The organism is Streptomyces sp. NPDC094034, assembly GCF_040303865.1.
Lineage (GTDB): Bacteria > Actinomycetota > Actinomycetes > Streptomycetales > Streptomycetaceae > Streptomyces.
Genome location: NZ_JBEOUD010000047.1, coordinates 1 through 57,671, shown reverse-complemented (window position 1 = coordinate 57,671; position 57,671 = coordinate 1). Strand labels below are relative to the sequence as shown.

The following is a 57,671-nucleotide window of genomic DNA, read 5'->3' as shown; positions in this document are numbered from 1 at the left end:
ACGTCGGCAACTGGAACGTCGAGTGGTTCGGCGCGCCGGACTTCGGCCCGACCGACGAGGCGCTGCAACAGCGGAACGTCCGCGACGTTATGGCGGGCGCCGACATGGACGTGTGGGGCCTCTCCGAAGTTGTCAGCACTTCGGCGTTCGACTCGCTCGTCGCCGGTATGCCCGGTTACACCGGTGTCGTGGCGAACGATCCGATCGTGACGAACGGGGCGCAGTACTACTCCGACTTCAGCAACACCGAACAGAAGGTCGCGCTCGTCTGGCGCAGCAGCATGGCCACCCTGGTGAGCGCGAAGGTCATCCTGCCCGAGCAGAACAGCAACTTCGCCGGGCGCCCGCCCGTGGAGTTCAAGCTGCGCGGCACCTTCGACGGCGTGACCCGTGACCTCGTCTTCATCGTCCTGCACGCGAAGGCAGGGTCCACCCAGGATGCCTGGAACCAGCGCAACCCCGCGTCGCAGGCTCTCAAGTCCTACCTCGACACGACCTACCCGACGCAGCACGTCTTCGTCGTCGGCGACTGGAACGACGACGTCGACACGTCGATCGCGCCCGGGAAGGCGTCGCCGTACGCGAACTTCGTGAACGACACAGCGCGTTACGGGTTCCCGACGCGCGCCCTGTCGCTGGCGGGAGTGTCGTCGACAGCGAGCTACCCGGACTTCATCGACCATCAGCTCAACACCAATGAGGTCATGGCGAAGTACGTCGCGGGCTCGGCCAAGGCCTTCCAGCCGCAGGCATACGTGCCGAACTACGCCTCCACCACCAGCGATCACTACCCGGTCCTGGCTCGCTACGACTTCGTCACCGGCGGCGCGGGCGGCGGGAACCAGTCGCCCACGGCGGCGTTCACACACTCTTGCACCGGCCTCACGTGCAGCTTCACCGACGGCAGCAGCGACGCCGACGGCACGATCGCGAGTCGCAGCTGGAACTTCGGCAACGGCCAGACCTCGACCGCGACCAACCCGACCGTCAGCTACGCATCGGCAGGCACGTACGCGGTCTCGCTGACCGTGACCGACAACGGCGGTGCCACCCACACCACCACCCGCAACGTCACCGTCACGACGGGCGGCGGAGGCGGTCCCGCCAACGTCATCATCAACGAGGTGCTGGCGAACGAGCCGGGCAGCGACACCGCCGGCGAGGCCGTCGAGATCGTGAACACCGGCGGCACCGCGATCAGCATCGCGGGCTGGACGGTCCGCGACGGTTCGGGAGTGCGACACACCTTCGCGGCCGGGACGACGCTGCAGCCCGGCAAGGCGATCACCGTGTTCGGCGGAGCCTCCGCCATCCCCGGCGGCATCGTGGCCGTGGCGGCAAGCACCGGTGGCCTCAACCTGGCCAACAGCGGTGACTCGGTGAGCCTGCTGAACTCGGCGGGAGCGACGATTCAGTCGATGAGCTACTCCTCAACCCTGGCGAACTCGGACGGCGTGTCCATCAATCGCAGCCCCGACCTCAACGCAACTGGAGCCTGGGTCAAGCACAACACGATCAGTTCACTGCCCCGGTCGCTCGGCCAGCGCGCCGACGGAACGGTGTACTGACGACGTCGAGCGTTGACCACGCCGGGGATCGTTGGCGCTGCCTCGCGTCGCGGTCCCCGGCACAGCCGACGCAGGCAGCGAATCAGGCAGCCGACGCCGACAGCCGTCGTCGGTCGGAGCAAGCCTCTCGTGCCGGCGCTGCTCGGGTCGTGTCCCTCCCCTCGTCCGCATCGTGATCGAGACCGGAAAGCCAGTCCCGGAGGTTGCCGAGGAACTCGGCCTCAACCCCGGCACGCCGCACAGCGGGCAAGCGGGCGGCGCCCCCGGACTTCGTGCGCCCCGACTTCCACGCGGATGCGCCGGACCAGGTGTGATGCGGTGACATGACCGAGATCGTCACCGGCGAGGGCAAGCTCTGCCCGCATGTTCCGTGGAATCCGAAGCCGAGCAGACCTGGACTGCTGACACGGCCGTGACCTGCGAGACTTGCCACGAACTCGCATTCCGCGGACTGCGACGCAGAAGCATTCCACAGAATCGCCACCGTGATCGATCTGTACTCCCGCCGCCTGCCCGGCTACGCGATGAGAGGCAGCGCCACGACGCCGAACTCGTCGTCGCCTCGCTGCACATGGCCGTGGCCACCGGTGGTGGCGATGCCAAGGGCGTGATCTTTCACAGTGATCACGGCAGCGAGTACGTCTCCCGGAGATACCAGCGGGCCTGCCGCCACCTGGGGGTCAGCCGGTCCACCCCGCATGCCTACCTGCGCTGGCGCAACGCACACGCCCGTCACCCCGGTGACCTGGCCACCGAACTACGCGAACGGGTGCGCATCCGCAGCGAGATGGGCGTTCGCTGGGGCGGACGGCCCTTCGTTACCGCAGCCTGACTCGCCCCGGCAAGCCGATGCGTTGAGAGCGCTGGTGTTTGGGGAACGTCCTCGGACGGCGTCAGCTTCGAGCGAAGCGATGCAGGGCGTCGAGCACGGGCGGCGCCAGCGTGCTCGGGTGGTCGGTGTCATGCATCAGATGGTCCACTCCCGGCAGCACTACTCGGCCCGGTCCACCGGCATGCGCGTGACGCAGGGCGCTCTTCAGGGCGTTCGTTGTGTCACAAGGGACCTGGACGTCGTTCGTGCCGCACGTCAGCAGCACTTTGGTTCCCGGCCGGAGTGCGGCGGCGGTGTCCGGTGGGTAGACGGCGTCGTCGCTTTCCACGAACCGGGCGTTCGGTCCTTGGAACGCCTCGAAGAGCCGGGCGATCGGGGAGGGCAGATCGGTGGTGTCGACCGGTCGGCGTTCGCGCAGGGAGGTGACGGCGGCGTCTATGGCCGCGTTGACGGTGCGTTGCTGCTCCGGTGTGAACTGCCCCTGCCGCGTCGCTTCGGCGATCTGGGCTTTGAGCTGGAGCGCGACCAGGTCCAGTAAACGGATCGCCTGTGGTTGCAGAAGCGCCAGGCCGGCCGGGCGCGGGCGGACGGTGCCGCCCAGCAGCAGTCCCGTCATCGCGCCCTCGCTGTGGCCAACGACAAGCAGCGCGTGCGGGTCGGTCTCCGGCTGATCGCGCAACGACTCGTAGGCGGCCCGTGCCTGGCGGACGAACACTGGGTAGTCGAGTTCCTCCGGGTGGTCTTGGTAGGCGCCGAGCCCGGTGCGGCCGGTGCCGTACTTGTCGAACCGCAGCGTGGCGACTCCGTCTTTGCCGAGCGTATCGGCCAACTGGGCCAGGGTGTCCGGTGAGGACCCGGGCGGTTGGTTGCCGTCGCGGTCGGTGGGACCGCTGCCGGGCAGCAGCAGTGCTGCCCGCAGCCGTTGCCCGGCGCGATGCTCGGGAACGTGCAGGGTGCCGTACGCGGTCGTACCGTCGGCCGTGAAGACGACCTCGCGGTCGGCGGCAGGCACCAGACCGGGCGTCGCCTCGGCCGGAGTGGCGGTGACGACGGCCAGCGCCATCACGGCCGCTGCCAAGTGGCGGAACATTGGCCTACTTCCTTTCAGTGAGGGTGCTCTCGATCAGGGCGACAGTCGCGCGGGGGTCATCGACCTGGAGAACCAGGCGCGCGTACTGCTCGTCGGCGAGTTCGATCACGACAGCCTTCGACCGGTCCTTGACGTCCCAGAAGACCTTTTCGCCGTCCTGATGGAATGTGCCCGCGATGATCACACCGGGTACGTGGGAGCCCGGCGCCCGGATTCCCTTGGGTTCGGTGGCGATACCGGGGTCGACGGTCGCGCCACGGACGTTGGGCAGCGGGATGGTCAGGCTCCCTTTGAAGGCCCAGAGCTTGTCGAGCCCCTCGATCACGACGACGAGGTCGTCGCCTTCGATACGTATCAGTGCCATGTCGGTTTCCTTTTCAGGTGAGAGGGCCGAGGCATTGGGCCAGCGCGGTGGCGGCGTTGTCGGGGTTGCCGCGCAGGATGATGCCCAGCGCGGCGGCCGTGAGGGCGGCGGCCAGGTCGACGGAGACGCCGAGCGCGTCGGCGATCGCCTGGTCGACGGCGGCCAACGCGGCCCTCACCTCGGCGGCGACCTCCTCGTCGACCGGTGCGCGTTCGGTCGCCGCGAGCAGAAGCAGGCCCAGGTCGGCCGACGTGACGAGCCGCAGCGCGACCGCGGCGTCCGATGCGCCGACAAGGGCGTCGAGCAACGGGCGGACGTCGTCATCGAGGTGCCGGCGCAGAGCGATCAGGTACAGGCCGCGTTTGCTGCCGAACGTCTTGTACAGACTGTTGCGGTGCACGCCGAGGTGGCTGACGAGGTCGTCAACGGACACACCGTCATACGCACGTCCGCCGAACAGAGCCACGGCGGCACGCACCGCTTCATCCTCGTCGAATGCTCGTGGCCTGCCCATGACCACCACAGTAGACAGTTAAGGAACGATCAGTCAAGAACGATCGTTCCTCAATCGTCGTTCCCCTCCCAGGCCCGGCCTTCCAGCAGTTGCGGGACAGTCCCGAGACTGCCGCGCCGCGTCCAGCCACTTGAGGGAACTCTTCCTCGTTCGATTGCCCCCTTCCGCCAGCGCCGGATGCATACACCGTCGGCCGTTACGGCAGATGTCGTCGACCATGGAGAGCGGGACGCTCTGAACCGGATCGCCGGCGGCCGCAGTCGGCAACATACGAGCTAGGGCCCTTCGTTCGGATCTTGCCGGGCTCGCGTGCCCTGGCACCGCGCCTCGCCGCGTTGTCGTCAGTCGCCTACGCTCCGCGTGGGCTCCCTCCTCCGCCTTGCGATCCACGGCACCAGACCCCGCTCCCTGATCCGGCCTGATCCAAACGAAAGGCCCTAGTCGCGATCTATCGCGTTTCGCTACCCTGGGGGCGTGGACCTCGAAAAGCACCCTCAGGAGCCGGTCGCCCAGCAGCCGGTCGCGCAGAAGCCGGTCGCGCCGGCGGAGCCCCCGGCCATCCGGGCCTCCGACGCCGACCGTGACCGCATCGCGGACATCCTTCGGGAGGCCCTCGCCGAGGGCCGGCTGGACGCCGAGGAGCATGCCGAGCGGATCGACTCCGTCTACCGGGCCAAGACGGTCGCCGAACTGGAGCCGCTGGTCCGCGACTTGCCGGCCACCGGGGCCGACGGCCGCCCGGTCACACCGGCGGCGTCCTCGTCGGCCTCGTACGGATACGGTCCGGAGGACCCCGGCGCCCCGGCCGAGAACCTTGTCGCGATCTTCAGCAGCTCGACGCGCAGGGGCCGCTGGCGCATCGGCAGCAAGACCAACGCCTTCTCCCTCTTCGGCAATATCGAGATCGACCTGACCGAGGCGCTCTTCGGGCAGCGCACCACCGTGATCAACGCGACGTCCATTTTCGGCAATGTCGAGATCACGGTCCCGCAGAACATCTCGCTGCGCGGCAACGGCACCGGAATCTTCGGCAATTTCGAGGTGGTCACGCTGGAGGCCGAGGAGCAGGACGCGCCGACCGTCGTCGTGAACGGATACTCGGTGTTCGGCAATGTGGAGGCCAAGCCGAAGCGCGGCAAGTTCATCGCCGATCTCCGCAATCAGCTCCGTAAGCACCTCGGTCACTGACTCGCCCGGCCCGGGCATTATCGGCTACTTCCAGCCAAAGACGTCCTGTTGTGCGGACGCGTCCGGAATTCCGTATCGCGTTCCGGACTCCGAACTGGCTGCCACTCAGTGCATAGGCGTGCGTACAGCGGGTAGGGAAAGCTTCATCGTCTCTCGCTCGCGAAGCCGTCGTCAGGAGTGGACCGTGCTGCAACTGCCGCATCAGCCCCTGCAGGTCGCCGCCGTACCGCCCCAGCGGAGTCCCGCTCGGGAGGATCAGGCCGGGCCCTGGCATTCGGAGGCGGTGTGCCGCCGGGACGAAGCCGGATTGTTCTTCGCCCCCTCGAAGGAGCCGACAGCCGCGAGACTGGCGCGGGAGGAGGCCGCGAAGCGAGTCTGTGCCCGCTGTCCGGTCATGGTCGACTGCCGGGAGCACGCCCTGCTCCAGCCCGAGCCGTACGGGGTGTGGGGCGGGCTGACCGCGGCCGAGCGCCGGGTGGTGCTGGCCCGTCGCCGGCGGCGCGAGGTGGAGTTGCGGAAGGCCGCCGCGGCGGGTGACCGGATCGCGGCCGCCGGTTGAAGCGGATTGGTTCGCGGGCGGTACGGACACGGAGGGGGCGCCCCGCCGCACAGCTGGGGCGCCCTCTGCGAACGCACCGGTCCGTAGGGAAGCCGGGCTCGCGCACGCCGAAACCCGAAACGGCGACGGCGAGGGCTACTTGGCGCGGTCGAAGTCGATCGTGCTGTAGGCCCGTAGCTTCGAGAGCCGATGGGTCGAGTCGATCTGCCGGATCGTGCCCGACTTCGAGCGCATGACCAGGGACTGAGTGGTCGCGGTCTCCGAGCGGTAGCGCACCCCGCGCAGCAGCTCGCCGTCCGTGATGCCGGTGGCGACGAAGAAGACATTGTCGCCACTGACCAGATCATCGGTGGACAGGACGCGGTCCAGATCGTGCCCGGCGTCGATCGCCCGCTGCCGCTCGGCCTCGTCCTTCGGCCACAGCTTGCCCTGGATGACACCGCCGAGGCACTTTATGGCGCACGCCGAGATGATGCCCTCGGGGGTGCCGCCGACGCCCATCAGCAGGTCGATGCCGGTGCCTTCGCGAGCGGCCATGATCGAACCGGCCACATCGCCGTCGGAGATGAACTTGATCCGGGCGCCCGTCTCCCTGATCTCCTTGACGATGCCCTCGTGCCGGGGGCGGTCGAGGATGACGACGGTCACATCGTCGGGCGTCGAGCGCTTGGCCTTGGCGACCCGGCGGATATTGACCGCGACGGGTGCGTTGATGTCGACGAAGTCGGCCGCTTCGGGGCCGGTGACGAGCTTGTCCATGTAGAAGACCGCGGACGGGTCGAACATGGCCCCGCGGTCGGCGGCGGCCAGGACGGCGATCGCGTTCGGCATGCCCTTGGCGTTCAGGGTGGTGCCGTCGATGGGGTCCACGGCGATGTCGACCTCGGCGCCGGTGCCGTCACCGACATGCTCGCCGTTGAAAAGCATCGGGGCTTCGTCCTTCTCGCCCTCACCGATGACGACCACGCCGTTCATCGACACGGTGGAGACGAGCGTGCGCATGGCGTTCACCGCGGCGCCGTCCGCGCCGATCTTGTCCCCGCGCCCGACCCACCGGCCGGCCGCCATCGCGGCTGCCTCGGTGACCCGGACCAGTTCCAGGGCCAAGTTGCGGTCGGGTGCCTCGGGGGACACCTCAAGGGGAGGCGGTAGTTGATGCTCGGTCATCGGAGCGCACCTTTCTGTACGGCGACGGCCGGAAAAGAGGGTGATACGACTCTATCCGTACATCGACAGATTGAGCAGAGGGCCCCACGTATGAGCGCCGGGGTGTGATGCGACGATGGTGCGGTGGCGAGTACGCGAGGCAGTACGCGAGGCAAACAGACGGTGCGGGACCTCTTCCTGTCGATGGCGGTCATCGGGCTCGTCGTCGCCGGGATCTATCTGTTCATCCCGCATGACGACGAGCCGATCCCGGTCAAGCCGGTCGACTACCGCGTCGAGCTGCTGACCGCGCGGCGCGCGGCGCCGTACCCGGTGCTGGCACCGACCGGCCTGGCGGAGACATGGAAGCCGACGTCCGTCTCGTACAAGCGCGCGAGCGACAACGCCTGGCACCTCGGGTATCTGGCCCCGGACGGCGAGTATGTCGCGGTTGAGCAGTCGACGGGGGCTCCGGAGAAGTACGCCGCGGAGGTCAGCCGACAGGCCGCGGACACGGGCAGGACGCAGCAGGTGGCGGGTGAGACCTGGCAGCGCTGGGAGGGGCCGAAGTACGACGCCCTGGTCCGGACGGACGGGGACGCGACGACGGTGGTGACGGGTACGGCGTCCTTCGAGCGGCTGGCCGAGATGGCCGCCGCGCTGGAGGCCGACACGCAGGAGTCGGGCGGGCCGGAGTCGGGGAAGCCCGAGTCGGGGAAGCAGGAGTCCGGGAAGCCGGAGGCCGGGACGGCTGGAGTCGCGGCGTCCTGACCACCCTGACCACGTGTGACGAGGCCGGGGACCCGCACGGGTCCCCGGCCTCGTTCATGCGCGGGTTCAGCGGCCGGGCCCGTCGGCCGGGCCCGTCGGCCGGGCCCTGCGGCCGGGCTCAGACGGTGGTGACGGCCTCGTCGAAGGAGAGGCGCGGGGAGCGCGGGTGCCAGGCGTTGTCGCCGGGCTTGCCGATGTTGATGATCATCAGCGGAGTGTGGTCGTCGTCCAGGAACTCCTTCTGGACGCCCGCCGAGTCGAAGCCCGTCATCGGGCCCGCGGCGAGCCCGGCGGCGCGGACGCCGACGATGAAGTAGCCGGCCTGGAGCGTGGCGTTCAGCGCGGCGTTGTGCTCACGGACCGAACGGTCGCCGAAGAAGTCCTTGGCCTGCGGGAGGTGCGGGAAGAGCTGGGGGAGCTCCTCGTGGAACTCGTTGTCCGCGGCCAGGATCGCGACGAGCGGGGCGGTGGCGGTCTTGGCCTGGTTGCCCTCGGACATGAGCGGTACGAGGCGTTCGCGGGCCTCGGCGGAACGGACCAGGACGACGCGCAGCGGCGACTGGTTCATCGAGGTGGGGCCGTACTTGACCAGGTCGTAGATGGCCTGCACCTGCTCCTCGGTCACCGGCTCTGCTGAGAACGTATTGGCCGTCCGTGCCTCACGGAAGAGGAGGTCCTGGGCGGCGGGGTCGAGAACGAGGGACATGTGACGTACCTTCCGGCGGCGCGATGGATCCGGTAAACAGCGTTCACCGTACAAGTGGATGTGTGAATCTTCAACAAAGCCACCCGTGACTCGACTCACAGCGCCCCCGGAAGCCCCCCGCGCCGGACTCGCCGCCCGGCCCGGGACGTCAGGACAGGGGCGCTTCCGCCTCGCCGCCCTTCGGGCCGTCCTGTCCCGGGGCCTCGGCCGCCAGGGACGCGTCGAGCCGCGCCCTGGCACCGTCCAGCCAGCGGCGGCAGACCTTCGCCAGCTCCTCGCCCCGCTCCCAGAGCGCCAGCGAGTCCTCCAGAGACGTGCCGCCGGCCTCCAGCCGCCGTACGACCTCGATCAACTCATCCCGCGCCTGCTCGTAACCGAGCGTCGCGTTCTCGTCCGTCCTGGCCATGTGATCCACCTTCTCAGACCTTCTTGACCTTCTTGGACGCGCGCCGGGGGCGCGCTCCGACAACGATCGCGTCAGCCCTCATTCGGCGACCCGTACCGTGAACTCACCCTCCGCCACCCTGGCCCGCAGCTCCTCGGCCGCGGTCACCTCGCCCGGGGAGCGTACGACCGTCCCGTCCGGCCGCTGGAGCACCGCGTACCCGCGCTCCAGCGTCGCCGCCGGGGACAGCGCGACCACCCGGGCGCGGGTGTGCGACAGCTCGGAATCCGCCCGGTCCAGCAGATGCCGCAGCACCCGCCGGCTCCGGTCGGCGAGCGCGTCCACCTCGGCCGCGCGCTCGTCCACCATCCGGTGCGGCCGTTCCATCACGGGCCTGGCCAGCGCGTGGGCGAGACCGCGCTCCTCGCGGTCGAGCAGCCCCCGCACCGTCCGCAGGGCCCGGTCCCGCAGGGCCTGTACGCGCTCCTGCTCCTCCCCGACGTCCGGCACGATCCGCTTCGCGGCGTCGGTCGGGGTGGAGGCCCGTACGTCCGCGACCAGGTCCAGCAGTGGCGCGTCCGGCTCATGGCCGATCGCGGACACCACGGGCGTACGGCACGCCGCCACCGCCCGTACCAGCTGCTCGTCCGAGAACGGCAGCAGATCCTCCACGCTGCCGCCGCCGCGCGCCACGACGATCACATCCACCTCCGGCAGCGCGTCCAGCTCCTTGACCGCCTGGACGACCTGCGCCACCGCGTTGACCCCCTGCACCGCGGTGTTGCGGACCTCGAAGCGCACCGCGGGCCACCGCCGCCGCGCGTTCTCCAGCACATCGCGCTCGGCCGCCGAGGCCCGCCCGCACACCAGCCCGATCAGCTGCGGCAGAAAGGGCAGCGGCTTCTTGCGGTCGGCGGCGAACAGCCCCTCGGCCCCCAGGGACTTCTTCAACAGCTCCAGCCGCACGAGCAGTTCACCGACGCCGACCGGCCGTATCTCCGTGGCCCGCAGCGACAGCTGCCCGCGCGGCGCGTACCACTCGGGCTTGGCCCGCACCACGACCCGCGCGCCCTCGGAGACCATGTCCGCGATCGCGTCGAAGACCTGCCGGTAGCAGGTCACGCTCACCGAGATGTCGTACGACGGATCGCGCAACGTCAGAAAGACGACGCCCGCCCCCGGCCTGCGCGAGAGCTGGGTGATCTGTCCCTCGACCCAGATGGCACCGAGCCGGTCGATCCACCCGCCGATGAGCCGCGACACCTCGCCGACGGGCAGCGGGGCCTCCGCGGATGTAGTGAGAGCCATACACGGGAGCGTATCGGCCGCCTGTGACATCGCTCCGAAAGCGGCTCAACGGGCGCGGGCGGGGCGGCAGCCCGACGGGCGGGGCGGCGGGATCGGCGGGCGGGGCGGCAGTCCGACGGGCGGGGCGGCGGGATCGACGGGCGGGCGAGGTGGGCTCGGCGGGCGGCCCGACGGCCACGGTCCTCCGGCCCGCGGCTACGGCTGCGGCCGCGGCTGGTCGGTGAGTAGGGCCCGCCGTCCGCGTCCCCGCCCCCGCTGTACCAGCAGCACCAGCAGACCCACGGCCAGCCAGATCGCGCCCGCGATCCGCGCCGAGCCCGCCGCCGCCACGATCACCGCGATCAGGATCCCCGCGCCGATCACCGGCAGCACCACATGGCGCAACGGACGCACCGGCCCGCCCCCGCGCCGTACCGCGAACCACCCCACCACCGACGCGTGCAGCAGCACGAACGCCGACAGCGCACCGACGTCCACCACCGAGACCAGCCGGTCGAGCCCGTCGGCGCGCCGGGCCGCCCACACGGCCGCCGGCAGCGTCACCACGGCGGCCAGCAGCAGCGCCACCCGGGGCACGCCCGAGTCCGTACGCGAGAGCACGCGCGGCAGCCGGCGCTCGCGGCCCATGGCGAAGAGCAGCCGTCCGGCCGCCGCCTGCGCGGCCAGCGCCGCGAACGCCGCGCCGATCGCCTTGCTGACCGCCACCAGGTCATGCAGCCAGGTGCCGACCGAGGTGTCCACCGCGTCATAGAACGCGGAGCCCTGCGCGGCCGGGTCGGCGGCCAGCTCCGCCGAGGACATCGGCTCCAGCAGCGCCACCAGATAGGTCTGCGCGATGAACAGCGCGCCCGCCAGCACCAGGCAGAACAGCACGGCCCGCGCCACCTGCCGCGATCCGCCCGTCACCTCTTCCGCGAACGACGCGATCGCGTCGAAGCCCAGATAGGACAGCACGGCCACCGAAACCCCGCCCAGTACGGCGGCCAGGGAGAAGCTCACATCGCTCGTGAACGGGGTGGACCAGCCGCGCGTCCCGCCGTTCCGCACGAGCACCGCGACGGCCGAGACGACGAACACCAGCAGGACGACGACCTCCAGAGCGAGCACCGCCATCCCGACCCGGGCCGCGGCCCGTACCCCCCAGAGGTTGAGCAGGGTGGTGAGGGCGACGGCGATCGCGGTCCACACCCAGCGGTCGACGGACGGGACCAGCGCCTCCATCGCGATCCCGGCGAAGAGATAGGCGACCGCCGGGATCAGCAGATAGTCGAGCATCGCCATCCACCCGGCGATGAATCCAGCCCCTTCGCCGAGCCCTTTGCGCGCGTACGCGAAGACGGAGCCGGCCTGCGGGGCGACCCGCACCATCTGCGCGTAACTGAAGGCGGTGAACGCCATCGCGACGGTCGCCACGACATAGACCAGGGCCACGGCGCCACGGGACTTGGCGTCGAGCGTGCCGAAGACTCCGACGGGCGCCATGGGGGCGATGAAGAGGAGCCCGTAGACGACGAGGTCGCGGAAGCCGAGGGTCCGCCGCAGCCCGCCGCTCTCGGGCCGCCGGGCCGCGGTGCCGGGGTGGGCGCCAGGTCGGCCCTGCGTCGCCCCGTCCGACGGTGGCTCGTGGGACGGCCCGTACGGCGGCTGCTCGTACGGCGGCTGCTTGTACGGGGACCGGTCTGACGGCGACCGGTCTGACGGCGGCCCGTTCGACTGTGGCCGGTCCGACGGCGACCGGTCTGACGGCCCGTCCGAACCGGCGCCGGTCTCGGCCATCGCGTCCCTCCGTCGATCGCGTAGGCCCAGTCTCGGGCCGCCGCCCGCCGTCCCGCCTCTTCTGGACGGCCTTACGATGGGACCCATGACTGACACGTCCCGCCCGTCGCCCGCCACCACCCTGAGTGGAGACGCCGCGCGCCGCGCCGGCAAACGCGTCCTGCTCGCCGCTCCCCGCGGTTACTGCGCCGGAGTCGACCGCGCCGTGATCGCCGTGGAGAAAGCGCTGGAGCAGTACGGGGCGCCGATCTACGTCCGTCACGAGATCGTCCACAACAAGTACGTCGTCAGAACCCTGGAGAAGAAGGGCGCGATCTTCGTAGAGGAGACGGCGGAGGTCCCCGAGGGCTCGATCGTCATGTTCTCGGCCCACGGCGTCGCGCCCGTCGTGCACCAGGAGGCGGCGGACCGCAGGCTCGCCACCATCGACGCGACCTGCCCGCTGGTCACCAAGGTGCACAAGGAAGCCGTCCGGTTCGCGAACGAGGACTACGACATCCTCCTCATCGGCCACGACGGACACGAAGAGGTCATCGGTACGTCGGGCGAGGCGCCGGACCACATCACGCTGGTCGACGGCCCGGACGATGTCGCCAACGTCACGGTGCGCGACGAGTCGAAGGTCGTCTGGCTCTCGCAGACCACGCTGTCGGTGGACGAGACGATGGAGACGGTCGGGGCGCTCAAGGAGAAGTTCCCGCAGCTGATCTCGCCGCCGAGCGACGACATCTGCTACGCCACCCAGAACCGCCAGGTCGCGGTCAAGCAGATGGGCGCCGACGCCGATCTCGTGATCGTCGTCGGCTCCAAGAACTCCTCCAACTCGGTCCGGCTGGTCGAGGTCGCCCTCGGCGCCGGCGCGGGCGCCTCCCATCTGGTGGACGGCGCCGAGGAGATCGAAGAGGCGTGGCTCGACGGCGTCTCCACGGTCGGTGTCACCTCGGGCGCGTCCGTCCCGGAGATCCTGGTCGAAGGCGTGCTGGAGTGGCTGTCGCAGCGCGGCTTCGAGGACGTCGAGATCGTCAAGGCGGCGGAGGAGTCGATCACCTTCTCGCTGCCCAAGGAACTGCGCCGAGACCTGCGCGCCGAGGCGGCGGCCCTCTCGGAGAAGTAGCGGCGGGCCGCTCGGAGAGGTGGCGGCGGCACTCTCGGAGAGGTAGCGGCGGCTCCCTCCGAGAAGTTCGGCCCGGACGGGTGCTCGATCACGGGCAGGACCAAAGCGACCGTCCGGGAAGTCGCTGTCAGCATCTGGCCGTAACGTTGTGTCCATGAACGTCTTCGGAGTGGACATCGGTGGCTCGGGCATCAAGGGTGCCCCCGTGGACCTGGAGCGCGGTGATCTGGTCGAGCCGCGGTACAAGGTGCTGACCCCGCACCCGGCGACGCCCGAGAGCGTCGCCGACGGCGTGGTGGAGGTCGTACGGCACTTCGGCTGGTCGGGCCCGGTCGGCATCACGTTCCCGGGGGTGGTCACGGGCTCGGTGATCCGTACCGCGGCCAATGTCGACAAGTCCTGGATCGACAAGGACGCGGGCAGGCTGCTCGGCGACCGGCTGGGCCTGCGGACCACCCTCCTCAACGACGCCGACGCGGCGGGGGTGGCCGAGATGGCCTTCGGCGCGGGCAGAGGCCGCAAGGGCGTGGTGTTCCTGCTGACCTTCGGCACGGGTATCGGCAGCGCGCTCTTCATGGACGGCAAGCTGGTGCCCAACACCGAGCTGGGACATCTGGAGCTGGACGGCCACGAGGCGGAGAAGCGGGCGTCGACGAAGGTCAAGGAGGACGGGGACCTGAGCTGGCATCACTGGGCGCACCGGGTCCAGAAGTACCTGGCCCATCTGGAGATGCTGTTCTCACCCGATCTCTTCATCATCGGCGGCGGGGTGAGCCGTAAGGCCGACAAGTTCGTCCCCCTCATCGAGGGGATCAGGGCCGAGATACTGCCGGCGGAGCTTCAGAACAACGCGGGGATCGTGGGAGCGGCGATGACGGCGGCCGGCAGGTGACAGGAGGGGCCTGATCCGAACGTACGGCGACAGGGCCTACCCGCGCCGTACGGCCCTGGGCACGGTGGGGCCGGGAGCCCTGCTCCGGGCGCCGGGGCCGGGCCGGGGGCCGGGGCGGGGGCCCGCTGCCCGGTACGCCGTGGCCCCGGCCCGGATCGCCCCGGCTCGGACCGCCGCCTCTCGGGCGTTCTGGCGCCGGGCCATCTGCCGTACTTTCCGTACGGACGCGATGAGCCCGGCGATGAGCGTGCCGCCGTACAGCCAGCCCGCGTGCACGGCCAGGGTGGTGACGAGCGCCATCGTCTGCCCGCCGAAGCCGCCGGTGCCGCCGGCGATCGGATACGCGCCGACGGCGAAGGCGATCGGCGCGCTGATCGGCGCCGTGACCAGGTCGGCGGTACGTACCCAGAGCGCGGTCACCGCGCTGACCGGCAGGAACAGCACTCCGTAGACCAGCGGCGCCCCGTCCAGGAGCAGCCGGTCCAGAAAGCCGATGCCCAGCATCGTCGCGGTGGCGAACAGGCCGGCGCCGAGCCCGGTGAACCGGGGATTGGGCAGTCTGCGCAGCCGCTGCGCCAACGGCGACACCCGGGGCCGGGGCGCCACCGGGACGCGGTAGCCGCCGGGGGTCCTGGCGCCCGTCCCTGTGCGGGGGCTCGGGGGGCGCTGTCGACGCTGCTGAGGTTGACGTGTCCTGTGCTGCTCCACCGGACCAACGTAGGTGGCCCGGGACGAGGAAGCAGGCGTTGGACACGCCCTTTGGGCGAGCTTGGCGTTGAGTTCGACGCCGGGCGGCGGGACCGAGCCGCCCGGCGCCCGTCGGTGGCGGCTTCGGCCCGCCCGTAAACTGGGAGATCGGCCCGCCCTGGGCCGGCCACGGCCATCAGCCAGTCCTCACTTCAGGAAGTCGCCAACGTGTCGCTCACGATCGGAATCGTCGGTCTGCCGAATGTCGGCAAGTCGACCCTGTTCAACGCCCTGACCAAGAACGACGTGCTGGCGGCCAACTACCCGTTCGCCACCATTGAGCCGAACGTCGGCGTGGTCGGCGTGCCGGACCCGCGTCTGGACAGGCTCGCGGAGATCTTCGGCTCGCAGAAGATCCTCCCGGCCACGGTCGACTTCGTCGACATCGCCGGCATCGTGCGCGGCGCCTCCGAGGGTGAGGGCCTGGGCAACAAGTTCCTGGCGAACATCCGTGAATCGGACGCGATCTGCCAGGTCATCCGGGCCTTCAAGGACGAGAACGTCGTCCATGTCGACGGCAAGGTCTCGCCCAAGGACGACATCGAGACGATCAACACCGAGCTGATCCTCGCCGACCTCCAGACGATTGAGAAGGTCCTCCCCCGCCTCCAGCGCGAGTCGCGCATCAAGAAGGATGTCGTGGCCCAGGTCAAGGCCATCGAGGAGGCCCAGGCCATCCTGGAGACCGGCGAGACCCTCTTCTCGGCCGGCATCCTCCAGGGCACCGAGAAGGCCGAACCCCTGCGCGAGCTGCACCTGCTCACCACGAAGCCCTTCCTCTACGTCTTCAACGTCGACGAGGACGCACTGACGGACGACACCTTCAAGGACGAACAGCGCGCCCTGGTCGCCCCCGCCGAGGCGATCTTCCTCAACGCCAAGCTGGAGTCCGACCTCGCCGAACTGGCCGACGACGAGGCCCTGGAACTCCTCCAGTCGGTGGGCCAGGAAGAACCGGGCCTCGCCACCCTCGCCCACGTCGGCTTCCGCACCCTGGGCCTCCAGACCTACCTGACGGCGGGCCCCAAGGAATCCCGCGCCTGGACGATCAAGAAGGGCGCGACGGCCCCCGAGGCGGCCGGTGTGATCCATACCGACTTCCAGAAGGGCTTCATCAAGGCCGAGGTCATCTCCTTCGCCGACCTGGTCGAAACGGGCTCGGTGGCGGAAGCCCGCGCGGCGGGCAAGGCCCGTATGGAGGGCAAGGAGTACGTGATGCAGGACGGCGACGTGGTCGAGTTCCGCTTCAATGTGTAGCGGGTGACCTACCGCCACTTCGCTGATCCGGCAAACTTACGGGTCACATGGGGTCGGTCCCGTCCGGGGCCGGCCCCCGCGTCGTGACCGTGCCCGGGCACAAGTGGCGGGGGCGGGGCGTGGGGGTGGAATGCGAGGTGGGGGAGCGGGGGCGGCGACGTGGGGGCGTCGTGGGTGTGACACCGCTGACCGGGATCCTCGTCAGGGACTGGCCCCGGCCATCCCCGACACGCTGCCGTATGACCCGCGCACCGCGGGACACGCCTCAGGGCGCGGCCGGGTGGGTTTCGAGGGCCGTGCGGGCGTGGTCGTGGGCCTGGTCGTCGTCCGGGGTGTCCAGGGCGCGGCGGTACCAGTGGCGGGCCTCGCGTGGCTGCTGCTCGGCGGCGGCGACATCGCCGAGCAGGGCCAACACCCGTGCGGTCAGCACGGGTTCCACGGGATGCGGGGTGCCGGCGGCCGGTGTGGGGGTGCTTTCCGGTGTGGGGTGGGGCACGGGTACGGGGGCTCCTTCCGGGGCGGGGTGGGCATCGTCGGCGACCTTCACGATCGGTTCGGAGCCCTCCGGCACCTTGTACCGCGCCGCCTCAGTCACGGTTCCCCCTCCGCCCTCGTCCACACATCCGGCGACGGCCCGGTCGCACGATCCGTGGTTCAGGTCCGAACAGGCCCGCCCCGCACGCGTATTCGGACCTGAAGAGGGAGGTGTTCGCGCCATCGACAGGACATGAAGAGCCAGGCCCTGCGAGTGCCGATACCGGCGGGGACTTCGGCGCTACGCTGCCTCGGACGGCGGTGTGAACAGGGAATCATCGGGGGTGCGGATGACGGTCGCGGACGACATGTCCCCGGGTGGGCGGGCTCGTCAGGAACTGCGCGGTGCGCTCACGGACGGTGCCGGGGCCCCAGCGGCCCTTTCGGCACTGGGGGCCTCGCTCCGGTGGGCCGCGGCGGCGCTCGCGGAGGCGCGCGACGGCGATGGCGTCGCCGCGCTTGAGGGGCTGTTCGGCCTGTTCGACGCGCTGGAGGAGCTGCCGGCACTGGCCGCAGAGGCGCCGCGCCTGGTGGCGGCCGCCCGGCCCGGTCAGCGGCTGACCGAGCAGCTGGACAAGCGGCTGGCGGAACTCACCTCGCTCCACGAGCGGTTGCGCGACGATCGGGCGACCCTGGAGCGGCTTGCCGCCGCCGAGGAAGAGCTGCGTCAACGCCTCGCGGACCACGCCGAGTTGCGGGAGCGGATCGCGGAGCTGCGTCGGCTCGAACGCCTGGTGGACGCGCTGGACGCGCTGAGCGGTCAGCAACGGGTGGTGGACGAACGCCTGAAGGCCCTGCGCGGCCGGGACGACTCCGCCGAGCGGACTCTGGCCGCGGACTGCGGCACATTGGTGCGGCTCAGCGAGGACCAGCTGGACGCGCTCGGGCCGCGCGTCCGCGAGGCGCTGCACCGGGCCGAGGAGAGCGGTGAGCGGCTTGCCGCCGAGGAACGGGAGCTGGCCCGGACCACCTCCGAGCTGGATGCGCTGCGCGGGCGCCTCGACGCGGTCCGCGCCGAGCTCGGGGAGCGGATTCCGGAGCTGAGGCGCTATGCGCGGGCGGACCGGGAGTTGGCGGAGGCGCTGTCCGCCCGGCACCGCGTCGACGGTGACGCGGCCGGGGACGGTCGCGCGGAACGGCTCGTCGGGGACGGTACGGCGCTGGAGCGGGCGCGCGCGGACGCCGCCGATGTGGAACGCCACCTGGCCGAGATCGATCGGGTGCTGCGGGCGGCGCTGGATGAGGAATGCGCTGGATGAGGGACGCGCCGGGTGAGGGACGCGCCCGTACAGCGAGCGGGGCCGGTATCCGGAGGGATCAGGGAGGCGGGGCCCGGCAGGTCGCCCTGCCGGGCTCGATCAGTCTCCAGGGGCGGGGACGTCGTCCACGGTGAACGTGGAGTAGTCGGTGGCGGTCGGCACCGTCCCCGCCCGGCCGCTTCCGAGGCGGCGGGAGAGGCGGGCCTCCATGGCGGCGAGCAGACCACGTACCTCGCGGGCGTTGCCGAAGCCGGTGGGATCGGTACGGCGCCGGGCGTCGAGCCATCGCCCGCCCCGCTCGGCGACCTCCGGTGTGAGGGTGTAGCCCTCGGTTTCGGCGGCCCTGCGCAGCACCTCGACAAGCTCCTCGGTGCTGTACGACGGGAACTCCACGCGCAGCTGGAAGCGGGAGGGCAGGCCGCTGTTGCTGCGGAGGAACTCGTCCATTTCGCGCGAATATCCCGCGGCGATCACCACGAGCCGGTCGTTCCAGTGCTCCATCTCCCGGACGAGAGTGTCGATGGCCTCCTTGCCGAAGTCGGCGCCATGGATGGCGGAGCCTGCGGTGAGGCTGTACGCCTCGTCGATGAAGAGGACCCCGTCAAGGGCCTCATGCACGGCCGCGCGGACCCGGGGCGCGGTGTGACCGACGTACTCGCCGACCAGGTCGGCGCGGGTGACCTCGACGACATGGCCCCGGCGCAGCAGTCCGAGGCCGCGGAGCATCGTGCCGACGGCGCGTGCCACGGACGTTTTGCCGGTGCCGGGCGGCCCCATGAACAGCGTGTGCGGGGGCGCGGGCACGGCTCTGCCCCGAGCCTGGCGCAGCCGGATACGGTCGGCCAGGCCGGTGATCGCCTCGCGCACCGAGGCGAGGCCGACCATGTTGTCCAGCTCGGCCAGCAGGGCGCCGTCGCCGTGCGCGGGCACGGGCGGGGGCAGCAGACCGCGGTACTCCTCCGGCAGGTCCTCGATGGTGAGCGGCTGCTTGATGTCCTCTCCGACCCGGTTGGCCCAGCAGGTGAAGATCTTGCCGCTGAGCTCACGCATGGTGCCCGCGTTGCCGAAGTCGGGGCGGCGCGTGGCGTACAGCTCGGTGACGACCTGAAGGAGTTGATCGGCCACCGTCTCGTCCCATTCCAGGCCGCTTGTCGCCAAGTACCGCAGCAGGATGGTGTGCAGGACGTCCGGCGGGTAGTCGGGGAAGTCGATGCGATGGCCGAACCGGCGGGGGAAGCCGTGGTCGGAGGCGAGGAACTCATCGATCTTGTCCGGGTATCCGGCCGCGATCACCACGAACCGGTCCCGGTCGTTCTCCAGCCGGGTGAGCAGAGGCTGCACGAGGTCCCGGTCGAAGCTGCCGTTGTCGCTGCTCAGGCCGCGCACCTCGTCGAGGAACAGCACCCCGTTCATGGCCTCGTCCATCACGGCGTTGGCCTTGCCGGGGGTCTGTCCGACATAGCCGGCGATCATGTCGTCGAGCCGTGCCTCCACCACACGGCCGTGGCTCAGCACACCCATCTCCCGGTACATCTCGCCGACGAGCCGGGCCACCGTGGTCTTCCCGGTACCGGGCGGACCGGCGAACAGCAGGTGGGGGGAGCCCCTTTCCGCGTCCACGCCGCGCCCCTCCGCGCGCAGCAGCTGTTCGTTGACCACCCGCCTGCGCAGCTCTCTGAGGTGCTTCTTCACGGGTTCCAGGCCCGGCAGGTCGTTCAGCTGCTCTTCGGCCGACCGCGTGTCCCGGTCCGCGAGCGCCCCCGAGCGCTGTCCGGCCGAGCGGGGGAGCCAGCCACGCTCGGCCAGCTCCTTGCCGCTGAGCGGGGTGTCGCCGAGGGACAGCAGATTGCTGCGCCAGTTCTTCACGGTGAGCGGTTGGGCCGCCATCGCCCGTACCACGGTGTCCAGTTCGCGCCAGTTGCCGATACGGAGCCCGTGGCGCAGCCGCAACCGCTGTACGAGGCAGTGCAGTTCGGCCTCGTCCGGGTAGCCGATACGGGCGGACGGCGCGCCCTGCCGGCGCAGCCGGGCGGCCAGTCCGGGGTAGCCGTGCAGCGATTCGACGTACTCCACACAGGCGTCGAAGGTCTCGCGCGCGAAGACCAGGACGATGGGGTGGTCGTAGTCGCCGTGCCGTGCCCAGTCGCCGAAGAAGGTGTCCAGGGGGCGCGTGGCGTCGGTGTGCCGCAGGCTGCTCTCCGCGTCCGTGAACACCACGGCCGTGCGGCGCGGGGGGTCCGCCAGATATCCGGACAGGGTCATGACGGTGAAGGGGTCGGAGAGGGTACGCGGCGGCCCGGGCTCGGCGGGCGCGGTGGGGCGCCCACCGGCGGTCGTGGCGTTCCGCGCACCGGCGGGCGGGCGGACCACCAGCCGGCCGAGCGGACCGCGCAGGCGGGGATGGCGCATCAGGCCCGGCCCCTCGGTTCCCGTCGATCCCGCTGATTTCTCCGATCCCGCCGATCCCGCCGACCCCTTCTGTCCCGCCGACCCCTTCTGTCCCGCCGACCCCTTCTGTCCCGCCGACCCCTCCTGTCCCGCCGACCCCTCCTGTCCCGCCGGTGGCCGCGCCGACGCGTCGGTCCGGTCGCGGCCACCGGGCCGGGACCGCGCCTCGGAGTCCGGGTCCAGGAAGTACAGCGGTCGGCGCTGGGAGCTGAACGCCACATACGCGCAGGATTCGGCGCGCAGCAGATGCCACAGCGCGGCGTCCAGATTTCGTTCCTGGTAGTCGGCACCGACGAAGGTGTCGTCCACGCCGGGCCCGTACAGCACGGTGAACGGTTCCCCGATACTCAGCCGCAGGTCGGCGAAGCGGGAGCCGAGCCGGCCGGTCATGAGGAGCCGCCGGGCGCGGTGTGCTTGCCCGGCTGGGCGCGGTTCCGCCGGATCCGGTTCAGGTCGGTGGCCTCCGGCTCCGGGACACCGAGCTCCGTCTCCAGGGGACCGGTCGGGTGCCCGTCCTCCTGGAGCGCGCGCCGCACCGCCTCGGCCCGGTCCCTGATCTCGCGTTCCGCGACCGTGTCGTAGTCGTACGAGAGGACCCGCAGCACCTGTCCGGCCTCACCGTCCGGCGCGGGCAGGACCTGCACCACGATCTTGTTGCCGTTCGCGTGCTGGAGGACCGCGTGGTACGAGCGGCGCTCGTCCTCGTCCTGGTACTCGCCGTCCGCCAGCTCATAGGCGCCGATACGGGACAGCGTCTCGGCCACCGAGTCGGCGAGGTTCACACGGAGCTGGGAGGCGAGCTGCCGCATACCCGCCCGGTCGACGATTTCGCCGAGTCGGTGCTCCAAGTCCGCTGCCTCAGCGGTCAGTTCGCGCTGCTGGGCGGCGGTCGTGGCGTCGTCCCTGGCCCGGGTCAGCCGCTCGGCCAGTTGCTCGCGCAACTCCTTGAGCTCGCCCTCCGACCAGTGGTCCACGTCGAGTTCGACACCGGGCAGCGGCTGCCCGTCGGGGCCCATGACCGGCCTGACCTCGTTCTCGGTGAGCAGCGTCTCGACCAGGACGAGGGCGTCGGTGGCCGCGGTCGCGGCGAGCCGGCGTTCCAGTTCCCGGTGCTCGATGTCGAGGCGTAGTTCGCTGAGGTCGAGGTAGGCGCGCTGCGCGAGGGAGAGCGCGGCCTCGTAGTGGCCGATGTCGCTGTTCTGCCGCGCGGTGTCGAGGTCCAGGCGGAGCCGGTCGAGCCTGCCGGGGGCGTGTCGTTCGTGCGGCAGGGTGGTGGCGATGAATTCGGACATCGTGACGCCGTCGGCGAGCCAGCCCCGTGTGGCGGTCGCGGCGCGCTCGCGGTTCCCGGCGAGCTCGTCGACGCGTCCCGTGAGCTCGTCGACGTGTCCGGTGAGGGCGGCGATGTCGCGGTGCCGCTGGTCGCGTTCGGCGGCCAGCTCACGCTCCAGGGCCGCGCGCTGTTCGTCGAGCGCGGTACGGGTGTCGCGTTCGAGCCGGTCCGCGGTGTGCCGCAGATCCTTGTGCAGGCGCTCGGACTGCTCACGCAGCCTGCGGCCGGTGTCCTGCTCCAGTCGCCGGGTGTGCGCCGAGAGGCCGGAGAGCGCCTGCTCCGTCCGGCGGGCGTGCTCCTCCAACTCGGCGCGGGTACGGGCCTGATCGGCCTCGGTCCGCCGCCTGACCTCGTTGAGGAGCCGGGGAACGTCGCGCCGGACCTGCCTGAGGTTCTGGGCCGCACGCTGGGCCTGGTACCACTCCGTCTCGTCCACCAGGATGTGCTTCTTGCCGCTCATGGTCAGTTGTCCTCACCTGGTCGGTTGTCCGCTGGTTGGTCGGTGCCGCGTGGGTCGATGCCGCGTTGGCCGGTGTCGCGTTGGCCGGTGCCGCGTTGGCCGGTGTCGAGTTGGCCGGTTGTCCGTCGGCCGGTTTCGCGTGGGTGGGATGTCGGCCGTGAACGGATGTGCTCCACGGCGGAGTCGAAGGCCGCGAGCAACCCCGGAGGCGGCACCCCGACCAGCAGGGCGGTGGGCCCGTCCACCGTGATCTCGGCGGTACGCGGCCCGCCGGTGAAGTCGTATCCCCTTCCGGCGAGCCGGGGCGTGAGGTGGTGGACGCGCTGGTTGCCGCTGCCTCGCAGCCCCTTGCCGTCGTCCAGGCGGGCGACGTACTGACCGTCGATCAACACATCGACGAGGCCGACGAGTTCGGTGACCCCGGGAGCCGGCGGTCGGGCTCGCAGCCGTTCCAGGCGGTAGCCCGTGAAGCAGATCACCGAGAGGTCCCGCCGTGCGCGGGCCGCGCGGACCAGCGCGGCGAGCCCGGCGGCCTGGGCCATCGGCTCGCCGCCGGAGAGCGTCAGACCTGTCACGGCGGGGTCGGCGAGCAGTTCGTCGGCCAGTCGCGAGGGGGCCAGGCGCCGGGCCGGGCGGTCCGGGATCCACTCCGGTGCCAGACAGCCCACGCAACGGAACGGGCAGCCCTGCACCCATACCACCGACCGTCGCCCGGGGCCCAGGGCGTGGGTGCCGACCCGCGTGGCGGCGACATTGAGGTCGTGGCCGGTCATGGCAGGTCCGATTCGGAGGCCGCGGGCCGGTCGCGTATCACGGGCGGCTGCGCGGGCGGCCGCACGGGCTGCGCGGGCCGCGCGGGCGGTAGCGGTGGTCGCGCGGAAGGTAGCGGTGGTTGTGCGGGTGGCGGCGGGGCGCCGCGCCAGGGCCCGTCCCCACGCGGCGGAAGTGATCCGGGGCGCGGGATCGGCGCGGGGCCGGTCGGCACACGGGCACCCGCACCGGCATCAGCACCGGCATTCGCAGCGGCACGGGCACCGGCATCCGCAGCGGCACCGGTACCAGCTTCCGCACCGGTACCGGCTTCCGGTGCGACCGACGCCCCGGGCTGCCCGCCGGGGTCCGGCCGGTAGGTGAAGGCGATGCCGTTGATCACCACTTCGTCGCCCGGCCGGCAGACGGCGTTCGCGCTCCGGGCCGGCGTGCCGTCCGGGCTGTAGCGGAGGTGCAGGGCGATCCCGCGACGGCCGTCGTCCGTCCGGAACCGGCGGCCGTGCACGCTGCCGCTGCCTCCGATCCGGCGCGGCGCGAGAGCCAACCGCCGCCCGCGCAGGACGACATGGTCCTGCGGGCCGCCGCCGGGCGCCGAGGCCGACATCGAGGCCGGAGCCGACACCGAGGCCGGGGACAGCACCAGCACACCGCTCAGGACCGCCCGGTTACGGCGCACCCAGAGCAGCAGGGCCGCGAGGAGGGCCGCCACCGGGACACCGATCAGCAGCGGCAGGGCCAGCGGCGAGCCGACCTCGGCCCGCAGCCGGGGACCCTTGTCCGGTCCGTCCACCGCCGTCGGCACCTTGAACGTCACGTCGTCGAGCGTGGCCGCCCAGGGCGTCGTGACCTCGCCGTGCACGGTGAGACCGACCTCGGACTCCCAGGTCCGCCGGATCGGCAGTGCGCCCGCGTCGGGCTCGCCCCGCACCTGGACGTCGAACCGCCGTGCCGCGCCCGGCTTCAGGGACACCCGGTCCGGCAGGCCGGTGACGGTGAGCGGCTGCCCCTTCAGGGTCGCTTTGAGTCCGGTCACGGTCAGCGGCACCCGCGCGGTCGTGGCGGTCAGCGTCAGTGTGACCGCCGCCCCGCCGCTGCCCAGGCCGAGCGTCCCGGCGGGCGACCACGTGGCGGTGACGCCCTTGCCCGCGTCCGGCGCGACCAGCCGCGCGGCCTTGCGCGCCCGGGACCGCTCGGCGGCCCGGCCGAGATATTCGGAGAGGTCCTGCACGGACTCCGGCCGCAGCTCGGTGGTCTTCGGAACGACGCGGGCCAACTGCGCGGTGCCGGACTCGTCGGTCGCCAACGGCAGTGAGTAGGCGGCCAGTTCGCGTCGCCCGGCCAGTTCGGCGCCCCGGTCACGCAGCGCGTCCCAGGCCGGCCCGTCGGCCTTGGGGTACCGGGAGCCCTTCGCGGGCTCGTGCTTGCCGTCGGTGAACATCACCACGGAGCCGACCTCGGCGGCGCCCGGCCGCTCCAGCTCGGCCAGGCCACGGTCCAGGGCGGCGCCGATGTCGGTGCGCACGCCGGAGGGACCGGCGCGGGCGGGCAGCTTGTCGATGATGCCCGCCGGGTCGGACGGGCGGCCCAGATAGACCGTCTCGGTCTTGCTCCCGAAGGTGAACAGAGCGACGTAGTCGCGAGGTGACAGGCTCTTCAGGAACGACAGCAGCGCCGACCGGACCGACGCGTACCGCCCCTTGCTCAGCATCGAGCCGGAGACATCCACCAGGATGACGTAATCGGCGGGGAGTTCGTCCAGGCCGAGTTCGGCGTATATCTCGGTGCGGCCGGGCTCCGATCCGGTCGCGGGAGTCTCGGTCGCGGAGGTCCCGGTCGCGGGAGTCCCTGCCGCGGGAGTCCCGGCCGCAGGACTCCCAGCTGCGGGAATCCCGGTCGCCGGCGACCCGGCCGCCGTGGTGGCCAAGGCCGTGAGCACCAGGGCGGCGAGCGAGGCGATGGTGCGGTGGACGGCGTGGACGCGTGTGCGTCCCGATCTCGGTTGCGGCGGCGGTGGCTTGTTCATCACGTGTGGGCTCCTCGGACGCGGCACCTGTCAGGGGCGGTCTGGTCAGGGGCGGTGGAACGGCTCAGGTTTCGGGTGGGACGGGCAGGGGGCCGAGCGGTACGCGGGTCTCGGTGTCCGGGCCATCCGCCACCCGGTCATCCGCGATCGGGCCGGCCGCGACCAGGTCATCCGCGATCGGGCCGGCCGCGACCAGGTCATCCGCGATCGGGCCGGCCGCGACCGGGCGCAGCACAAGGGCGGCCGTCCCGTCCGCGCCGACCCGGACGCCCACCCGGCAGAGCCCGTCCGGCACGCCGGTGGGCAGCGTGATGTCCGGCAGCGGCACCGGGCGGCCGTCGGGGCCGACGGCCTCGACCCGCAGCGGGCGCCTGGCCGCCGCGTCGGGAAGCACCTCGGCCGGCCGGCCCGCCCGTACGGCGAACACGGTGTCACCGCCCGGCTCCAGGGCCCCGGGGGCGGACAGTTGAAGCTCCTCGGTGCGCAGTCGTCCGGCCGTGCGGCTGTGGGTGCTGATACGAACGGCGTACGGATAGCGGTCACCCGGGTCGGCGAGCCCGGCGGCCACCAGCGCGCCACCGGCCGCCGCCGCGTACCCGGGATCCACCTCAGGGGGCAGCGGAAGCAGCCGATGACTCTCCCCCAACTGCTTTATGAGCGGCTGGAGTCGGGCCAGACCTCCCGCGAGCAGCAGTGGGGGCGGCCGGGTGCCGCCGGGCGGCGCGGCGATCTCGGACAGAGCCCGGCGTACCGCGTCGACCAGCGGGGGCAGCGACGTCCGTACGGTCCCCGCGGTGATGTCCCGGTCGGCCAGGCGGTAGACCACGGTGTCGTCGAAGGGGTCGGGGCGACTCATCGCCTGGGCCACGGAGAGCCCCAAGCGGCGCCCGCCGGGGTCGTCCCGGCGGGCCGCGGCAAGAGCGCGATGCCCCTCCTCGTCGTCGGACAGACCGGCGGCGGCGAGGAGGCTCGCGTCAAGTGCCGTTCCCAGCAGACCACTCGGTCCCGTCGCCTCCGCGGTGGCGTGAAGGAGTACCGAGGACCCGGCCAGTGTGCAGCGCGCGGCGTCGACGGCGCGCGCCCCGACATCGCACACCAGATACTCTCCGGCGTCGGCCGTCCCGCCCGCGGTGTGCCGGACGAGGGCGAGCAGCGCGTGCGCGGTGCCGATCGCGCGGGCCCGTGGGCAGCCATCCGCGGTGAGGGCGGCCGTCGCGAGTCCGGCCAACTCGCGGGCGCTGCGGCGCGGCAGGACCACCACGGCCCCGGCGGGCGGACCGTACCGGGCGAGGTAGGCGCCGTACGCCTCGCGCAACGCGTCGATCGGCCGACCGCGCACGGCGGCGGAGAGCGGCAGTCCCTCGCCCGGCAGGTCACCGGGCAGCGACACCGGACACGGCGGCCCGGCGCCGGGCCGTGCGACGGCGAGCCGCGCGTAGCGGACGCCGATGTCCAGGGCGAGGGTGTGGGCGGGTGCCTGGGCCTGCGGGTGGCTGTCCGCGTGGGTACGGGCGTACGGCGAGTTCACGCGCGGTCACCCCCTCGGAGCCCCAGCCAGCGCAGCAGGGATTTTGTGCTCCGGCCGGGCTCGGCGTAGTCGCCGGGTGCCGGGCGGGGCGGTTCGCCGTACGGCCCGCCACCGGAGGATCCCGGTGTCCCCGGCAAGAACCCCTGTCCGCCGAGGCCGCCGGGTCCGCCGAGGCCGCCGTGTCCACCAGGGGTGCCGGGTCCGCCGGATCCGCCAGGGCCGCCGGGTCCGTGAGGTACGGGCCGTCCGGGTGTCGGCACGGGCGCCGTCGGCTGTCGGCGGGAGGGCCTCTGGCGCAGGAGTTTGATCGCGTACTCGACGCCGTCCCTCATCTCCTCGTGACCTTCCAGTACCCGCTGCCTGACCAGTTCGCCGAACCGGGGCTGAGCGATGGAGTAATAGAGCAGATCGCCGAGGAAACGCTGCGGGGAGGTCCGGTTGAGGTACCCGGCCAGTCGATGGACCGCGTCGGGGCGTCCCATGTGATCGTGGAGCCAGGGTCTGATCGCATCAAGTACGGCCGAGGGATACTCGACGGTCTGCTGGGCGTTCCTGACGTAGCGGGAGTTGGGGCTCGCCCGCACGATGGCGTCGCCCAGCGTCTCGGGAGCGGCGCTGCGGGTGGCCGCGAGCCGACGGATCTCGGCGGTGTGGGCCAGCCACTGGAGGCCGGGTCGGTCCCTCAGACGCTGCTCCCATCGCGCGGGCATGCCATGCGTGATCCAGTCCCCGGCGTTGGCCAACAACTCGGCGATCCGGTCGAGCAGCGGGCCCTCCCAGGTCTCCGGACCGCCCTGGGCCAAGGACCCAGGAAGGCGGGTCGGCCCAGCCTGGGACGGGGTCGGCTCAACCCGGGGTCGGGTCGGCTCATCCGTGGGTCCGCCAGACAGGACTTGAGGGTGCGTCAGCTCCGACAGGACCCGGTACGGGACCTGATCGAGCCGTTCACCGACCAGCCCCGAGGCCAGCGCGGCCTGTCCCCGGCTCCCCAGCCCCAGCTGGGGCACCTCCCGCCTCAGGACGGCGGCGTACTCGACGGCCGCCTCGTCGTCGTCCGCGATGAGGCGGGACCGTTGCATGCCCTGGCCGAGCAGAAGGAACTGGAGCAGATCGGCCCAGGCGGCGTGCGCTCCCGGGAGGCCGGGCCGCTTCGGTACGAGGATGTCGATCTGGTCGAGCAGGAAACCCCGGTCCCTGTCGGTGCCGCTGCGTCCCGTCGCGACCTCGTACAGCTCCGGGTGAAGCCAGGAGAGCGCGTCCGGATTACGGGCGTGGCAGGCCAGGCTCAGACCGGTGCGCCAGGCCGTCGTGGAGATTCCGGCGAACGCGTCGAGTGCGTCCCGGTCGACCGGGACGGTCGGGCGAGCCGGGAGGGTCGGGCGAGCCGGAGGACCCGGGAGATCCGGGAAACCCGGAGGACCCGTGAAACCTGGAGGACCCGGGAGGGTCGCGGGAGCCGGCGGTCCGCGGTGGATCAGGGCGGCGCCGCGCAGCCAGTCCGGGGCGGTCCGCTTGCCCGCCCCCTCCCGCGCGAGCGGCGGTTCGTCCGCCCTGTCCCGCGTGCGCGGCGGTTCGTCCGCCCCGCTCGGCCAGAGCGGCGGTTCGCTCACCCGCTCCGGCCAGCGCAGCAGTTCCCTCACCATCCGGTCGTCCAGGGTGTTCCGCCCGGCGTTGAAGTCGAGCCAGGCCAGGGTCAGTTCGGGACGGCGGACCAAGACGTCGCGCACGGCGGCCGCGGTGTCCTCGTCCAGACCCTGCCGCAGGGCGTGCAGGTTCTGACTCCGCGACGACAGGCCCTCCGGCGTCATGGCCGCCGTGCCCCCGTCGAGATAGCCGGCCAGGACCACGGCGTGGGCCCGCCGGTCCCGGGGCCCCGCCGCGACCGCCAGATCGAGGACGGCGCACACCCGCTGAAGGGTCTGTCTCTCGACGGGCCAGGAGTTGAGTTCGTCCGCGAGCGCCTGGCCGACCCGTGGGGACCAGTGCTCCAGAAGCAGGCTCCGGGCCTGCTCGCGCTCCGCCTCGGAGCGTCCGCCGGGCAGAGTGGCGAGCGCCAGATGACGGGCCACCATGGCGGCCTCCCCCTCGGGCAGGTGGTCCAACGGGCACAGGCTCAGCAACCGGACCACATCGGCCGGCTGGCCTGTACCCCGGTCGATGTCCGCCAACACCACCGACCGGAGGTCGAGGTCCCGCAGGTGCCGCAGCGCCTGTTCGGCGTCGAGCGGGGACAGCGGCGCGCGATGGGACAGCAGGTGGGTGAGCAAGGTCTCGATGCCCATCTTCCGGCGCAGCCGCAGCAGCTCCGCCAGATAGGCACGGCCCTCACGTGAGCCGGGCTCCTGCGGCGGCTGCCCGGCGAGCACGGCATGGCACTGATTTCCCCTGGGACGCAGCGCGAAGGTCAGCCGCAGCTCGTGATCGGCGCCATGACCGGCCCAGGTCGCGGCCGACAGCCAGGCGCGACTGCCGTACGGCAGGAGAGCGCAGATCCCGTCGAGCACGGCTACCCGGGTGACCGCGTGCAGACCGGCGTGCTCGGGGGAGAGGGTGATGACCACGTGTCGTCCCTCAAGGAGCAGCGCGGCGGACCGCGCGGCCCACTCGAACTGGATGTTCTGGTCGATGTACCGGGCCAGCTGTGCGACATCGGCGGGTGCCGCGTCGAGAACGATGTGCGGGGGATGCGGGGGATACGGGGCGTCCGCGTCCATGGCCGGCCACTCCGCGTCCAGCGCGGCGTTGTAGAGCGAGGACCAGGTGAGCCCCGCGCCGCTGGTCGGCTGCCAGTCGAGGAGCAGCAGCCGGGCCGCGTAGCTGATCCGGCCGGTGGCGTCCCGCCCGCCCGACCAGATGGTCTCCACCAGGCCTGTCACGGGCCCGCCGGACTCGGTGCCGCCGAGGAACGCCACCCAGGGCAGCGCGTCGGGGGCATGGGGGCGGTCGGGGCGTGGCGTCTCCGTGGACGCGTCCCAGAAGTACTTCTGGGCGATCCGGGGGTCCACGTTGCCCGCCTGTACGTCGTAGGCCACCTGGCCCGGTGCCTTGCCCTGGAGGGACCAGGCGGCGCGCACCGGGCGGCCGGCCGGCGGCCCGCTCACCTCCGCCGCCCCCACCGGAACCGGCCGCCGCTCGGCGGCCGTGGGGTGGTGCCCCGCAGACCTTTCTCAAGGGTCATCAGCGGTTCGAGGATGTTGATCGGCATCGGCGGAGAACCGCAGATGCGTGCGCCGTCCGGCTCCACATTGACGTAACTGCGGTAGTCGAACTGGTTGTAGGGGTTGAGCCGGAAGCCGATGGCGGAGCTGGCGTGGTAGGACATCCGGTCGGGGTGGAAGAAGTTGCGGAGTGCGTCACGGACCAGCCGGGCGCTGCCGCCGCGGAAGCTGTCGCACATCCAGTCGAAGAAGCCCGGGGCCTGGTGGTCGGGGACGCGCGGGATGTCGCCCGTCCGCTCCTGGGTGACCCAGCCGGCCCGCAGCGCCGGTTCGAAGACGTCCGGGTGGTCGAATTTGGTGATGCACACCGCGACGTGGTGCGGCAGCCGGCCGTTGGCGAGGAGCCGGCCCTCGTCGCGCACCCGGCCGGCGATCTGACTGGCCATCCCGAAGAAGTAATTGATGCTCGTGGTCTGCTGGTTGGCGTCCAGGAGCGGGTCGAACAGATAGACAAGGCCGCCGCAGTTCGTCAGATGGGTCACGGCCCGGTCGTGCAGTTCCTCGCCGACCTGGTTGGACCTGGGGTTGAACGCCTCCCCGGGGAGGTCGAGCACTTCGAGCGCGAAGGTGACCGGGCGGGCACCGAAGCCCCATCCTCCCCGCAGCTCGCCGGAGAACGACCATCTGATGTCCCGCTGCGCGCGGCTCGCCTGCGGGAACCGCTGCTCCGACACCAGCAGGTCCACGCTTTCGTGCAGGAACTCCGTGGAGGAGGGGTCCATGCCGGCGACCACCCAGTTCGCCAGGCCGCGCCGCTGGTGCTGTATCGCGGCGATCGGCACGGCGCCCAGGAACGTCGTCTTCCCGGAACCGGAGGCTCCCCACACACCGATCCTGACACCGGCGGGAGAGGCGCCCCGGAGCTGCGGTACGCCGATCGGCGGGATGACCTGGTCGGCCACGGAATGGTTGTCGGGGGCGGCGGGCCGCGGCGGGTCGTACGAGGGCAGTGGCGGCGGCAGGTGAGGCGGTACGGCGGCGCCGGGCGCGCCGCCGCGGCCGAGCGGCTGCCAGCTGCGGCTCGCGTCGGAGTGCCCGTTCGGGGAGCGCTCCTCGTCCGAGGAGCGTGCTCCGTCCATGTTGTCCCCGGAGCCCGGGTCGGGTTGATGCGTCGGTGTCGTCATGGAGTGGGTCAGCTCCTCGGCAGATCGGATGGGCGTGGGGGCAGTGGCGGTGCGGCGAAGGCCAGCGGACAGCCGTCGCTGTCGCGTTCCTGTCCGGCGGTGAAGGCGAGCGCCGCCCGTTCCGCCGAGTCGGTGCCGGGCCGGAAGAGGAGACGGTCCGTGCCCGTCAGGTCCTGCCAGGTTCGGGCGAGGTAGCGGCGCAGCCGGTCCCCGCTGGGCACCCCGGGAGTGGCGGGCGCCGCGAAAGGCTCGGCCCGGACACCGACGCGTACGCCCCGGTGGCGCAGGGTCCCCAGCTGCTCGCGCCAGTCCACGGCGCGCGGGCAGCCGGGCACCAGACCGTCCTGCGCGGGCAGCGCCGGTGGCCGGCTGCCGACCACCAGAAGCACCCGGTCGACCCGCTCGGCGCGCTCGGCACGCGGCCCGGCGGCCAGTTTGGCCGCGGTCCCGAGCGCGTCCTCCAATGAGGACGTGAGGGTGTCGCGGGGCCGTATCTCCGGGGACAGCTCCCGCAGTTGGCGTTGTGCCCGGTCGGGTGGGCCCGGCCGTACGTACGTGATGAGGTCGCGGTCCCGCTGGTGCTCGTTGCGGGGCGCGTGGTGGTAGTAGCCGATCACCGCGACCCGTAGCCCGCCGCCCGCGCCGCTGTGGCGCTCCGCTGCGCGGATCAGGTCGCTCGTGAAACCGACGCGCTCGGCGACCTCGGACCGGTCGGCGCCGGACATCTCCACCGCGCAGATGAGCTCCAGGGGTCTGGGCCGGGGAAGGAACCGCGGTACGCCGTGGACCACGGCGTGCAGGCTCTGTCTCCGTTCGGCCCGTGCCTCGGCCAGGGTGTCTCCGGCGTCCGCGCGCACCTCGATCTCGCCCGGACCGCGCAGGACGAAGGTGAGGTGCGCCGAGCCGAGTGCGGGCAGTTCGGTGCGGGGCAGGCCGAGGAGTGCGGGGTGGCGGTCTTCCGGGCGGTAGCGACCGGCGAGCAGCGGCAGTACGACGGGCACGGTCCCGGAGGGCGCGGTGGAGCCGCCCGGCGGGACTCCCGCCTCGGGCGCGCGGGGCGGCGTCGGGGGGCCGCCGTACACCGTGACCGAGGCCGTCCGGGTCTCACCGGGCGCGAGCCGCAGACCGGCCTCGAACAGAATGTGGTGATGGAGCTCCACCGGAACGTGGTCACCCGCGCCGGTTCCGGCCCGCGCCAGCAGCAGGGTGTGCGGTTCGCGCAGCGGCACGCCGCGCAGCAGCCGGCGGACCCGGGCCGTGGCGGTGGACGCCGTGCCCGGACCTGGCGTCGGGTCCGGGGCGCTCTCGGCACTCGTCGCGCAGGTCTCGCGCAACACGGCGGCGGCCCGGTCGAGAAGAGTCCAGCCGGTGCCGCCGCGGAGCAGCACCACCACGCTCGTCCGGGTGCCCGTCCTCTCGCACGCGCCGGGCACGACAGCGTGCAGCCAGTCGCGCACGGCCCGGTCGAAGGCCGGGCGGTCCACCGGCTCGACGGTGCCCACGCCGCCGGCGAGTTGGAAGCGGCGCGCGCCGTCCCCGGGGCCGAGCCCGGGGACCAGTTCGGTCCAGGAGGTCTCGGCGTGCGGGCGCGCGTGCGGCAGACCGGCGGTGTCGGCGAACGCCCGTACCACGGCCGCGCGTTGGGTGCCGAACTGGACGAACAGCAGCTCGGCCGGCGCGCCGGTGGTGAGCCCGCGCAGCAGATCGGTCAGGGCGGCCGGCTCGGTGGCCACCGCGGGGTCGGGCGTTCCCGACGGGGCCGGCGTTCCCACGGGACCGGGCGTTCCCGGCGTTCCCTCAGGACTGACGTGCGGAATTCCGGCGGGGGCCGGGCGCAGCAGCCCGGCGATCTCGGCGATCTCGGCGCGCGGGGCCGGATCGCTCAGCGCGCGCCGGGCCGCGGCGAGGTCCCAGGTGTGCGCGGCGGCCGCCAGTTCGGCCGCCGCGGCCCGATGGTCCTCCTCGGTCGCGGCCCCCAGAACCGGGTCGCCGCCGAGCGGGAATCCGCATACCGGGCAGTGTCGTTCGCCCCGTTCCGGGTGGAGGCAGGCCGGGCAGCACACCGCCGGGCCCGACCGTATTTCGTCAGCTCCGGGAGAGAGCGGCATCTTCGCGGCGCGCCCTCTCAGCGCGGCCCGGAGCAATGTACGCACCCGGCGCCGCCCTTGATGGATGTCATGTCCGTCCCCTGCCTCCGCTCCGTGGTGAAGAGCCCGGGAGGGGTGCCCAGCCACACTGGGCTGGTTGGTCAACTCCTTTGTGTTCAGGGGGTGTTCAGCGGTTCCCCTGAGCTGCCGGACCCATGACTCCAGTCAATCGGACGGTCCGGTCGGGGACTGGTCGGGAGCGGGGTGAATCCTGGCCGAGCCAGGGCCGGTCCTGGCACCGGCCCGGCCACCGCGCGTATCAGCCCGACCACGGCGGCACGATGGCCGCCCGGAGCGGCGCGAGCAACCGGTTGGCCTCCGTGACACCGGAGGGCGAGCCGAGATCCGGGATCCCGCCGAGCGGCACCCCGTCCAGCGGCTCGTTCGCACAGCTCTCGAAACGGTCGCCGAAGAGCACCAGAGCCCGATGGGGCCGGTTGCGCCGGGACTGCCAGATCAGTCCCATCGCGTCAGTGGCCTGGGTCCGGATCTCGCTCGCCCAGCGCCGCGTCTTCGCGTAGCGCTCGCCCTCGTCCTCAAGGAGCCAGGAGTCCTGGCACACGGCGGCCAGATCGGTCTCGGTGACCAGGGATACGAGGTTCACGTCGCACCGGGTCCGCACCACGCTCAGCGACTTGGCCCTGACCGCGGCATAGGGGATGAGCCGCGTCCTGGACTCCTTGTCGAACTCCATCGAGCGCAGCAGCGTTTCGGCGAGCGCGGTGGTCGGGCTGTCGGCCACGTACAGATAGGGGTACGGGTCGTACGGCGTGCCGTCGAAGCGATTGCCGCCGAAGTGCGCGTCCACGCTGACCGGGTTGAACTGCTCGGCGGACCGCTTGGCGGAGTGCACCCGCCACAGCTCCGTGCCGGCCGGGAGCAGCCGGCGGTGGGGCCGCAGCTCGTACTCGGAAGGGGAGAAGGTGCCGGTCATCCGTCCCCCTCCAGCAGCGCCGCGGCGGCGCCGACCAGCTGCTGGTCGGGCAGTGCGCCGAGGAGCGAGGCGGGCGGGCCGCCCAGCCAGGTGTTCCCGCTGAGCCACCAGTCGGCGGCGCCCCAGGGATCGGTCTCGGCGAGGAGGATGCGGTTGACCTGGAGGACGACCCCGTACGGAGTGCCGTCGTCGGCCGGGAACTGGAAGTCGGGGTAACGGTCGCCGCGTTCGGGATCCGCCAGCCTGATCAGTTCGAGCGGCGGCGCCGCGCCGGCGAACCGGGCGCGCGCCTCCTCCGCCGAGAGCGAGGGCGTGCTGAGCAGCCTGCGCCGCACGGCGGCGACGATCGCCGCGGTCTCCGCGGAGAGAGAGGGAGCGCCCGCGAGCCGCGTCAGCAGCTCCCGCGCCACCAGCACGGTCGGCGGTCCGGCCGATCCCCCGACGAGGCGGACGGAGTCCAGCGCCAGCTGCACCGGATGGTCGTACGGCAGCGCGAGCAGGGCGAGCCTCACCCCCTGAAGTGCCTTGCCGACCGCTCTGTTGTTGTCCTGTGCCGTGTCCGCGAGGGCCCGCACCCGGGCGAGCAGCAGCTCGTGCTGCTCGTCGTCGAGGCTCTCGCGGATGCTGTCCCGGTGCTCGCCGATCAGGCCGAGCAGTTCCTCGGAATTCATGCGGTCCTCTCCCGCGGGTCGGCCGGGCCCGGATGGCCCTGGTGGATGAAGGGAGCCCAGACGGACAGGCGGTCGAGCCCCGGGCGCCCCAGCTCGCGCAGCAGATCGCCGCTCAGCGAGCCCGGGTTCGTGCGGTGGGGGTCGAGCATCCACAGCTGAGCCGCCCTGAGCGCGTCGACGGGACTTCGCCCCTCGACCGCCACGTAGTGGTGGAACACGGCCATCAGCAGCACCGACGCACCGTCGCGCGTCGTCCACCGCGACCCCACCACGTCACGCGCGCCGGCCGAGACGAACGCCGTCGTCAGGGTCAGCGCCTCGTCGTGGTCACGGGTGCTCAGATCTGTCTGACAGGCGCTCAGAACCACCAACGGCCCGTGCGTAGCGTCCTGTTCGCCGATCGGCCGGTCCAGCAGCCTGGTCACGGTCAGCATGCCGAGATCCGGCTCCGCGCCGGGCCCGCCCTCCTCGGCCGGCAGTTCGTCGGTGCGGCCGGGGAACGCGAGATGCAGGGCCGACAGTGTCGGACGCACCCCCGCCGATCCATGGGAGGCCACATGGAGCAGCGAGGGCGCGTCGGCGAGGAGCGCGACAAGCTCGTCGGGCGTCCCCGCCGCCTCCGGCACCACGGACGGCTCGAAGAACTCTCCGTACACACGCGCCCGCGGATAGAACGTCTCCCGCAGCGCCGTCACCTCGCGCTCGGCGTGCGTCAGATCCATGCGGGGGTCGGCCACCAGGACCGGGGCGGCGGCGGGGTCACGCCGTGCGCGCTTCACCGTGCGCAGGAACTGGCCGCCGGACGCCGCGTAGGTGATGACCATGGCCTGGCAGGCGTAGTCGTGGGGTGCCCCCGCCGGGAAGCGCGCGGCGTGCCAGGGGACGATGCCGAGTCGGCCGCAGGGCACCAGGACGATCCTGGGCGGGCCCGAGGGGTCGGCGCGTCGGCTCCCCTCGGCCGCGAGGTGTTCCGTGATGACCTCGAACACGGGGGAGATGGCCTGGTACGCCCAGTCGCACAGCTCGGACAGGGCCTGCTCCCAAGCCTGTTCCGCGACGGGGTCGTGCGCGTTGTCGGAGCGGGCGCCGGCCGCGTCGAGGTAGCGCTCCAGGGGGCCGCTCGCCGCCCCGGACAGCAGTGGGAGCCCGCCGACGCCGACCCCGATGTCCGCGCCCACGATGATCCCCATGCCCGGGGCCGGACCTTCGCCGGGGAGCAGATAGACGAGCGCGTCGGCCCCGCTCTCGGCGAGCCCGTCCGAAAGTTCTTGCAGCGTGGGCGTGGTGAACAGGCTGCCCCGCTCTCGGTAGCCGAGGGCTTCGAGCGCCTTGCGGCGCAGGGTGCTCGGCAGCTCGCCGGGGAGCCCGCCCAGCGTCTCGGCGTCGGACGCGTCGGCCGCCGCGGACGCGCCGGACGCGCCGGACGCCCGCCACGCTTCGGCCAGCTCGTGATGCCCACGCGCCTGGAGGAGTTCGGGTACGGCCCGAGAGGTCGACGCCGTCTGCAACACCAGGGCGCGGCCCAGCTCCAGGGCGGCCAGGGCCTCCTCCACCCGGTTGTGCGAGCCGGCCCAGAGGGCGGTCTGCACGCCTCGGGAGGCACCGGAGCGCGCGGCCAGCAGTCCGTGTTCGGGGCCGAGTTGGAGCACGACGTCGGCGGCGAGGGTGACCAGGGACTCCATCGCGGTGGCCGTCGCGGCGGTGTGGTCCCCCGCGTCCCCGCTGACGGACCAGCGGATCCAGTACGTCCCCGCCAGCTGCCATACGAGGGAGGCGGCGCCCTGCGGTGCCTGTCCCTGCCGGACGCGCTCGCGGATCCGCTCCAGCGTGGCGATGGCGGCGTCGAGATCCGCGGGGTCGTCCGTGAGGTCGTACCGCGTGAACAGGGACAGCACCGAGCTGTAGAGGTCGTTCACCGAGGTGTGCGGGGAAGGGTCGGAGGGGACCGGAACCTGGATCAGATCCGGGTCGCCGCTGAGGGCCGCCCGCGTGGCGGCGATGTCGGTCGAGATCGAGGCGAGCTGCTCCTGGACGAACGCGGGACTGTCCGCCAACGCCTTCTCCTGGTACGCGACGCCCCGCAGCATCATGTCCTTGTCGTTGGTGAGCCTGCCGAGGTCGGTGAGCGCGTCCGCGTGGACCAGCTGGACCAGGAAGCGCGACGCGCTGCCTCGTGGGACGGCTTCTTCGAGCGCGGCGAGTTCAGCCACGGCGGAGCCGACCGCGTCCGCGTCCTTCGCCTTGTTGGCCTTGGACGCCTGGTCCAGCAGGAGGAACGCGCGGGCCATGTACGAGAATTCGGCGGCCATGGGATGCGTGGACCGGGCGGCGACCTGGTGGAAGTTGTCGGCCACCGTCTTCTTGTACGCGTCGGCGGCCGACTGATCCTGGAGATTGCCGCCGACGCCCTCGCTCATTTGCAGCAGGAGACCGATCTGGGCCTCAAGGAGGGCGGCCATCTCGTGGCCCGGCGGCAGTTTCCCGTGCGCGGTGCGCAGCCGCCCGAGGTACTGGTTGTACGTTTCCGGGTCGCCGCTCCGTAGGGCGTCCCAGAGGCCGAAGATGATGGGGAAGACGGCCTCCAACGCGATCGCGTCGGCGTTGGCGTCGGTATCGATCTCGGCGTCGCCGGACGCCGGGATCGGGTCCGCGATCGGCTCCGGCTCCCGCCCGGGGCGTGGCTCAGGGCGCGGCTCCTCCCGCCGTGGCGGGTCGGAGCGACCCGTACCCGTGGTGGAGCCCGGCATCCCCGACATCATGGCGGCCATCATCCGCAGCTGGTTCGTGTGCGGAAAGTCCGGCGGCATCATGTCCGCGAACTGCTCCAGGTCCCCCGGACCGAGCCGCTTCCCCGAGAGCGCGGAAAGCATGCTGTCCAACATCCGGAACGGCCTCAGGAGGTCCGGCGGCACCGGAAGCCCGGCCGTCTCCGCCAAGAGCGCACGCATCTCGGCGGTGGCATCGGCCATCCCCTCCCCCTTGTGCCGTACCAGCCAGTCGACGGCGGCGGACTGATCGAGAGGCTGCCCGAACGCGCCCCCCATCTCCCGGATGGGCATCACCAGCATGAGCAGGAACAGCGCGGCCCATCGCCTGGCCTCCTCATCGGTCCCCGCCCCGACCGCCGTGCCCCGATCCCGCGCGTCCCGCAGCAGCCGTCGCGCACGTTCCCGGTCTTCCGGCGCGCCGTCTGCGGCGACATATCGCGTGGCGAGTACGGCCCCGAGCCATACCGTCACAGCGCCGCGCAGGGGCGGGTCGTGGTCCAACAGGCTGGCGAGTTGGGTGAGTTCGGCCACCGAGCTGTCGTACGCGCCGGAAGGGGCCACCGTTCCCCCCGAGGCCGGGATCAGCCGCCTGGCCCGCTCCGTGGCGTCCATCACCCAGGCGCGCAGCCCCTGGACGCCCCCGCTCTCCTCGTCGTTCACGTGCCTCCTCCGAATCCGCCGTCCATCTCCGGTATCTCAACCTTCCTGTGGGACAGTCATGATGGCGAGGACTCAGGCGCCATGGGACCGATTCCTGTCAATGCCCGGAGTCCACCGCGGACGCGCCCGGATCGGCCCGCATCTTCCGTCGCATCTCCCGCAGCCGTTCCCACAGCGCGTCGATGTCGGCCTGCGCGGCGGCCGGTGAGTCGTCGGGGCGCGGGACACCGTCGTCCAGCCGTCTGAGCCTGCCGTACACCGTCCCGAGCCGGTGGCTGACCTCGGCCGTGATGCCGAGGACGGTCTCCGGCATCCGCAGCTGGGCCTCCGCGTACACGTCCCGGTGCAGATCGCGGGCCTCGATGAGCCGCTGCCGCGCGGGGCGCCGGTCCTCATCGCGGCCCAGCGCGTGCAACTGGTCCGTGAGGGCGGCCAGATACTGGCGGGCGGCGGTGTTGAGCGCCACATACCCCGAGCGCCGCTCCTCGGCCTCTCTGCGCCGTTCCCGCAGCCGCTCGATCCGCTCCTGCTCGCGCTGCCGGCCGCGGTCCGCCGCGCGCTGGGTCAGCAGCGCGGACAGGAGCGTCCCGACGACCCCGACGACCGCGACCGCGGGGGCGGTCACGCTAGCGGTGTCCACGTGGCCTCGATCCGTATGCCGTCACGCCTCCAGCGAAGCACCGGCTCCCGTCGTGGGTGAAGGTCTGTCCCTGGTAACGCCCAGTGTTCGACCGGGTGCCGACCAGGCGACGTCAGTCCGCGTCACTCTCACCGTCAGTTGGGTCATCCTCGCCCGCCGCTCGCCGGGAGGCTCACGCGACGACAGGGGGAACGTCGGTACGGTGCGGGTGCGCACCGTGCGCACGGCGCGCGTGGTGACCGGCTGAACGCCGTACAGGCTGATGGGAGCAGAGGACATGTCGTATCCGGAGCCCCGCTACACCGGCGACCAGGGCGAGATCAATGTGGTCCACCGGCCCGCCGACACCCCGGCCGACGTGCGGTCACCGTCCGGCGGCCGGACCCATTTCGTGGCGTCCTCGCAGTCCACCGGGGGTGAGTTCGGGCTGTACCGGATGGACATGGCCCCGCACGGCGGCGGGCCGGGCCCGCACTTCCACAAGACGATCTCGGAGTCCTTCTACGTACTCGACGGGACGGTACGGCTCTACACCGGGGAGGGCTGGATCGATGCCGAGAAGGGCGACTTCCTGTACGTGCCGCCGGGCGGGCTGCACGGATTCCGCAACGACGCGGACGAACCGGCGTCGATCCTGATCCTGTTCGCGCCCGGGGCGCCCCGGGAGGAGTACTTCGAGAAGGTCTCCACGGTGGGCCGGATGACGGAGGAGGAGCGGACCGCCTTCTACCTCAGGCATGACACCTACTGGGCGGACTGACCGCCCGCCGAGCCGGCTCCGCCCGCCGAGCCGGCTCCGCCCGCCGAGCCGGCTCCGCCCGCCGAGTCGGCTCCTGCCGCTCTGCCCGCTCCTGCCGCTCTGCCCGCGGGCGCGAGACCGGTCTTCGCGCCCGCGCCGCACAGCGGTACGACGACGGAGGGACCGGCCCGGCCGGCCTCGTCGCGTACCGCCGCCCAGCAGGCGGCTGCCGTCGACTCCACGAAGAGCCCCCGGGACGCCAGATCGAGCTGGGCGGCGCGCAGTTGATCCTCGGTCACGGTACGGAAGGTGCCGCCGGAGGCCCGAACCGCCCGCAGGATCTGCCGGGCGCGCGGCGGGTTCGGGATGGCGATGCCCTCGGCCAGGGTCGGCGCCCTCTCGGCCGGCGCGCCCAGTTCCTCGGCGCCCGCGTGGAAGGCGGTCGCCAGCGGTGAGACCGCCTCGGCCTGGACGGCGATCAGCGCGGGGCGCTCGCCGATGAGCCCGTGCGCGGACAGTTCGGCGATCGCGAGCGCCGCGCCCAGGAGCAGGGTGCCGTTCCCGACGGGTACGACGATCGTCTCCGGGAGGCGTCCGCCGAGGTCCTCCCACAGCTCGTAGACATAGGTCTTGGTGCCGTGCGTGAAGTACGGGTTGTGGACATGGCTCGCGTAGAACGTGCCCGGCTCGTCGGCGGCGGCGCGGGCGGCCCGCGCGGTGGCCTCACGGTCGCCCGGGACGTGTTCGAGGCGCGCGCCGTGGGCCCGGATCTGCTCGGTCTTCTTGGGCGAGGTGGCCTCCGGTACGTACACCGTGCAGGGCAGCCCGGCCCGCGCGCAGTACGCCGCGATCGCCGTGCCCGCGTTGCCGCTGCTGTCGGCGATCACCCGCTCGGGGCCGAGCCGCCGTGCCAGTTCGGCGAGCATGACGGCGCCGCGGTCCTTGAAGGAGAGCGTCGGCATCAGGAAGTCGAGCTTGGCGGAGACGGACTCGGTCAGCGGCACGAGCGGGGTACGGCCCTCGCCGAGCGTCGTGACCGGCGCGGAGAGCGGTAGCGCCTCCTCGTACCGCCAGAGCGAATTGGCCCGGGGGGAAAGGGACTTCAGGGGTACGGGTGATGTCTCGAAGTCCAGGTCCCAGGGGCCCCGGCAGACGGGGCAGCACCAGGCGAGCGAATCGACGGGTGAGCGGGTCCCGTCGACCGGGCAGACGTACATCGCGGTCATGACCGCCAGCATCGCAGTTTCACGGCGCGCACGGCGCGTGGGGAGTACGCGGGGCGCGGGGCGCCTCGCGCCCGCTCCGTGGCGCGCGGCTGTGCCCGGTGGTGCGCCCGGTGCGGGATCGGGTCGCCCGGGGGCGCACCAGCGGTAAGTGCCTGCTTAAACGCGAGTAATCACTTCGGGTGAAACTCTGGCCCATGCTTGCGGTGATCAACCGACGGTTGCCACGCTGTTGCTGTCTGTCAACCTGATGGGAGTGGCCCGTGGCCTTCGGTGAGCAGCCCGCCTATCTCCGCGTTGCGAGCGATCTACGCGAGAAGATCGCCAATGGCGCACTGCCGCCGCATACCCGGCTGCCCTCGCAGGCTCGTATCCGCGAGGAGTACGGCGTCTCGGACACGGTCGCGCTGGAGGCGCGCAAGGTGCTGATGGCCGAGGGTCTGGTGGAGGGCCGCTCCGGATCGGGTACGTATGTGCGCGAGCGCCCCGTCCCCCGCCGGATCGCCCGGTCCGGATACCGGCCGCCGTCCGGCTCCAGTCCGTTCCGTCAGGAGCAGTCGGCGACGGGCGCGCGGGGCACCTGGGAGTCCCGCAGCGAGCAGGACACGGCCGGGCCGGAGATCGCCGCCCGGCTGGGGATCGAGCCGGGCGACCGCGTGATGCGTACGCACTATGTCTTCAGGGAAGCGGGCGAGCCGATGATGCTCTCCACCTCCTGGGAGCCCCTGGCGGTCACGGGGCGTACGCCGGTGATGCTGCCCGAGGAGGGGCCGCTCGGCGGCTGCGGGGTGGTCGAGCGGATGGCGGCCATCGACATCGTCGTGGACAACGTGCTGGAGGAGGTCGGCGCGCGCCCCGGGCTGGCGGAGGAGCTGATGGCGCTCGGCGGAGTGCCCGGCCATGTCGTGATGGTCCTGGAGCGGACGTACTACGCGTCGGGGAGGGCTGTGGAGACCGCGGAGGTCGTCGTCCCCGCGGACCGGTACCGCATCGCGTACCACCTCTCGGTCAAGTGACCGACGGCACGGCGCGCGCGGGGAGTTGACGGCGCGTAGGGGCCGATCGGGCAGACCCGTTGGGGGAGGTGCGCCGCTCTGGCATGCCCGCACGCGGTGGTACGGGGCCGATCGGGCGCGCCCCGGGGCCCGATCGGGCGCGCGGGACGCCCAGGGGGCGCGCACAGTCGATCCCCGCCCCTGGTTTTCGGCGTTTTGTTGGCCGGATGCGTATCTCTTTGTACAAACACGTATCCGCTCTGTGAAGGTCAGGCGTAGGCTCCGGCATATGCGGAATGCGGTTTCCTGTGGATCTTCGGAGAGATGCAGGTCGGCGGCGGGAGGAGCGCGATGAACGACGGCGGAGCCCTGCTCCCGTGGCTCGTCATACGGGAGGACGACAACGGCAACCGCTATCGCGTCGGCAGATATGCCACCCAGGACGAGGCGCAGAAGATTGTCGAGAGCCTCGACGGCCGCGGACAGCAGCGGATCTACTGGGTGGAGCGCGTCAGCCAGACCGCCGGTTAGCGGGTGACGGGGGTGCCGTATGTGACGCCCCAGGTTGAGCGCGCGTTACGCTCCGGCGCATGAGTGATCGTGTGGTGGTGGCGGGCGCCGTGTACGACCGGGGGCGGCTGCTGGCCGCCCGGCGCAGCGCGCCCCCCGAGCTGGCGGGCCGGTGGGAGCTCCCCGGCGGCAAGCTGGAGCCGGGGGAGGCGCCCGAACAGACGCTGGTCCGCGAGCTGCGGGAAGAACTGGGCGTGGAGACCGAGCCGGTGGACCGGATTCCCGGTGAGTGGCCGCTCAAGCCGGGCTATGTTCTCCAGGTGTGGACGGCCCGGCTGCTCTCCGGCGAGCCCCGGCCGCTGGAGGACCACGACGAACTCCGCTGGCTGGGACCGGACGAGATCCATACGGTGGACTGGCTCGACCAGGACCGGCCGGCCGTGGCCGAGGCGGCCCGTCGGCTGGCCGCCGCGTCCGCATCGACCCGCCCGCCCCGTCCGGCCTCCTGAACTGGTCGCGGACCGGGGCGCGGAGAGTGCCCGAGAAGCGGTGAGAAGCGGGCGGGAAGCGGGCGGGAAGTGCGCGGCTGTGTGACGGGCGGTACGTCATATGCGCGGGGGACGTAGTCCGTTTGTGCCGGTGAACCTCCCCTGTGGCGGCGGCTGTGACGGTAGCCGCGATGGATATCGGGTATGTGCTGATTAACCCCCCTAAAAGGGACGCGGGTCTGCCGTCGGTCTGGGGAAGTGATCGGCTTGATCGACACAGAGGGTGGCGCATGCGCCGAATGGTCCTTCCCTGCCGAACTCAACGCCGTACGCGCCGCCCGCCATGCCGTCCGTGACACGCTCCATGCCTGGCGTCTGCCGCAATCGGTCGGCGATATGGCAGTCCTGCTGGTGAGCGAGCTGGTGACCAATTCCCTGCGCTACACCTCGGGGCCGATCGGCGTCCTGGTCGCGATCCGCCCGGTCGAGCCGGGCCCGGGGGACCCCGGTGGTCCCGACGGTGCCCAGGGCACCGCCGTCACGGAGCGTGCCGCGCTGCTGGTGGAGGTCTCCGATCCGCTGCCCGATCTCCCCACCGGACGCCCCGCCGGTCCCGACGACGAGGGAGGCCGGGGACTCCAGCTTCTGGCCGTCTCGGCCCGGCGTTGGGGCACGCGTCGCGGGAAGACTGGTAAGACCGTGTGGTTCGAGCTGCCCCTCCCTGGTTAGAAGTCAGAAAGGGAGAACGATCACAGCGGACTCGGCTCAAAAAGAACGAGACCGTGCTGTGATCGTGAATGCCGTGTCGGCTGGGGCCGTAGTGCTGAATACTGCGGACATGGCCGGTCCGGTGCGTGAGCTGGAGGGGACGGTCGCGTGAGCGAGATATCCGGGGCGGCGGGCGACGTCGTATGGCAGAGCAGTCCGCCCGGCTCGATCTATGACTACATCAGGGTCGCTTCGTTCTCGATCGGCCCTGACGGGCTGGTCGACCAGTGGAGCGACCGGGCAGCCGAGCTGTTCGGGGTGGCCGCCGACGAGGTCAGGGGCCGTGACCCGGTCGAGGTGTTCATGCCCGCCGACCAGCGGTCGCGAGGGCATCGCAAGGTCAAGGAGATCCTCGACGGCAAGGAGTGGACCGGCCTCGTCCCGTTCCGCGCGATCGGGCCCGACGGGCAGGACGGGCTCGCCGAGGTCTATGTGATGCCGAGCGAGACGGAGCGTGGTGAGCGCGCCGCGCTCTGTATCGTCGTCGACGTCAGAGCCCTGCGCCGGATCGAAACCGACCTCGCCTCCTCGCAGGCCATTTTCGGCCAATCTCCCTTTGGGTTCCTGCTGTTCGACACCCAGCTCAAGGTGCAGCGCGCCAACCAGCGCTTCGCCACCATCTTCGGCGGCCGGGCCAACGACCACCGCGGCCGTACGGTCCACGACTATCTCTCCCGCCCCGAGGCAGAGCGGATGACCGCCGCCCTGGAACGCGTCCTGAGGACCGGAGAGTCCGTCACCGACCTCCAGATCGTGGGCACCCGGCCGGGGGACGCCGAGCGCCGGCACTGGTCGGTCAACCTCTATCGCGTCCACAGCGGCTCCGGCCGCTCCATCGGGGTCGCCGGGGTCGGCACCGATGTCACACGCCGTCATATAGCCGCCAGAGAGGCCGCGAGCGCCCGCCGCAACCTCGCCATCCTCAACGAGGCCAGCGCCCGGATCGGCAACTCCCTGGATCTGGAGACCACCGCGCGCGAACTGCTCGGCGTGGCCGTCCCCGGTTTCTGCGACCTCGCCTCCGTCGACCTCTACCAGAGCCTGCTCACCGGCGAGGAGGCGTCGCCGGGACGCTGGGGCTCCTCGCGCGCCGACTCCGGCGGCAGCAGTGCCCGGCTGCGCCGGGTCGCCTTCGCCAGCGCCGTCTCCGACGTACCGCTGACGGGGCCGGGCGGCGAGGGTGACGGATATGTCCCGCCGGAGGTCGGCGCCGTGCACCGGTTCCCGTTCAGCTCGCTCAGCGCGAACGCGCTGCGCACCGGCCGCGTGCAGACCATCCCCGGCGAAACCGGCAGTCTCGTACAGTCCACGTTCGCCGTACCGATGGTCGCCCACGACAGCGTCATCGGGCTCGTCCAGTTCTCCCGTACGAAGGGCAGCGAGCCGTTCGGCGAGCGGGACCGGGCGCTCGCCGTGGAACTCGCCGCGCGCGCCGCCGTCTGTATCGACAACGCCCGCCTCTACCGGCGCGAACACGAACGCGCGCTGATCCTCCAGCGCAGCCTGCTCCCGCCCGGTGACCCGGAGGCCGCCGGGCTGGACATCGCCTGCCGCTATCTGCCCGGCAACACGGCCACGGAAGTGGGCGGCGACTGGTTCGACGTCATCGAACTGCCCGGCCACCGCACCGCGCTGGTCGTCGGCGACGTCATGGGGCGCGGCCTGCGGGCCGCCGTCGCCATGGGGGAGCTGCGCACGGCCGTGCGTACGCTGGCGCTGCTCGATCTGGAGCCCGCCGAAGTGCTCTCCGCGCTGGACGAGATCGCCCGGGGACTGGGCTCGCCCAGCGGCGCCCAGCAGGCCTCGCGCGTCGCCCACAAATCGCGCGACGCGGACCTCGCCGAGGTCTATCTCGCCACCTGTGTGTACGCCGTCTACGACCCGGTCACCCGGCGCTGCACATTCGCCAACGCCGGTCATCTGCCCCCCGTCCTGGTCGAACCGGGCGAGGAGGCGCTGATGCTGGACGTGCCGCCCGGGATGCCCCTCGGCGTGGGCGGTGAGCCGTTCGAGCAGGTCGAGGTCGATGTCATGGAGGGCGCGCTGCTCGCGCTCTACACGGACGGGCTGGTCGAGTCCAGGGACCAGCCCCTGGACGAGGGTCTGGGCGCCTTCCGCGCGGCCCTCGCCCATCCGTCCCGTCCGCTGGAGGACGTCTGCGACCACGTGCTGAACACGCTCGACACCCGGCACGGCGAGGACGACATCGCCCTCCTGATGGCCCGTATCCAGGGGCTGCCGGCCGAGGCGGTCGGGGACTGGCGGCTGCCCCGCGAGCCGCGCTCGGTGGGCAGGGCCAGGGAACTGGCCCGCACCCAGCTGCTCGCCTGGGATCTCGAACCGCTGGTGGACACCGTGGAACTGCTCGTCAGCGAGCTGGTCACCAACGCCATGCGCTACGGCGAGGGCGAGATCCGGCTGCGGCTGCTGCTCGACCGCACCCTCGTCTGCGAGGTGTGGGACGCGGGGCTGGTGCAGCCGCGGCGGCGGCGGGCCCGCGACACCGACGAGGGCGGCCGGGGCCTCCAACTCGTCGGGCTGCTGAGCGCGGCGTGGGGTTCGCGCCGGACGCCGCGCGGCAAGACGGTCTGGTTCGAACTGGCCCTGCCCGACGGTGACTCGTCGGCCGAGCCGACCGTCGAGCAACTGCTGAGCATGTTCTGACGCCGGGCCCGGGGACGGGTTCCCGCCCCCGGGCGGAGGGCCATCGGCGGAGGGTCCCGGGCAGAGAGGGCCATCGGCAGAGGGGCCCGGGCAGAGCCTCCCGGGCCCGCCCCGTCAGCCGCTCTTCAGCGCCGCCAGCCGCGCCTCGACCTCCGCGCGGTCGCCGACGCTGTCCAACTGCTCGAACTGGGCGTCCAGCGACGAGGCGGCGAGCTCCTGCTTGCCCATCGCCCGCGCCTCCTCGCGCCGCACCTTGTCCTCGAACCGGCCGAGGTCGCTGGTCGGGTCCAGGACGTTGATGTTCTTGACGGCGTCCATCATCCGGTTGTGCGCCTGGGCGGACTTGGACCGTGCCACCAGCTCGTCGCGCTTCGCCTTCAGCTCGCTCAACTTCACCCTCATCCGCTCCAGGCCGACCTTGAGCTTGTCCACGACCTCCGTCTGGGAGGCGATGGCGGGCTCCGCGGTCCTCGCCTCCTTCTCGGACTGGAGCTGCCGCTCCAGCGCGACCTTGGCGAGGTTGTCGAAGGTGTCCGCGTCCGCGGCGTGCCCCGCGGAGCGCAGCTCGTCCGCCTTCTTGCTGGCCGCGAGCGCCTTCCCGCCCCACTCCCGGCCCGCGGTCACGTCCTCGGTGTGGTCCTGCTCCAGTAGGCGCAGATTGCCGATGGTGCCGGCCACCGCCTCCTCCGCCTCGGCGATGTTGTTGGTGTAGTCGCGGATCAACTGGTCCAGCAGCTTCTGCGGATCCTCCGCCTGGTCCAGCAGGGCGTTGATATTGGCCTTCGCCAGCTGGCTGACCCGGCCGAGGATGGTCTGTTTGGTCATGGTTCTTCTCCTTGTGGGGGGAGCGTGTGGGGAGTTCTGCGGGAAGGACGAGGGGAAGCACGAGGGGAAGGACGAGGGGAAGCACGAGGGGAAGGTGATCCGGCGAAGGGCGAGAAGGTCAGAACCGGCCGCCGCCGCCCATCCGGCCGCGCGTACCCCCGCCACCGAAGCTGCCGGGGCCGCCGCCGCCCCGATAGCCCCCGCCGAACCCGCCGCCTCTGCCGAACCCGCCGCCTCTGCCGATTCCGCCGCCGAACAGGCCGCCCAGGAGGATTCCGCCGAGCACGGCGCCGCCGAGCCCGCCCCCCGTTCCCTGGACACCGCCGCCGCCGTAACCGCTGCCGAACGACCGGACGTCCTGCTCGGCGAGGTCCTGCGCCGTCCGGGCCAGCGCGTCCGCCTGCTGCGCCTCGGCCAGCGCGCCCTGCGCGTCGCCCGACACCGACGAGGCGTGCGCCAGTTCCAGCCGACGCTGCGCCTCCATCAGCCGGGTACGTGCCTGGCTGCCGACCGCCCCGCGATGTGTGCCGATGTAGTCGGCGGCGGCGCCGATCGCCGAGCGTGCCGTGAGCATCGCCTGATCGAGGAGCGCCCCGGCCCGGCCGCTGCCCGCCTCGCGCTCGCGCGCCCCGGTCAGCGCCTCGTCGAGGACCGCGTCCGCCTCCTCGACCCTGCGCAGCGCGTCGATCGGGTCGTACCGTCCGGAGTCCAGCTCGCGCCGTACGCCCGAGACCACCGCCTCGGCGCGGCTGATCCGGCCCTGGAGGTCGGCCGTGGACATCCCCTGCGTCGTGCCCTTCAGCAGACCGCGCGCGTCGGCGAGATCCGTCTCCATCTCCGTCAGTGCGCCGGAGAGTTTCCCGGCCGCCTCCGTCAGCTCCTGCGCGCGCCGTTCGACCGTCTCGACGAGCGTGGCCGTCTGCCCGACGGCGGCCTCCGCCGCCCGCACATGCACGGCCGCCTTGCCGTTGTCGCCCGCGCCGGTGAGAGCACGGGCCTCGTCCAGGGCGGTGGACGCGAAGACGAGCCGGTCCTCGGCCTGTGTGACGCTGTCCGCGACGGGCGCGGAGGCCGAGTCGGCGTACCGCTCGCGCATCGCGGCGAGCGTGCTCCGCGCCGTCGCGACCCGCCCGGTCAGCTCGCGGAAGGTGGCCCCGACCGTCTCGACGGCCTGCGGCGCGTTCCGTTCCAGCGCCCTGAGCCGGTCGAAGCCCTCGGACTCGGCGTCCAGCCGGTTGTTGGCCTCCGCACAGCGGGCGATGATCTCGTCCAGCATCCGGCGGCGGGTCGGATCGTCCTCCGGGAAGGCGTCGTCGAGTTGCTGGCGCAGCCGGAAGGCGAGCGTCAGCTGCCCCTTCGCGAAGGCCACGGCATCGGTGAACGGCGCCGCCGCCTCCTCGCCGAACTGCGCCGTCGCGAAGCCCAGTTCCTCCTGGCTGGTGCGCAGCGCGTCGTCCGTCTCGACGAGGACCTGCTTCGCCCGGCTGTCGAGCTCGGGCAGTGGAGTCGGCGCGGGCTCCGCCGTACCGCCGGGGGAGCCCCAGCCCTGCCGTCCGCCTCTCGGTGTCGTACGGGCCGCCATCCGCCGCTTGCGCTTGGCGAAGGTGTACGCCCCGATGAGCGCCGCCCCGAGCACCACGATGACGGGCAGTACGAGATTGGTCGCCGCGCCACCGTCGGCCGCCGGGCCCCCCGGGTCCGCCACACCGGGGGTGATGGCGGGCGTGGGCACCGGCCGGCCCGCGAGCACGGCGTTGAATCCGTCGGCGGCGCCGATCGCCGCGGCCGACCAGTCGTTCTGTCGGAGCGCCGGCTCGACGGCGGTGCGCGCGACCGTGCCGAGCTGGTCGTGGGTGAGGGGCGAGTCGATGTCCGCGGAGTAGGCGTACTGCCGGTCGTGGGTCGCGACGGCCAGCAGGAGGTCGTCACGCCCGAGGCCGTTGCGGGTGGCGGTGGTGTCGGCCCAGCTCTGTGGCGAGTGCCCGGAGAAGTCACGTACGTACACGACGAAGAGCTGCACCCGGTGGTCTGAGTAGAGCCGGTCGAGCGCCCGGCTCACGGCGGTCCGCTGACCGCCGAGCGCCCCCACCTTGTCGGTGATCTGCCCCTGCCGGTCGAGGGGGATCGGCTGCTCGGCGGCTGCCCGCTGAGCCGTGGGTACGACGAGCCACCACGCCATGACCAGCACGGCAAGAAGGGTCCGGGCGGCTATGGGCGTGCGGGGGCGGCTCACGAGTAGCGTCACATTTGGGAGATTATGTCCCGTTACGGATGGGCGCGACCGGACGTGGTGACCTCCTGGAAGGGGGGGCGTCACCGTCACCGAGTGCCGTCCTGCTCGTCGTACCGGCGCTCACCGGCGCGCTCGCGCTGCGAGGACGACCTGAGCCACCACGGCCACGCGGAGAGGGCCGCGGTCGCGGTCCGCGGCGACAGGCTGGGCCTGGGGCGCACGGACCGCGACCGGGACCGCTTCGGGGGCGCGATCATGTCCACGACGGCCGGGGACGTCGGGACAGGACCGGCGAGTAGGTCCGGCCGTCAGCAGTCCTCTAGATGCTGAACCGCTCCTTCGCCAGCAACGGCCTGACCCGCGAGGTGAATCCGCCCGTACGGAACGGCCGCTGGAGCAGCCCCGGCCGCAGCTCCTGGGCGAGCGCGGCGGCGATCATGCCCTGATCGAGTGCGAGGACGAAGTCGCTGACCCGGCCCGTCCCCACATTGACGGAGTCACGGAAGCCATAACGGTCGTCGTACGCGCCGAAGTCGGCCGCGATCGCCTTCAGATTGGCGATGGCCTCCCCGCGCGCCTGCGGCAGCGCGAGGAAGGACGCGTGCGGTGTGACGACCCCGTTGGTGTACGCGGACGCCGGGGGCAGCGGTTCGCCGTGGGTGACGAAGGTGCGGTCGGTGTTGGAGGCGTAGCCGTCGATCTGCATCCCGATCGCGTCGACGCCGTACTCCTGATAACCGCCCTCGGGCACATTGGCCGGGGAGAAGCCCCAGTAGCCGTACCCGGCTTCCGCCAGCCCGTGTTCGATCTGTGAGCGCACATAGCGGCGGTGGGTGGTGCCCCAGGAGCGCGGCGACCACTCGGCCTCCGGCACGAAGAGCGGCACCATCAGCGCCTCGAACATCGAACCGCCCCAGGTGGGGACGAGCTTGCGGCCCCGGTAGGTGTAGTGGCCCTGCCAGAGGCGGACACCGTCGATGGTCTCGTACGCGCCGCCCGGCGGCTGCTCCTGGCCGTGCTCGGGGATCATCGTGCGCAGCATGTGCCAGTAGTGGTCGCCGGGCAGCGAGCCGTCCGCGATGCCCAGATAACTGGCCATGCGCGGCTCGGTGTTGAGGGCGCCGTAGTGGTGCGCGGTGGGTTCACCGGTGTCGGTCCAGAAGCCGCCGCGGAGCTGGCCGGGGTTCATCACCGGGTCGGCGGGGTCGTACGGCGTGTAGTAGTACGACCAGTCCGCCGTCGCGAGGATGGCGGCGACCCGGCCGCGCAGCCGCGGCTCCGCGTCGGCGGCGATCCGCAGGCCGGTGACGAGCCAGGCGTTGTCGACGGAGGAGAGGAAGGGGCGGACCGGATCGCCGGTGCCCGGCCAGCTGGTGAGGACGGAACCGTCGTACGCGTCGTACCAGTTGAGCCAGAAGCCGTGGTGGCGTTCGAGCCGCTCGATCGCCGAGACGGTGTGCGCCAGCCTGCGGTACATGGTGTCCCGGCCGATGACACCGAGGCCCGCCGCGGCGACGGTGGACCACAGGCCGCAGCCGATATTGGTCGGTGAGGTGTTCCGCGAGGGGACGGGCGTACCGGGCCCGGAGATGTCGATCTTGTCGGCGGTGAGACCGAAGTCGGTCGTCATGGCCTCGATCGAGCGGTACGTGTCCTCGAACCAGCGGCGCAGCAGCGGCAGGTCGGAGGAGCGCGAGGCGCTTCCCGGCCGGGCGGGTGCGGCGAGCGCGGCGGGTGCGACGGGTGCGGGTGCGGCGAGGGCGGGTGTGGATACGGCTCCGAGGGACAGGGCGGCGGCCCCGGTTCCCGCTGCGGCGAGAAACGTGCGACGGTCCATAAGAGTCCAGCTCCTGTTGGCGGGTGTGGAGTTGTGGGTGTGTCCGGAGTTGCGGGTGTGTTCGGAGTTGTGGGTCGGGTGTCGCGGCGGTGGTACGTACGGGGGCCGACGGCGGTCAGGTGCCGTCGGCCCCCGGGTCCGCGGCGGTGGGGAAGGGGAATCAGCCGCGGGTGAGGCGCAGGAAGCGGATGCCGGGGTTGGGCAGCTCGACGGTCAGCTCGGCGGTGCCTTCGGCGTCCGCGGTCACCGGTGCGAGCTCCTCGGCGGGCAACTCGTCGGCAGCGCGCAGCTTCTGCCACTGCTGGTCGTCGGGCCAGTCCCCACCGTCGAGGTCCTTCCAGACGGCCTGGATATTGGCGTGCCGCTCATCGACCCTGCGCGAGGCGACGGTGTAGAGGGCGCCCGGTTCGAGCCCGCTGACGCGGACGGTCGCGGCGCGGTCGAGCACGGCGGCGCCGTCGATCTTGGACTGGTCGAGGGTGCCGTTCCAGAGCAGGACGTCCACGGTGGAGCGGTCCTCGGCGCGGGTGGCGAGCGATTCGACGAGCGCCGCCGCGCCGTCTCCGCTGACGGCGGCGGGGATCCGGCCGCCGGTGAGCTGGGAGAGGAGATACAGCGCCCAGAAGCGCGGCTTGCGCAGATTGCCGACCGTCAGCAGCCCGAAACCGCCGTGGAAGAGCCGGGGAGGCCAGCCCAGCTCCTCGAACTGGTCGGAGGCCACCCAGTAGGAGAGACAGTCGGTCGACGACAGCGCGCTCTTCATCCCGCGCAGTACGAATGGCGCGGCGAAGACGGAGTCGCTGACGCGATGGAAGTGCGTGGGTGTGACGCCCCACTCCGTCCACAGGATCTCCGGCTCGGGCCTGCCGGTCGCCTCGGCGAAGGCGCGGGTCATCGGACGGAAGTCCAGCGGGGCGTTGCCGTAGGTGTGGGTGGAGACGAAGTCGACGGGGACGTCGTGCTCCTGGCAGTACTCCAGCAGCGCGCCGACCCAGCCGGCCGCGGCGGAGGAGGGTCCGCCGACCTTGATCCGGTCGTCCACGCCCTTCACGGCGCGTACGGCGACCTCGTAGAGCCGGTGGTAGTCGTCCTGGGTGCCGTTCCAGAACACCGCCAGATTGGCCTCGTTCCATACCTCGAACTCCCAGCCGGCGACGGTGTCGCGGCCGTACCGCTCCTGGAGATGGACCGTCAGCTCGCGGCAGAGATCGCCCCAGCGCTCCCACTGGGCGGGGGTGGAGACCAGGGCCTTGTAGTCGAAGACCGTGTAGTGCGGGTCGGAGGCGAGTTCCTTCGGCATGAAGGAGAGCTCGACGACGGGCTTGAGGCCGGTGGCCAGGAAGCGGTCGTAGACGGCGTCGAGGCCGGCGAAGTCGAAGGAGCCGTCGCCGCGTACGGTCACGGTCTCGGGCAGGAAGGTGCCATGCGCGCGGACGGAACGTACGCCGATCTCGTCGCGGACGATGGCCAGCGCCTCGGCGTAGTCCCGTGCCACATCGGAGCCGCCCGCGCCCGGCTTGTCCCAGGTCAGCAGCGAGAAGTGCTCGGCACCGATCATCCGGTTCCAGACGCCGGGGAGTTCGGTGGCGGGGGCGGCCGCGTCCACGGCCACCGTGACCTCGGCGGGGCGCGAGCCGGCCGCCCTGGCGGAGCCGGGCACGGCCTCGGACAGCGCGCCCGCGCCGGTGTCCGACCAGGTGGCGACCTTGTAGAAGTAGCCGCGGCCCGGCTGGGCCAGCGTGTCCGCGTACGGCGGGTGCGGTACGGCGAGCACATCGCCGCCGAGGTGGTCGAGCGGCTCGAACGGGCCCTCGGCGGAGTCGGCGCGATGCACCAGATAGCCGAGCGCGCCAGGCACCGGCCGCCAGGTCAGCAGCACATGGCCGGTGCCGTCCTCGGCGGACAGACCGGCGGGAGCGGGAAGCTTCCCGATGCCGGCGAGTCGCCGGTCACTGGGCTTCCCGATGCGCGACTCCCAGTCGGCGCGAGCGGCGGACTTTTCGGTCATGAAAGTACAAACCTTTTCTTCGAGGGGGGTGCGGAGCTACAGCAGCGCGCAGCGAAACAGCGCGGAGGTACAAGGCGGAGACACAGGGAGGAGCGGGCCGCTATTTGAGGCCGGCCGTGGCGACGCCCTGGGTGAAGTAGCGCTGGAGCACGAGGAAGACGAGCAGCACCGGCAGCACGATGAGCAAGGAGCCGGCCATCAGCATTCCGTTGGAGCCCTCCGACTGATTGGGATCGGTGGCAAAGGTCGCCAGCGCTACCGGGAGGGTGTATTTGCCCGGGTCGTTGGTGGCGATCAGCGGCCAGACGAAGTTGTTCCAGGAGCCCAGGAAGGTGAGGATCGCGAGCGTCGCGAGGGCGGGCTTGACCAGCGGCATCACGATCCGCCAGAAGATGTACCACTCACCGGCGCCGTCCATCCTGGCCGCCTCCAGCAGCTCGTCCGGGATCGACTGCATGAACTGCCGCATCAGGAAGACCCCGAAGGCACCGGCGGCGAACGGCAGCACCAGACCGGCGTACGAGTCGATCAGCCGCAACTTGCTCATCAGGACGAACAGCGGCAGCAGCATCAGATTGCCGGGCACCATGAGCGCGCCGAGCACCAGCGCGAACACCTTGTTCCGGCCCGCGAACCGGAGCTTGGCCAGCGCGTAGCCCAGCATCGAACAGAACACCAGATTGGAGACCGTCACCAGCACGGCGACCAGCGCGGAGTTGAAGAAATGGACCGGCAGATCGAGCCGGTCGAGCAGGCGCGAGAAGTGCTCCAGAGTCCATTCCGTGGGCAGCCACACCGGTGGGCTGGCGGCCAGCTCGCGGTCGGTCTTGAAGGCGGACAGCGCCATCCAGAGGAACGGCGCCGACATGACCAGCAGCCCGAGCGAGAGCAGGACGTACACCCCGGTTTTCCCGCGCCGACCGGTGCGTCCGCTCTTACGCGCTGCGGCCTGCCGGGTCGAAGTCTCTGCGGCGCTCATTTCGTGTTGTCCTTCAGCAGACGGAGCTGGAGCACGGTAATGCCCATGATCACGAGGAAGAGCACATACGCCATGGCGCTCGCGTAGCCCATGTGGAAGAAGTTGAAGCCTTCGCGATACATGTTCAGGGAGACGGTGAGGGTGCTGTTCGAGGGGCCGCCCTCGGTCATCACGAACGGCTCCTCGAAGACGTTGAGATAGCCGATCGTGGTGATGACCGTGGCGTACAGCATCGTGGGCCGCACCAGAGGCACGGTGATCCGGCGGAACTCCTGCCAGGCACTGGCGCCGTCCAGCCGCGCCGCTTCCCGCACCTCGCTGGGGATGGCCTGGAGCCCCGCGATGAAGAGCACCATGACCGTGCCGAGATTGCGCCACACCGCCATCAGGATCAGTGACGGCATGGCCAGCGCCTCGGAGCCGAGGAAGTCGGGGGTGGTGAGGCCGACTTCGGAGGCCAGGCCCGCGATCAGCCCTTCGGACGGATCGAGGACGAAGGTCCAGACGACGGCCACGGCGACGATGCTGGTCACCACCGGGGCGTAGAAACCGACCCGGAAGAAGGTGCGCGCCCGGTCGATCCCGCTGTTCAGCAGGACGGCGGCGGCGAGGCCCGCACCGATGGTGAGCGGTACCCCGACGACCACGAAGTACGCCGTGTTGAAGAGGGCCTTGAGGAACTTCTCGTCGCCGAAGAGCTTGGTGTAGTTCTCGAAACCGATGAACTCCGCGGAGAGCGGGTCGGTCACATTGCGCAGCCCGAAGTCGGTGAAGCTCATGGCGAGCGTGGCGATGATCGGGAAGGCCATGAAGACGGTGAACAGCACCAGGAAGGGCGTGGAGAACAGCCACCCGGCCAGATTCTGCACCCCCAGGGAGCGCGGCTCACGGCCCTTCGCGCCGCTTGTCGGCGGACTCGCCCCGGCCGACGCCGGGGCGGCGTCCGCGACGGATTCGGTCGTGGTGCTCATGGCGGTTACTCCACGAGCCCTTCGATTTCGGACTGCGCCTTGTCGGCGGCGTCCTTGGCCGAGGACTTGTTCTGGGTCACCGCGCCGAGAGCCTCGTCGACCTTCGAGGTGATCTCGCTCCAGTTGGCCAGCACCGGCGTGCCCTTGGCGGACTCCATCTGCTCACGGAAGATCTGGAGCCCCGGGTCGTCCGAGAGCTTGCCGGAGTTCCAGGCGCTGGTGTTGGCGGGGAGATCGCTGGTGCGGGTGAACCAGTCCTTCTGGCCCTCGGTGCCGGTGAGGTACTTGATGAATTCCGTGGCCGCGGCCTTGCGCGTGCTGTCCTTGGAGACGACCAGGCTGGAGCCGCCCGCCATGGAGACGGACGCCTTGTCACCGGGGACCTTCGCGACGCCCCACTTGCCCTTGAGGTCGGGGTAGTCGTCATTGATCAGGGTCATGATCCAGGGACCGGAGAAGAACATCGGCACATCACCGGAGTTGAAGTCCTTGAGCACCTCGTAGCCGGGCGGAGTGCTCTTCTTGGTGAGCCCCTTGTCGAAATACGACGCGTACTCCGTCATGGCCCTGACGGATTCGGGACTGTTGAAGACCGCCTTGCCGTCCTCGGACACGATCTCGCCGCCGGCCGAGTACAGGAAGGGGTACCAGCTCTGTACGGTGTCCAGGCCGCTGGGCTGGAGGTAGAGGCCCCACTCCGTACCGGCCTTGTCCTGGTACGCGGTGGCGAGCTGCTTCAACTCCTGCCAGTCGGCCGGTGCTTTGTCGATGCCGGTCTTCTTCGCGAGGTCGGTGCGGTAGTAGAGGACGCGGGTGTCGACGTACCAGGGGACGCCGTACACCTCGCCGCCCACCTCTCCCTGCTTCCAGGAGGCGGGGAAGAAGTCCTCCTTCTTGAACGCGGCGGTGTCGACCGGCTCCAGCACGCCGAGCTCGGCGAATTCGCCCATGTACGTGCCGCCCATCTGCGTCACATCGGGCAGCGTGCCGGCGGCGGCCGCGGAGACCAGCTTCTGGTGCGCGACCTCCCAGCTGATGGGTGTGACCTTGACCGTGATGTGCGGGTTGGCCTTCTCGTACACCTTGGCGACGTCCGCGAGCTTCTCGCCCTCGGCGCCCATGGCCCAGACGGTGAGCGTCTGCTTCTTGTCGGCGGCGACGCCCTCACCCCCCGAGCTTCCGCACGCGGTGAGTCCGAATGCCACCGCGAGCGCGGTGGCGGCAGAGACGGTTCTGGCGGTGCGGTGCATGGACGGCTCCTCCTTGAGCTCCCCGATGTATGCGCTGCCTGTAAGCGCATACATCACTCTGCCGTCGCGCTTCGGAAAACCGCAAGAGGTGGCATGGTCACACTCGTGCAACATGTGCGACATCTGTGCATGCGGTTTCCGTAAGCTAAGCCGGGCCGATGACGCTTCGAAAGCGGATGTGACGGATTCCGCTCAGGCCCGGCTGGACGCCTCCGGCTCATGTCCGGTGAGCTACTGTCACGATCATGTCCGCGTTCGCGCACGGCTTTCCCTTTGATCCGGCCTACGGCCTGACCCTTGATGAGCTGCTCACCATCGCCGCTCCTGCCCCGCCGGACGGATTCGACACGTTCTGGCGGGACCGTTACGAGGCCGCGCTACGGGTGGGGACGGCTCCGGCGGTGGGCCCCCAGGAGGACGAGCGCGACGGATTCCGGATCTTCGGGGTGTCCTTCACCTCGGTCGGCGGGCTGCGCCTCGGCGGCTGGCTCGTACTGCCCGCCGAAGGGCCGGCACGGCACGGACTCGTCATCGGCCACGGCTACGGCGGACGCCAGGAGGCCGGACGGGACGTGCCGCTTCCACTGCCGGACGGCGCGGCGATCCTGCCCTGCGTACGGGGACTGGGCTCCCGCAGCCGCAGACCCGCCCTCCCGGGCGACGCGGACCGCCATGTGCTGCACGGCATCGAGTCCCGCGACACCTATGTCATCGGCGACTGCGTGGCCGACCTGTGGTGCGCCGCGTCCGCGCTGCTCGAACTGGTACCGGAACTGACGACGCCACGGGGCGTCCGGCTCGGCTACGCGGGGGAGAGCTTCGGCGGCGGCCTCGGCGCGCTGGCACTGCCCTGGGACGACCGCTTCGTCTGCGGCCGGCTGACGGTACCGACGTTCGGCAACCACCCGCTGCGGCTGACGCTGCCCTGCGTCGGGAGCGGGGAAGCGGTACGCGTCCACTACCGCGATCACCCCGGGATCACGGACGTACTCCCGTACTTCGACGCTGCCACGGCCGCCAGCCTCATCGGGATCCCGATGATGGTCGCACCGGCCCTGTTCGACCCGGCGGTCCCGCCGCCGGGCCAGTTCGCCGTATACAACGCGCTCGCCGGCCCGCGCGAACGTCACGTCCTGACGGCCGGCCACTTCGAGCACGCGGGGAGCGAGCGGGAGAACCGGGAGCTGGCGGCGGCGGACCGGCGCTTCTTCGGGGAGAGGCTGGGGGGCGGGGGGTAGTGGGGGTGGGCTGGGGGTTGATGTCGGGGGTTGGCGTCAGGTCAGTGCCGAGGGGTAGTCGGGGTGGGCCGGGGGGTGTGGTGTCGGGTGGGGGCCGCCCCTGGGTTTGAGTTTCGCGGTTGCGGGTTGGGCGTCAAGGGCGCTCCTTCGTCGCGTCGGCTGCGCCGATTGCGCTGCGCTTCACCCTTGACTCCCAACCCTCCACCGC

45 protein-coding genes and 2 pseudogenes (1 of these 47 running past the window's edge) are annotated in these 57,671 nt (G+C 71.6%); 17 read left to right on the top strand and 30 right to left on the bottom strand.

Features of this window, described 5'->3' with window-relative positions; translation table 11 throughout:
• The 3 genes and pseudogenes from ABTZ59_RS30870 to ABTZ59_RS30860 all read left to right on the top strand — a co-directional run.
• Positions 1-1,568, top strand: partial view of a lamin tail domain-containing protein gene (locus tag ABTZ59_RS30870; protein ID WP_351420496.1) — the 3' portion only. It extends 127 nt beyond the left edge of the window; 1,568 of the gene's 1,695 nt are visible here — the last part of the coding sequence; the start codon falls outside the window, past its left edge; the stop codon is at positions 1,566-1,568.
• Positions 1,569-2,139: 571 nt separating this feature from the next.
• Positions 2,140-2,202, top strand: a pseudogene (locus tag ABTZ59_RS30865) (hypothetical protein); the annotation flags it as partial.
• Between the two features lie 63 nt (positions 2,203-2,265).
• Positions 2,266-2,400, top strand: a pseudogene (locus ABTZ59_RS30860) (IS630 family transposase); the annotation flags it as partial.
• A gap of 61 nt (positions 2,401-2,461) precedes the next feature.
• Here ABTZ59_RS30860 and ABTZ59_RS30855 read toward each other — a convergent pair.
• The 3 genes from ABTZ59_RS30855 to ABTZ59_RS30845 are packed head-to-tail and all read right to left on the bottom strand — an operon-like array spanning position 2,462 to position 4,368.
• The gene (locus ABTZ59_RS30855) at positions 2,462-3,490 is read right to left on the bottom strand and encodes an alpha/beta hydrolase (protein ID WP_351420494.1); all 1,029 of its coding nucleotides are present in this window, start codon (positions 3,488-3,490) and stop codon (positions 2,462-2,464) included.
• 4 nt (positions 3,491-3,494) lie between these two features.
• On the bottom strand, positions 3,495-3,854 hold the full coding sequence (locus ABTZ59_RS30850) for a hypothetical protein (protein ID WP_351420491.1): 360 nt from the start codon (positions 3,852-3,854) through the stop codon (positions 3,495-3,497).
• Between the two features lie 13 nt (positions 3,855-3,867).
• Positions 3,868-4,368 carry a TetR/AcrR family transcriptional regulator gene (locus ABTZ59_RS30845; RefSeq protein ID WP_351420509.1) on the bottom strand — a complete coding sequence of 167 codons (501 nt, stop codon included), beginning with the start codon at positions 4,366-4,368 and terminating at the stop codon, positions 3,868-3,870.
• Positions 4,369-4,842: 474 nt separating this feature from the next.
• Between ABTZ59_RS30845 and ABTZ59_RS30840 the strand changes: the two genes are divergently transcribed.
• Positions 4,843-5,556 (top strand): DUF1707 SHOCT-like domain-containing protein, encoded by a 714-nt coding sequence (locus ABTZ59_RS30840; RefSeq protein WP_351420489.1) that lies wholly within the window; start codon positions 4,843-4,845, stop codon positions 5,554-5,556.
• Positions 5,557-5,740: 184 nt separating this feature from the next.
• Positions 5,741-6,115 (top strand): WhiB family transcriptional regulator, encoded by a 375-nt coding sequence (locus ABTZ59_RS30835; protein WP_129770557.1) that lies wholly within the window; start codon positions 5,741-5,743, stop codon positions 6,113-6,115.
• Between the two features lie 135 nt (positions 6,116-6,250).
• On the opposite strand, the gene glpX is transcribed toward ABTZ59_RS30835, so the two are convergent.
• Entirely contained in the window at positions 6,251-7,282 is a 1,032-nt protein-coding gene (gene glpX / locus ABTZ59_RS30830; RefSeq protein WP_351420483.1) for a class II fructose-bisphosphatase, read from the bottom strand.
• 123 nt (positions 7,283-7,405) lie between these two features.
• Here glpX and ABTZ59_RS30825 point away from each other — a divergent pair, with 123 nt between their 5' ends.
• A complete protein-coding gene (locus tag ABTZ59_RS30825) occupies positions 7,406-8,032 on the top strand; it encodes a DUF4245 domain-containing protein (protein WP_351420480.1) in 627 nt (208 codons plus the stop codon).
• A gap of 118 nt (positions 8,033-8,150) precedes the next feature.
• Here the strand turns inward: ABTZ59_RS30825 and ABTZ59_RS30820 are convergent, their stop codons facing one another.
• The 4 genes from ABTZ59_RS30820 to ABTZ59_RS30805 all read right to left on the bottom strand — a co-directional run bounded on the left by ABTZ59_RS30820 (position 8,151) and on the right by ABTZ59_RS30805 (position 12,207).
• The gene (locus ABTZ59_RS30820; protein ID WP_351420477.1) at positions 8,151-8,738 is read right to left on the bottom strand and encodes a malonic semialdehyde reductase; all 588 of its coding nucleotides are present in this window, start codon (positions 8,736-8,738) and stop codon (positions 8,151-8,153) included.
• Between the two features lie 148 nt (positions 8,739-8,886).
• Positions 8,887-9,144, bottom strand: a complete 258-nt coding sequence (locus tag ABTZ59_RS30815) for an exodeoxyribonuclease VII small subunit (RefSeq protein ID WP_351420476.1) — start codon at positions 9,142-9,144, stop codon at positions 8,887-8,889.
• A gap of 78 nt (positions 9,145-9,222) precedes the next feature.
• Complete coding sequence (xseA, locus tag ABTZ59_RS30810; RefSeq protein WP_351420473.1) at positions 9,223-10,431, bottom strand: exodeoxyribonuclease VII large subunit; 1,209 nt, start codon at positions 10,429-10,431, stop codon at positions 9,223-9,225.
• A gap of 195 nt (positions 10,432-10,626) precedes the next feature.
• A complete protein-coding gene (locus ABTZ59_RS30805; protein ID WP_351420470.1) occupies positions 10,627-12,207 on the bottom strand; it encodes an APC family permease in 1,581 nt (526 codons plus the stop codon).
• Between the two features lie 85 nt (positions 12,208-12,292).
• On the opposite strand from ABTZ59_RS30805, the gene ABTZ59_RS30800 reads away from it, so the two are divergent.
• The gene (locus ABTZ59_RS30800; protein ID WP_351420468.1) at positions 12,293-13,321 is read left to right on the top strand and encodes a 4-hydroxy-3-methylbut-2-enyl diphosphate reductase; all 1,029 of its coding nucleotides are present in this window, start codon (positions 12,293-12,295) and stop codon (positions 13,319-13,321) included.
• A 154-nt stretch (positions 13,322-13,475) separates the two neighbouring features.
• Entirely contained in the window at positions 13,476-14,213 is a 738-nt protein-coding gene (gene ppgK, locus ABTZ59_RS30795) for a polyphosphate--glucose phosphotransferase (protein WP_351420465.1), read from the top strand.
• 36 nt (positions 14,214-14,249) lie between these two features.
• Here the strand turns inward: ppgK and ABTZ59_RS30790 are convergent, their stop codons facing one another.
• Positions 14,250-14,819, bottom strand: coding sequence for a DUF6542 domain-containing protein (locus ABTZ59_RS30790; protein ID WP_351420462.1), 570 nt, complete (start codon positions 14,817-14,819; stop codon positions 14,250-14,252).
• 309 nt (positions 14,820-15,128) lie between these two features.
• Here ABTZ59_RS30790 and ychF point away from each other — a divergent pair, with 309 nt between their 5' ends.
• Positions 15,129-16,217, top strand: coding sequence for a redox-regulated ATPase YchF (gene ychF, locus ABTZ59_RS30785; protein WP_351420449.1), 1,089 nt, complete (start codon positions 15,129-15,131; stop codon positions 16,215-16,217).
• Positions 16,218-16,482: 265 nt separating this feature from the next.
• Here ychF and ABTZ59_RS30780 read toward each other — a convergent pair whose 3' ends face one another.
• Complete coding sequence (locus ABTZ59_RS30780) at positions 16,483-16,812, bottom strand: hypothetical protein (protein ID WP_351420442.1); 330 nt, start codon at positions 16,810-16,812, stop codon at positions 16,483-16,485.
• 202 nt (positions 16,813-17,014) lie between these two features.
• On the opposite strand from ABTZ59_RS30780, the gene ABTZ59_RS30775 reads away from it, so the two are divergent.
• On the top strand, positions 17,015-18,010 hold the full coding sequence (locus ABTZ59_RS30775; RefSeq protein WP_351420440.1) for a coiled-coil domain-containing protein: 996 nt from the start codon (positions 17,015-17,017) through the stop codon (positions 18,008-18,010).
• A 99-nt stretch (positions 18,011-18,109) separates the two neighbouring features.
• Here ABTZ59_RS30775 and ABTZ59_RS30770 read toward each other — a convergent pair whose 3' ends face one another.
• From ABTZ59_RS30770 to ABTZ59_RS30715, 12 genes are all read right to left on the bottom strand, one after another.
• Positions 18,110-20,848: an AAA family ATPase gene (locus tag ABTZ59_RS30770; protein ID WP_351420436.1), complete on the bottom strand. Its 2,739-nt coding sequence runs from the start codon at positions 20,846-20,848 to the stop codon at positions 18,110-18,112.
• Entirely contained in the window at positions 20,845-22,251 is a 1,407-nt protein-coding gene (locus ABTZ59_RS30765; RefSeq protein ID WP_351420433.1) for a coiled-coil domain-containing protein, read from the bottom strand. Before ABTZ59_RS30765 ends, ABTZ59_RS30770 begins: the two co-directional genes overlap by 4 nt.
• 2 nt (positions 22,252-22,253) lie before the next feature.
• The gene (locus ABTZ59_RS30760) at positions 22,254-23,024 is read right to left on the bottom strand and encodes a 4Fe-4S single cluster domain-containing protein (protein ID WP_351420429.1); all 771 of its coding nucleotides are present in this window, start codon (positions 23,022-23,024) and stop codon (positions 22,254-22,256) included.
• Entirely contained in the window at positions 23,021-25,045 is a 2,025-nt protein-coding gene (locus tag ABTZ59_RS30755; protein ID WP_351420426.1) for a vWA domain-containing protein, read from the bottom strand. The genes ABTZ59_RS30760 and ABTZ59_RS30755 overlap by 4 nt, the downstream gene beginning before the upstream one ends.
• 64 nt (positions 25,046-25,109) lie before the next feature.
• Positions 25,110-26,573: a hypothetical protein gene (locus ABTZ59_RS30750; protein ID WP_351420423.1), complete on the bottom strand. Its 1,464-nt coding sequence runs from the start codon at positions 26,571-26,573 to the stop codon at positions 25,110-25,112.
• Positions 26,570-29,674 (bottom strand): hypothetical protein, encoded by a 3,105-nt coding sequence (locus tag ABTZ59_RS30745; protein ID WP_351420421.1) that lies wholly within the window; start codon positions 29,672-29,674, stop codon positions 26,570-26,572. Before ABTZ59_RS30745 ends, ABTZ59_RS30750 begins: the two co-directional genes overlap by 4 nt.
• Positions 29,671-30,915: a hypothetical protein gene (locus tag ABTZ59_RS30740; protein WP_351420419.1), complete on the bottom strand. Its 1,245-nt coding sequence runs from the start codon at positions 30,913-30,915 to the stop codon at positions 29,671-29,673. Before ABTZ59_RS30740 ends, ABTZ59_RS30745 begins: the two co-directional genes overlap by 4 nt.
• Positions 30,916-30,923: 8 nt before the next feature.
• The gene (locus ABTZ59_RS30735; RefSeq protein WP_351420417.1) at positions 30,924-33,068 is read right to left on the bottom strand and encodes a hypothetical protein; all 2,145 of its coding nucleotides are present in this window, start codon (positions 33,066-33,068) and stop codon (positions 30,924-30,926) included.
• A 253-nt stretch (positions 33,069-33,321) separates the two neighbouring features.
• Positions 33,322-33,996 (bottom strand): RES family NAD+ phosphorylase, encoded by a 675-nt coding sequence (locus tag ABTZ59_RS30730; RefSeq protein ID WP_351420414.1) that lies wholly within the window; start codon positions 33,994-33,996, stop codon positions 33,322-33,324.
• The gene (locus ABTZ59_RS30725) at positions 33,993-34,667 is read right to left on the bottom strand and encodes a hypothetical protein (RefSeq protein ID WP_351420411.1); all 675 of its coding nucleotides are present in this window, start codon (positions 34,665-34,667) and stop codon (positions 33,993-33,995) included. The genes ABTZ59_RS30730 and ABTZ59_RS30725 overlap by 4 nt, the downstream gene beginning before the upstream one ends.
• On the bottom strand, positions 34,664-38,095 hold the full coding sequence (locus ABTZ59_RS30720) for a CHAT domain-containing protein (RefSeq protein ID WP_351420409.1): 3,432 nt from the start codon (positions 38,093-38,095) through the stop codon (positions 34,664-34,666). Before ABTZ59_RS30720 ends, ABTZ59_RS30725 begins: the two co-directional genes overlap by 4 nt.
• Before the next feature lie 97 nt (positions 38,096-38,192).
• The gene (locus ABTZ59_RS30715; RefSeq protein ID WP_351420407.1) at positions 38,193-38,720 is read right to left on the bottom strand and encodes a hypothetical protein; all 528 of its coding nucleotides are present in this window, start codon (positions 38,718-38,720) and stop codon (positions 38,193-38,195) included.
• A 292-nt stretch (positions 38,721-39,012) separates the two neighbouring features.
• Between ABTZ59_RS30715 and ABTZ59_RS30710 the strand changes: the two genes are divergently transcribed.
• Positions 39,013-39,495: a cupin domain-containing protein gene (locus ABTZ59_RS30710; protein WP_351420404.1), complete on the top strand. Its 483-nt coding sequence runs from the start codon at positions 39,013-39,015 to the stop codon at positions 39,493-39,495.
• Here the strand turns inward: ABTZ59_RS30710 and ABTZ59_RS30705 are convergent.
• On the bottom strand, positions 39,480-40,712 hold the full coding sequence (locus ABTZ59_RS30705) for a threonine synthase (protein ID WP_351420402.1): 1,233 nt from the start codon (positions 40,710-40,712) through the stop codon (positions 39,480-39,482). The two genes, ABTZ59_RS30710 and ABTZ59_RS30705, sit on opposite strands and share 16 nt — an antisense overlap.
• Before the next feature lie 248 nt (positions 40,713-40,960).
• Between ABTZ59_RS30705 and ABTZ59_RS30700 the strand changes: the two genes are divergently transcribed.
• From ABTZ59_RS30700 to ABTZ59_RS30680, 5 genes are all read left to right on the top strand, one after another.
• Entirely contained in the window at positions 40,961-41,713 is a 753-nt protein-coding gene (locus ABTZ59_RS30700; RefSeq protein WP_249947999.1) for a GntR family transcriptional regulator, read from the top strand.
• Between the two features lie 330 nt (positions 41,714-42,043).
• Positions 42,044-42,223: an SPOR domain-containing protein gene (locus ABTZ59_RS30695; protein WP_351420396.1), complete on the top strand. Its 180-nt coding sequence runs from the start codon at positions 42,044-42,046 to the stop codon at positions 42,221-42,223.
• Positions 42,224-42,282: 59 nt separating this feature from the next.
• Positions 42,283-42,711 carry a (deoxy)nucleoside triphosphate pyrophosphohydrolase gene (locus ABTZ59_RS30690; RefSeq protein ID WP_351420393.1) on the top strand — a complete coding sequence of 143 codons (429 nt, stop codon included), beginning with the start codon at positions 42,283-42,285 and terminating at the stop codon, positions 42,709-42,711.
• Between the two features lie 237 nt (positions 42,712-42,948).
• Positions 42,949-43,419: an ATP-binding protein gene (locus ABTZ59_RS30685; RefSeq protein ID WP_351420390.1), complete on the top strand. Its 471-nt coding sequence runs from the start codon at positions 42,949-42,951 to the stop codon at positions 43,417-43,419.
• A gap of 147 nt (positions 43,420-43,566) precedes the next feature.
• Complete coding sequence (locus ABTZ59_RS30680; protein WP_351420388.1) at positions 43,567-46,122, top strand: SpoIIE family protein phosphatase; 2,556 nt, start codon at positions 43,567-43,569, stop codon at positions 46,120-46,122.
• A gap of 114 nt (positions 46,123-46,236) precedes the next feature.
• On the opposite strand, the gene ABTZ59_RS30675 is transcribed toward ABTZ59_RS30680, so the two are convergent.
• From ABTZ59_RS30675 to ABTZ59_RS30640, 7 genes are all read right to left on the bottom strand, one after another.
• The gene (locus tag ABTZ59_RS30675; RefSeq protein WP_351420382.1) at positions 46,237-46,947 is read right to left on the bottom strand and encodes a PspA/IM30 family protein; all 711 of its coding nucleotides are present in this window, start codon (positions 46,945-46,947) and stop codon (positions 46,237-46,239) included.
• Between the two features lie 118 nt (positions 46,948-47,065).
• On the bottom strand, positions 47,066-49,126 hold the full coding sequence (locus ABTZ59_RS30670) for a TPM domain-containing protein (RefSeq protein WP_351420504.1): 2,061 nt from the start codon (positions 49,124-49,126) through the stop codon (positions 47,066-47,068).
• Between the two features lie 373 nt (positions 49,127-49,499).
• Complete coding sequence (locus tag ABTZ59_RS30660; protein WP_351420380.1) at positions 49,500-51,017, bottom strand: glucoamylase family protein; 1,518 nt, start codon at positions 51,015-51,017, stop codon at positions 49,500-49,502.
• 160 nt (positions 51,018-51,177) lie between these two features.
• Complete coding sequence (locus ABTZ59_RS30655) at positions 51,178-53,025, bottom strand: GH39 family glycosyl hydrolase (RefSeq protein ID WP_351420377.1); 1,848 nt, start codon at positions 53,023-53,025, stop codon at positions 51,178-51,180.
• Between the two features lie 100 nt (positions 53,026-53,125).
• On the bottom strand, positions 53,126-54,004 hold the full coding sequence (locus ABTZ59_RS30650; RefSeq protein WP_351420375.1) for a carbohydrate ABC transporter permease: 879 nt from the start codon (positions 54,002-54,004) through the stop codon (positions 53,126-53,128).
• Positions 54,001-54,975 carry a carbohydrate ABC transporter permease gene (locus ABTZ59_RS30645; RefSeq protein WP_351420371.1) on the bottom strand — a complete coding sequence of 325 codons (975 nt, stop codon included), beginning with the start codon at positions 54,973-54,975 and terminating at the stop codon, positions 54,001-54,003. Before ABTZ59_RS30645 ends, ABTZ59_RS30650 begins: the two co-directional genes overlap by 4 nt.
• Positions 54,976-54,980: 5 nt before the next feature.
• Positions 54,981-56,225: a sugar ABC transporter substrate-binding protein gene (locus ABTZ59_RS30640; protein WP_351420369.1), complete on the bottom strand. Its 1,245-nt coding sequence runs from the start codon at positions 56,223-56,225 to the stop codon at positions 54,981-54,983.
• A gap of 245 nt (positions 56,226-56,470) precedes the next feature.
• Here ABTZ59_RS30640 and ABTZ59_RS30635 point away from each other — a divergent pair, with 245 nt between their 5' ends.
• On the top strand, positions 56,471-57,463 hold the full coding sequence (locus ABTZ59_RS30635) for an acetylxylan esterase (protein WP_351420365.1): 993 nt from the start codon (positions 56,471-56,473) through the stop codon (positions 57,461-57,463).
• Positions 57,464-57,671: the final 208 nt, after the last annotated feature.

Bases quoted from the DNA above. Each gene is read 5' to 3' on its own strand.
- ABTZ59_RS30815 (WP_351420476.1), bottom strand. From the start codon at position 9,144: ATGGCCAGGACGGACGAGAACGCGACGCTCGGTTACGAGCAGGCGCGG.
- ABTZ59_RS30800 (WP_351420468.1), top strand. From the start codon at position 12,293: ATGACTGACACGTCCCGCCCGTCGCCCGCCACCACCCTGAGTGGAGAC.
- ABTZ59_RS30760 (WP_351420429.1), bottom strand. From the start codon at position 23,024: ATGACCGGCCACGACCTCAATGTCGCCGCCACGCGGGTCGGCACCCAC.
- ABTZ59_RS30635 (WP_351420365.1), top strand. From the start codon at position 56,471: ATGTCCGCGTTCGCGCACGGCTTTCCCTTTGATCCGGCCTACGGCCTG.
- ppgK (WP_351420465.1), top strand. From the start codon at position 13,476: ATGAACGTCTTCGGAGTGGACATCGGTGGCTCGGGCATCAAGGGTGCC.
- ABTZ59_RS30730 (WP_351420414.1), bottom strand. From the start codon at position 33,996: ATGACCGGCACCTTCTCCCCTTCCGAGTACGAGCTGCGGCCCCACCGC.
- ABTZ59_RS30805 (WP_351420470.1), bottom strand. From the start codon at position 12,207: ATGGCCGAGACCGGCGCCGGTTCGGACGGGCCGTCAGACCGGTCGCCG.
- ABTZ59_RS30690 (WP_351420393.1), top strand. From the start codon at position 42,283: ATGAGTGATCGTGTGGTGGTGGCGGGCGCCGTGTACGACCGGGGGCGG.
- ABTZ59_RS30670 (WP_351420504.1), bottom strand. From the start codon at position 49,126: ATGGCGTGGTGGCTCGTCGTACCCACGGCTCAGCGGGCAGCCGCCGAG.
- ABTZ59_RS30645 (WP_351420371.1), bottom strand. From the start codon at position 54,975: ATGAGCACCACGACCGAATCCGTCGCGGACGCCGCCCCGGCGTCGGCC.
- ABTZ59_RS30650 (WP_351420375.1), bottom strand. From the start codon at position 54,004: ATGAGCGCCGCAGAGACTTCGACCCGGCAGGCCGCAGCGCGTAAGAGC.
- ABTZ59_RS30740 (WP_351420419.1), bottom strand. From the start codon at position 30,915: ATGACGACACCGACGCATCAACCCGACCCGGGCTCCGGGGACAACATG.
- ABTZ59_RS30705 (WP_351420402.1), bottom strand. From the start codon at position 40,712: ATGCTGGCGGTCATGACCGCGATGTACGTCTGCCCGGTCGACGGGACC.
- ABTZ59_RS30655 (WP_351420377.1), bottom strand. From the start codon at position 53,025: ATGACCGAAAAGTCCGCCGCTCGCGCCGACTGGGAGTCGCGCATCGGG.
- ABTZ59_RS30820 (WP_351420477.1), bottom strand. From the start codon at position 8,738: ATGTCCCTCGTTCTCGACCCCGCCGCCCAGGACCTCCTCTTCCGTGAG.
- ABTZ59_RS30755 (WP_351420426.1), bottom strand. From the start codon at position 25,045: ATGAACAAGCCACCGCCGCCGCAACCGAGATCGGGACGCACACGCGTC.
- ABTZ59_RS30845 (WP_351420509.1), bottom strand. From the start codon at position 4,368: ATGGGCAGGCCACGAGCATTCGACGAGGATGAAGCGGTGCGTGCCGCC.
- ABTZ59_RS30765 (WP_351420433.1), bottom strand. From the start codon at position 22,251: ATGAGCGGCAAGAAGCACATCCTGGTGGACGAGACGGAGTGGTACCAG.
- ABTZ59_RS30850 (WP_351420491.1), bottom strand. From the start codon at position 3,854: ATGGCACTGATACGTATCGAAGGCGACGACCTCGTCGTCGTGATCGAG.
- ABTZ59_RS30710 (WP_351420404.1), top strand. From the start codon at position 39,013: ATGTCGTATCCGGAGCCCCGCTACACCGGCGACCAGGGCGAGATCAAT.
- ABTZ59_RS30770 (WP_351420436.1), bottom strand. From the start codon at position 20,848: ATGACCGGCCGGCTCGGCTCCCGCTTCGCCGACCTGCGGCTGAGTATC.
- ABTZ59_RS30725 (WP_351420411.1), bottom strand. From the start codon at position 34,667: ATGAATTCCGAGGAACTGCTCGGCCTGATCGGCGAGCACCGGGACAGC.
- ABTZ59_RS30695 (WP_351420396.1), top strand. From the start codon at position 42,044: ATGAACGACGGCGGAGCCCTGCTCCCGTGGCTCGTCATACGGGAGGAC.
- ABTZ59_RS30855 (WP_351420494.1), bottom strand. From the start codon at position 3,490: ATGTTCCGCCACTTGGCAGCGGCCGTGATGGCGCTGGCCGTCGTCACC.
- glpX (WP_351420483.1), bottom strand. From the start codon at position 7,282: ATGACCGAGCATCAACTACCGCCTCCCCTTGAGGTGTCCCCCGAGGCA.
- xseA (WP_351420473.1), bottom strand. From the start codon at position 10,431: ATGGCTCTCACTACATCCGCGGAGGCCCCGCTGCCCGTCGGCGAGGTG.
- ABTZ59_RS30660 (WP_351420380.1), bottom strand. From the start codon at position 51,017: ATGGACCGTCGCACGTTTCTCGCCGCAGCGGGAACCGGGGCCGCCGCC.
- ABTZ59_RS30675 (WP_351420382.1), bottom strand. From the start codon at position 46,947: ATGACCAAACAGACCATCCTCGGCCGGGTCAGCCAGCTGGCGAAGGCC.
- ABTZ59_RS30640 (WP_351420369.1), bottom strand. From the start codon at position 56,225: ATGCACCGCACCGCCAGAACCGTCTCTGCCGCCACCGCGCTCGCGGTG.